The following is a 48,848-nucleotide window of genomic DNA, read 5'->3' as shown; positions in this document are numbered from 1 at the left end:
ATCCTGGACCGCTGAGCGCTGGCCCACCCCGCCCCCGCCCCCGCCCCGCCCCTGCCTTGCCCCGTTGATCATGAGGTTAGCGGCAGTTATTGATCTTCAAGTCGCCGCTAACCTCATGATCAACCCGGACCCGCTCGGGGGACCTCGGCGGGGGGTCGGGAGAATGGCGGGGTGACGACGATTCCGAACGTGCTTGCCAATCGGTACGGCTCGGCCGAGCTGGTCAACCTCTGGTCGCCGGAGGAGAAGATCCGGCTGGAACGACGGCTGTGGCTGGCCGTGCTGCGGGCGCAGCGGGATCTCGGCGTGCCGGTGCCGGACGGTGTGGTCGAGGCGTACGAGCGGGTGCTGGACGATGTCGACCTGACCTCGATCGCCGCACGGGAACGGGTCACCCGGCACGACGTGAAGGCCCGGATCGAGGAGTTCAGCGCGCTCGCCGGGCACGAGCACGTGCACAAGGGGATGACCTCCCGAGACCTCACCGAGAACGTCGAGCAGCTCCAGGTGCGCCGCTCACTGGAGCTGATCCGGGATCGGGTGGTGGCGACGCTGGCCCGGCTCGCCTGGCACGCCCACGAGTACGCGGACGTGGTGATGGCCGGCCGATCGCACAACGTGGCGGCGCAGGCGACCACGCTGGGCAAGCGCTTCGCCTCGGCCGCCGAGGAACTGCTGATCGCGTACGAGCGGTTGGAGGACCTGATCGCCCGGTATCCGCTGCGGGGGATCAAGGGGCCGGTGGGCACCGCCGCCGACCAGCTCGACCTCTTCGACGGCGACGCCGAGAAGGTCGCCGAGTTGGAGCGGCGGGTCGCCGAGCACCTGGGCTTCGGTCGGGTGCTGGGCAGCGTCGGCCAGGTCTACCCCCGGTCGCTCGACTTCGACGTGCTCTCCGCGTTGGCACAGGTGGCTGCGGCGCCGTCGTCGTTGGCCACCACGATCCGGCTGATGGTCGGTCAGGAGTTGGCCACCGAGGGCTTCAAGCCTGGCCAGGTCGGCTCCAGCGCGATGCCGCACAAGATGAACACCCGCTCGTCGGAGCGGGTGAACGGCTTCGCGGTGATCATCCGGGGTTACCTGTCGATGGTCGGCGAGCTGGCCGGTGACCAGTGGAACGAGGGGGACGTCTCCTGTTCGGTGGTGCGTCGGGTGGCCCTGCCGGACGCCTTCTTCGCCGCCGACGGGCTGTTCCAGACGTTCCTCACCGTGCTCGACGAGTTCGGCGCGTATCCGGCGGTGATCAACCGGGAACTGGAGCGGTTCCTGCCGTTCCTGGCCACCACCAAGATCCTGGTGGCGGCCGTCCGCCGGGGCGTCGGCCGGGAAACCGCCCACGAGGCGATCAAGGAGCACGCTGTCGCGGTCGCCCTGGCCATGCGGGAAAAGGGCACCCCCGACAACGACCTCTTCGACCGCCTGGCCGCCGACCCTCGCCTGGGCCTGTCCCGCCCCGAGATCGACACCCTGGTCGCCGACCGCGCCGCCTTCGTAGGCGCCGCCCCCACCCAGATCCAGTCGGTAACCGCCAGAATCACCAGAATCGTCGAATCCCACCCCCAGGCCGCCACCTACTCCCCACCCCCCATCCTCTGACAGCCCATCCAAGGCCAATGACGGCGTTGATCAAGAAGTTTTGGCCGGCGATCCGGTCGAATCTCGACCAAAACTTCTTGATCAACGGGCAGGGCGGGGCGCGGGGGGGTGGGGTGGGTTAGTCGCGGGTGGGGGTTTCGGGGGCGGTGCCGAGGGTGGGGGCGCTGGGGGGTTCGGCGATCTTGCCGAGTTCCTCGGCGAAGGCTGGTTCCTGGGCCGTCTCGGCGGCCACCAGGGGCTGGTCGGGGGGCATGACGTCGGGAGCTTTGGGTGCCACGATCACGGCGGTGCCGTAGGCGCAGATCTCCATCCACATCTCGCCGCAGTCGCGGCTGTCGAACCGCATCCCCACCACGGCGTTCGCGCCGAGCCGCCGGGCCTCCTCGCCGAGGCGGGCGACCGAGTCGGTACGCCAGCGGGTGAGGTTGTCCGGCGCCATCGGGTCGTACGCGCCACCGCGCAGGTTCTTCACTCCCTCGCGGTACGGGTTGCGGGTTCTGGCCATGGAGGAGACCACCTCGCCGAGGATCTGGCGGATCTCGTAGCCGGGAAGTTGATCCGTCGTCACGACCAGCACGTTTCCGATGCTGGCAGGCCTGGGTGCGGCACATCGTGAGCCCTGTTCACCTGCTCGGATGCTGAAAAACCGCGCGGCGCGGACGGCGGGCGCAGGGCCCACCATCCGCGCCGCCACGGGCGCTAACCGTCAGACGCCGGAAACGGACCGGATCCAGGCACGGTTGTACGCGACGCTGCCGTAGTTCTGGATGCTCTGGCCGTCGGCGGTGGAGGCCACGCCGACCTGCTGGCCGTTGTAGAACTGTGGGCCGCCCGAGTCGCCCCGCCAGGCGTTGCCGTTGATCCGGCTGCTCCGGATCGCCTGCCCGCCGTACGCGTCACTCACGTTCGTGCTGGTGACCCGGACGCTCGCGGTTTTGAGCTGGCTCGACGCCGAGCAGCCGCTGTAGCAGGTCATGCCCCAGCCGTAGATCGAGTTCGTCGAGTTGACCGGCGGGTTGCTGGAGGCCAGCGTGACGTAGCTGGTGCTCACCGAGCTGGACAGGCGCATCAGGGCCACGTCGTACCGGCCGTAGGTGGCGCTGACCGTGCGGGTGACACCGCCGGAGGAGCGGTAGACGCTGCCCACCCGGACCGACATCGAGCCGCCGAGGCAGTGCCGCGCGGTGAGCACCCACTGCGGGGCGATGATCGTGCCGGAGCAGGTGAACGAGCCGTTGCTGAAGACCGCGGCGGCCCACGGCGCCGAGGAGACGGTGCCGCCACCGATGATGTAGGGACCGACGGGTGAGGCGACGGCGCCGGAACTGGCGCCCATCACCGCGGCCATGGCGGTGGCGAAGACCGCGATCAGGGATCGGATGCGCATGGGACTCCTTCGGGGTTCCCAGGACCCGGGTTCACCGGGCCGGCCTGCGGTGGCGGACGGGGGTGATCCGCCACCACGACGTCTTAATATCGACGTCTGACGATGTACGGTAGGGCCCGGTGAGGTGTTTCACAAGAGGTTCATTGAAACAAGGCGATGTAACAGTTGGATTTCCCGTCGCGGGGCCGCTCGCGACCGGCGGCGGCTCTCAGCTGCTCTGCCGTCGGGGGCTCGTCCGGCCCGGTGGGCGATCGGCAGGGGCTGGCAACGAAGCCGTATCGGGATCGCAACGAACCCGTATCGGTCCCGACAGGCCCGTGCGGGTAGGGTCCGAGCGGCACCCGGGCGGCGTCCGGCCGGTGCGTCTGGCGCGGCATCTGCCAGGTAGGCTGGCTGCGCTCGCCCGTTGTGGGTCGGCACCCAACTGCGTACACAGTCAGGAGTGCCCAGTGCCTCGCGTCGTCGTCGACGTCATGCTCAAGCCCGAGATCCTCGATCCTCAGGGCCAGGCCGTCGCAAACGCGCTGCCCCGGCTCGGCGTCAACGACGTCGCCTCGGTACGGATCGGCAGGCGGATCGAGATCGACTTTACCGGTGAACCGGACCTGGACCGGGCTCGGGAGATCGCCGACAAGTTGCTCGCCAACCCGGTCATCGAGGACTTCACGGTCCGTCTGGTCGAGACCGACGAACCCGCGGAAGCCCGGTCGTGACCGCCCGGGTCGGTGTGGTGACGTTCCCCGGCTCGCTGGACGACGGGGACGCGGCCCGGGCCGTACGGATCGCCGGCGCCGAACCGGTCCGTCTCTGGCACGGTGAGGCGGAGCTGCACGGGGTGGACGCGGTCGTCCTGCCCGGCGGCTTCTCCTACGGCGACTACCTGCGCTGCGGCGCCATCGCCCGGTTCGCGCCGGTGATGGAGAAGATCATCGGCGCCGCCGGCGAGGGCCTGCCCGTGCTGGGCATCTGCAACGGCTTCCAGATCCTCTGCGAGGCACACCTGCTGCCCGGGGCGCTCACCCGCAACCAGCACCTGCACTTCCGTAACCGCGACCAGATCCTGCGCATCGAGACGACCGGGACCGCCTGGACGAACACCTTCCAGCCGGGCCAGGAGGTGCTGATCCCGGTCAAGAACGGCGAGGGTTGCTACGTCGCCGACCCGGCAACGCTGGACGAGCTTGAGGCCCAGGGCCGGGTCGTCGCCCGTTACGTCGGTGGCAACCCCAACGGATCGCAGCGGGACATCGCCGCGATCACCAACCAGGCCGGCAACGTGGTCGGCATCATGCCGCATCCCGAGCACGCGGTGGAGGCGCTCACCGGCCCCTCCCTCGACGGTCTCGGCTTCTTCACCTCCGTGCTGAAGCACCTGGTGGGGACGCCGGCGTGACCGTCCGCGGCGGGATCATCGGTCGGCTCACCCGCCCGTCGGGCGGCGAGCGCAACAAGGAGACGTCATGACCACGCATCCGGACCCGGTGCGGGACAACCCGGAGGCGGTCCCGGCGCAGCCGCAGCCGGCCGCCGCTCCGCCGGCCACCCCGGCCCGGCACGCCGCCGCGTCCGAGGCCACCGAGTGGACCGACGGGGTGGACACCGTGCCGCGTGCCGCGGGCACTCCGGAGGAGCTCCAGCCGTACGCCGAGCTGGGGCTCGCCGACGACGAGTACGACCGCATCCGGCACATCCTGGGCCGCCGGCCGACCCAGTCCGAGCTGGCGATGTACTCGATCATGTGGAGCGAGCACTGCTCCTACAAGTCCAGCAAGGTGCATCTGCGGCAGTTCGGCGAGAAGGCCCCGCCGAGCGACCGGCTGCTCGCCGGCATCGGAGAGAACGCCGGTGTGGTGCGGATCTCCGACGAACTCGCGGTGACCTTCAAGGTCGAGTCGCACAACCATCCGAGCTTCGTCGAGCCGTACCAGGGCGCGGCGACCGGTGTCGGCGGCATCGTCCGCGACATCCTGGCGATGGGCGCCCGCCCGGTGGCGGTGATGGACCCACTGCGCTTCGGCGCCGCGGACCACCCGGACACCGCCCGGGTGCTGCCCGGCGTGGTCGCCGGTGTCGGCGGCTACGGCAACTGCCTCGGCCTGCCCAACATCGGTGGTGAGGTGGTCTTCGACCCCTGCTACCAGGGCAACCCACTGGTCAACGCGCTCTGCCTGGGCGTGCTGCCGGTCGACCGGCTACAGAAGAAGGACGCCAACGGCCCCGGCAACGTGGTGGTGCTGATGGGGGCCAAGACCGGCCGGGACGGCATCGGCGGCGTCTCGGTGCTGGCCAGCGCCACCTTCACCGAAGGCAGCGAGCAGCGCCGCCCGTCCGTGCAGGTGGGCGACCCCTTCATGGAGAAGCTGCTGATCGAGGCGTGCCTGGAGCTGTACGACGCCGAACTGGTCGTCGGCATCCAGGATCTCGGCGGCGCCGGCCTGACCTGCGCCCTGACCGAGACGGCCGCCTCCGCCGGCACCGGCATGCGGGTGTGGCTGGAACGGGTGCCGCTGCGCGAGCCCTCGATGGAGCCGCACGAGATCCTGGCCAGCGAGTCCCAGGAGCGGATGCTGCTGGTCGTCACGCCGGAGAAGCTGGAGGCGGTGCTCAAGACCGCCGAGAAGTGGGGCGTCTGGGCCACCGCGATCGGCGAGGTCACCGCGCCCGAGTCGGACGGTTCACCGGGCCGGCTGCACATCACCTGGCGGGATCACCTGGTGGTGGACGTACCGCCGGGCTCGCTTGTGGACGACGGGCCGGTCTACGCCCGGCCGATGCGCGAGCCGGCGGACCTGATCCTGCTCCAGGCCGACCGGGCGGAGACGCTGCCCCGGCCGAGCGACCCGGACATGCTGCGCGAGACCGTGCTGCGGATGATCGCCTCGCCCAACCTCTGCGACAAGACCTGGGTCACCGAGCAGTACGACCGCTACGTGCTGGGCAACACCGTGCTCGCCCAGCCGGAGGACTCGGGTGTGATCCGCATCGACGAGCGCACCGGGCTGGGCGTGGCGCTGTCCGTGGACGGCAACGGCCGGTACGCCCGGCTCGACCCGTACCAGGGCGCCAAGCTGGCGCTGGCCGAGGCGTACCGGAACGTGTCGGTGACCGGCGCGACGCCGATCGCGGTCACCGACTGCCTGAACTTCGGCTCGCCCGAGGACCCGGGCGTGATGTGGCAGTTCGCCGAGGCCGTACGCGGCCTGGCCGACGGCTGCGCCGAGCTGGGCATCCCGGTGACCGGCGGCAACGTCAGCTTCTACAACCAGACCGGTGCGGCGGCGATCCACCCCACCCCGGTCGTCGGCGTGCTCGGCGTGCTGGAGAACGTGGCCGACCGGGTGGCGTCGGGCTTCGTGCCGCGCCCCGGCGCCGATCACGACCAGCTCTTCCTGCTCGGCGAGACGCACGTGGAACTCTCCGGCTCGGAGTGGGCCTGGGTCACCCACCAGCACCTCGGTGGCGTACCCCCGCACGTCGACCTGGCGCGCGAGAAGCAGCTCGCCGGCCTGCTGGCCGACGCGGCCAGGGTCGGGCACCTCAGCTCCGCGCACGACCTCTCCGACGGTGGTCTCGCGCAGAGCCTGGTGGAGTCCTGCCTGCGGCACGGCGTCGGGGCCCGGATCGCGGTGCCGGAGCGGTTCGAGGGCAGCTCGATGCCGTTCGTCTTCCTGTTCAGCGAGTCCGCCGGTCGGGTGCTCGTGTCGGTGCCGCGAGGGCACGAGAAGGCGTTCACCGCGCTCTGCGGCGAGCACGGCGTGCCGTGGGAGCTGATCGGCGTCACCGACCCGACGGGCGGCGCGCTGGAGGTGCACGGCCAGTTCCGGATCGGCCTGGACGAGCTGCGCGAGGCGTACACCGCCACCCTGCCGGCTCTGTTCGGCGGCGTGCAGCCATTTGAGGTGACCGCCCCGGCAACTGCCGAGGTCGTCGTCGACGGGCCGGTTGCCGAGGAAGACGTGGCTGTCGACATCGACGGCGCGCGGGCCGACGCGTCGACGACCGGTCCTGCGCAGTCCCCGCGCCAGACCACCGGCCGGCAGCCGACCGAGACGGAGGCGGCTGGCGCAGCGCGGACCGCCCCCGCGGAGGCCGAAGCTGTGCCGGCAGCGACCGGAGCCGCGCCGGTGCCGGCCGAGCAGGCACCGGGCGCGATGGATTCGACAGGCGAGTCGGCCGACCGACCGGCAGAGCGGGCCACCCCGCCGGTGCGTGGTGACCGTGTCGCGGTCCCGCCGTCGGCCGAGGCCGCCGATCCGGCCGCCCCGGTAGGCGGCCACGAGGAACCCGGGGCGGACGCCCCGCAACACGGTGACACCGAGCAGCCCGCCGCGCCCGACGAGCGCTGAGGCCCTGGCCGCGGCCGTATCCGCCCAACCCGGATCGGGGGTCCGGTTCGACTGGGGCCTGGCGGGTGCGGCCGAATTCGGCCGGGTCTGCGCGGTACTGGTGGTGGTGGACGTGCTGTCGTTCACCACCACCGTCGAGGTGGCGGTGGGGCGGGGGATGCGCGTGCACCCGTTCCCCTGGGGCGAACAGGCGGCCGCCTACGCCCGCCGGGTCGGCGCGGTCGCCGCGACCGGCCGGCGACAGGTCACCCGCGACCATCCGTGGTCGCTGTCGCCGGCCGCGTTGAGTCGAGCTCCGGTGGTGCCCGACCTGGTGCTGCCGTCGCCCAACGGATCGGCCATCAGCGCCGCTGCCAGCGCCACCGGGCTACCGGTGGTTGCGGCCAACCTGCGCAACGCCCGCACCGTCGGGCGTTGGCTGAGCAGCCAGGGGTACGGCTCGACGGCCGCCCCGATTGGCGTGGTGGCCGCTGGTGAACGGTGGCCGGACGGATCGTTGCGCCCTTCGGTGGAGGACCAGTTGGGTGCGGCCAGCGTGCTGGACGCCCTCTCCGGTGCGCCGGGCGGGCTCTCGGTGGAGGCGGCCATGGCACTGGCCGCGCTGGCCAGCACCCCGGACGTACCGGCGGCTGTCCGCGGCTGTGTCTCGGGTCGAGAGTTGATCGAAGGTGGCTTCGCCGAGGATGTCGAGATCGCGGTACGCGTCGACACCTCCGACGTCATCCCACTGCTCCGCCAGGGCGTCTTCTCCGCCGCCTGACCGCCGGCGACCGGGACTCAGTCGTCCAGCCAGTCCAGGCGGCGACCGCCACGGTCCTGGGGCGCGCCCTCGGGTCGGCCACGGCCAGCCTGTGCCGTGTCGCCGTAGCCGCCGCCCTGGCCGTAACCACCCTGGTCGTAGCCGTTGTCGTAACCGCCGCGCTGCCGTGGGGGCTCCTGACCGTACCCGCCGCCGGTCTGGCCACCACCGTAGCCACCCTGGTCGTAACCGGCGGGTGGCGGCGCGTCCTGGCCGTATCCGCCGCCGGCCGGGCCGCCGTAGCCGCCCTGGTCGTAACCGCTGTCGTAGCTGGTGTTGTCGTAGCCACCGCGCTGGTGCCCGGCGTCCTGGCCGTAGCCCCCGGCCGGCTGGTCATACCCGCCAGCGGGTGCCGCGCCGTAACCGCCGCCCGACTGTCCCGCAGAGTAGCCACGGTTCGAGTCGCCCTGACCGTATCCGCCGCCCGGCTCACCTTCGCCGTAGCCGCGGGTCGCGTCGCTCTGACCGTAGCCGCCGGGCGCGTCCTGGCTGTAACCGCGCGTCGGGTCGCTCTGGCCGTAGCCACCGGCAGGCTCGTGGCGACCGTAGTCGCCGCCGGCCTCGCCTCGCCCGTAACCGCCGGCCTCGCTCTGCCCGTAACCGCCCGGCTCGGACTGGCCGTAGCCCTGGCCGGCCTCCGGCTGGTACATCCCGGTGGCGTACGGGTCGGCGGGGGCCGGGTAGGCCGTTTCCTCGCCCTGGTAGCGGCCGGTCGGCTCGTCGTACCGCTGGCCGTAGCCGCCACCTGCCGGCGGGTAGTCCGGGCCGGCGTTGCCAGCACCGTAGTCGCGGCTGCCGTAGCCACTGCCCGACGACGGACTGTTGCCGTAACCGCTGCCAGAGGACGGGGCGTTGCCGTAGCCACCGCCCGATGAGGGGGCGTTGCCGTAGCCCGGAGCGCCGTAGCCGCCCGGCTCGTCGCCGTAACCGCCACCACCGGACCAGCCACCGGGCCCGCTCGCGGCACCGTAGGGCTGCGGCGGTGCGCCGTAGGGGTCCGGCGGAACGTCGTCGACGACCGGCTGGTGCATCATCGTCGGCGCATTCGCCAACCCGGCGCCGCCGACCATGGTCGGGTCCGGTGCGGCACCGACCCGGTTCACCACCCGGGTCTGGTCGTCCGCACCGGCGAACGAGCCGCGGGCCGCCGGTACCGCGCCGGCCGGAGCGCCGGCGGGAACATCACCGTCTGGCTCGACGTCCTCGTTCTCCTTGCGCTTCATCCAGAGCAGCACGATCGTGCCGACACCGACGGCCACGAAGAGACCGCCCAGCAGGATGAGCAGCCAGTTGCCGAATCCACCGGAGTCCTCGTTGGAGGCCGGGGCCTGGGCGGCAGCGCTCTCGACGGGGGTCTCCTCCTCTTCGCCGAGTTCCTCCTCGAACGGGTCCTCGGTCGGCACCGCCGACTCGCTTGCCGACGGGGTGGGGCTCGGGCTCTCCGACGCCGCGATCGGGAGGGTGATCCGGCGTCCGGTGATGCTCTGCCCGGCGTTGGCGGTGAAGCTCGCCACGGCGTTCTTGTTCTCGGCGCTCGCGCCGATGTCGATCCGCCCGGGCGCGATCGGGTTGTCGCTGCTGCCGGTGAACCGGAAGTTGCCGTCGCCGTTGGTGGTGGTGTCCCGCTGCTTGCCAGCACTGTCCTTCAGCAGGACGTACGCGCCCGCCACCGCGTCGCCGCCCTGGTCGACGACCTTGCCGGAGATCGACCGCACCGTCTGCGGCGCCTGCGTCGTCGGCGGCGGGTTGGGGCCCCGCACCGTCATGTCGCGCTCGTCGCTGCCCTCGTCGCCCCCGGCCCGAGCGGAGACCCGCACCTTGCCGGAGCGCTCCTGGCCGGCCGCCACGTCGCCCGCGACCAGGGTCACCGTGATCGACTCTTCCTCGCCGGCCTGGATCAGCCGGGCTGGAATGTTGCAGTCGCCCTGACAGCTGAGGCCGTTGAAGGTGCTGACGGTGATGCTGAAGGGTAGAGAACTGTCGACGTTCCTGACCCGAAACGTCATCGACGTTTTCTGACCGGACTGGAGGGTACCGTTCGACAGACTCGTGATCTGGACGTCCGGGTCCTCGGCGAAGGCGGGTGTGGCTGGGACGGCGAGCAGGGCACCGATCATCAGCGCCACGACCACACCGGCCCGCTTGTGCCAGGCTCGTCGGTGTGTTGACACGTCCACCGCCTTCCGGACTGACCTCCCCTGACCGACGGGTGCCGGGCGGGGGAACATCACGGTACGAATACGCCGTCGGCAACTATGCCTTGTCGGGCCGGATCGGCGCGACCCAGGGCCAGCGTGACGGCCGACGCGATCACGCCGTATCGTCCCGTCGTGTCCTCTCCGTACATTAAGTCCGCCTCGGTGGTGGCGGCGTTGTCGGCGCTCGATGAGGGGCGTACACCCGAACGGTCGGTGCTCCGCGAGGCGGTCAGGGCCTTGTTGACCCTCCTCGCGGACCGCGCCCCCGGCCGATCGGTGGAGGTGCGAGTCCCACCTTACGGTGCAGTTCAGTGCGTTCCGGGGCCGCGACACACCCGCGGTACTCCTCCGAACACGGTGGAGATGGATCCGGAAACCTGGCTCGGGTTGGCCACGGGGCGACTCAGCTGGAGGCAGGCGGTTACGGAGGGTCGCGTCAAGGCGAGTGGGGCTCGCGCTGATCTGTCCGCGTATCTGCCGCTCGAACTGGGGTGATGGCTGGGGCTGGATGACACATAGCGGTGACAGTGTGACTGTATGTGGCGACATGGATTCGCGTACACTGTCAGGCGACGACAGTGTGGTCCCGGCCGAGAGGTGCGGAGCAACCCCCGTGGTTCCGCCAGGCCAGTCCAGACCAGCAAGAGGGAGCGGCAGGTGCCCCGAGGCGACGGCCGGCTGAGCCACGACCTTGATCCCCAGCGACCCGGCCCCCAGGACGCGTGCGGTGTCTTCGGTGTCTGGGCACCGGGGGAAGAGGTTGCCAACCTGACCTACTTCGGGCTGTACGCGTTGCAGCACCGGGGTCAGGAGGCGGCCGGCATAGCGGTCAGCGACGGCTCCGGCGTGGTGGTCTACAAGGATCTCGGCTTGGTGGCCCAGGTCTTCGACGAGCCGACGCTGGCCAGCCTGCGTGGTCATGTCGCGATCGGGCACGCGCGTTACTCCACGACCGGCGCGTCGACGTGGGAGAACGCCCAGCCGACCATCCGGGCTACCAGTTCGGGCACCACCATCGCGCTGGCGCACAACGGAAACCTGGTCAACACGGCCGAGTTGCAGCGTGAGGTGGCCGAGCGTGGCCTCGGCGCGGACGGTTCGACGAACGACACCTCGTTGGTCACCATGCTGCTGGCCAGCCGGCCGGATCTGTCTGTCGAGGCCGCCGCGCTGGAGGTCCTGCCGCAGCTGCGAGGCGCGTTCAGCTTCGTCTTCATGGACGAGTCGACCCTCTACGCCGCGCGCGACCCGCACGGTGTGCGTCCGCTGGTGCTGGGCCGACTGGAGCGCGGCTGGGTGGTGGCCAGCGAGACCGCCGCGCTGGACATCGTCGGTGCCAGCGTGGTCCGCGAGGTCGAGCCGGGCGAGCTGATCGCGATCGACGCGGAGGGGCTGCGGTCCACCAGGTTCGCCGCCCCCGAGCCCAAGGGCTGCCTCTTCGAGTACGTCTACATTGCCCGGCCGGACGCCACCATCGCCGGCCGCAACGTGCATGCCGCCCGGGTCCAGATCGGGCGACAACTGGCCAAGGAACACCCGGTCGACGCTGACCTGGTGATCCCGGTGCCCGAGTCGGGCACGCCGGCAGCGATCGGCTACGCCGAACAGTCCGGCATCACCTACGGTGCCGGCCTGGTGAAGAACCCGTACGTCGGGCGTACCTTCATCCAGCCGTCGCAGACGCTGCGTCAGCTCGGCATCCGGCTCAAGCTCAACCCGCTGCGGGAGAACGTGCGGGGCAAGCGCCTGGTCGTGGTCGACGACTCCATCGTCCGCGGCAACACCCAGCGCGCGATCGTGCGGATGCTGCGCGAGGCCGGTGCGGTGGAGGTGCACGTACGCATCTCCTCGCCGCCGGTCTCCTGGCCGTGCTTCTACGGCATCGACTTCGCCACCCGCGCCGAACTGCTCGCCAACGGCCTCGACAACGACGGCATCCGGCGCTCGATCGGCGCGGACACGCTGGGTTACGTCTCGTTGTCCGGCCTGATCGCCGCGACCGAGCAGCCGAAGACCCGGCTCTGTCGGGCCTGCTTCGACGGGGAGTACCCGATCGAACTGCCCGTCGGCAACCTGATCGGCAAGCACGTGCTCGAAGGGATCGGACGCCGGGTCGCCAACCACACGGCCGACGAGATCGGATCCGCCGAGCAACTCGTCCCGCCACTCGACAGCAGCTTCGGCGACCTCAAACCGTCGGCGACCACAAACCGCCCGTAGCACCGCCCGGCTGCCGTGCCGGTCACCGTCGACGCGACAGCCGAGAACCACAAAGGGGAGAACCGTGACGCACGTGTCCGAGCGCAGCGGCGCAGGAAGCAGCCCGAGCGGCGCTGGCGGGGACCGTCAGCCCTGGACGGCCGGTTCCGGCCGCCCGGCGCGCAAACGCGCGGTCTCGTACGCGGACGCTGGCGTGTCCATCGAGGCGGGTGACCGTGCCGTGGAACTGCTCAAGTCGAAGGTGAAGCAGACCCGCCGGCCGGAGGTGATGGGTGACCTCGGCGGCTTCGCCGGCCTGTTCCGGCTGGACACCACGAAGTACAAGCACCCGATTCTGGCCTCCTCCACCGACGGCGTCGGCACCAAGCTGGTGATCGCCCAGCAGATGGACATCCACGACACGGTCGGCATCGACCTGGTCGCGATGGTTGTCGACGACCTGGTCGCCTGCGGCGCGGAGCCGCTGTTCCTGCTGGACTACATCGCCACCGGCGAGGTGGTACCGGACAAGGTCGCCGAGATCGGCGCCGGCATCGCCGACGGCTGCCGGTACGCGGGTTGCGCGCTGCTGGGTGGCGAGACCGCCGAGCACCCGGGCGTGCTGCGCCCCGACGAGTACGACATCTCCGCCACCGGCGTCGGAGTGGTGGAGGAGAGCGAGATCCTCAGCTCCGAGCGGGTCGAGGTGGGCGACGTGGTGATCGCGATGCGATCGTCCGGCCTGCACTCGAACGGCTACTCCCTGGTCCGGCACGTGCTGCTGGGCGCCGGTCGGATGCGCCTCGACGTGGTGATCGACGACTTCGGTCGCCAGCGCACCCTCGGCGAGGAACTGCTCACCCCCACCAAGATCTACGCACAGGACTGCCTCAAGCTGATCGCGGAGGCCGAGGTGCGGGCCCTGGCCCACGTCACCGGCGGCGGGATCCCCGGCAATCTGGTGCGGATCCTGCCGGAGCACGTGGACGCCGTGGTGAACCGCTCGACCTGGAAGCCGCAGCCGGTCTTCGACCTGGTCCAGTCCAAGGGCCGGATCGAGGATCCGGAGATGGAGGCGACCTTCAACATGGGCGTCGGCATGTTCGCGATCGTGTCGGCGGAGGACGCCGACCGGGCGCTGGCCACGCTCACCGGGCGGGGCGTCGACGCCTGGCAGGTCGGCGAAATCATCGAGGGCACCGGTGAGGTGCGGATGGTCGGCCAGCACACCCGAGGATGATCACTTTGCGCTGATCGTCCGACCACCTGATCAGGGCTTCACCCGAGTGGCCGTCGCGGCCTAGCCTGAAGGGCACCCTCGAGAGCTGCGGGGGCGCGCCCCTGCCGGGTCGCGCCCGGCAGCCCAAGACCGCTACGGAGGAGGGCGATGGCTGCGCGGGGACGGTCATTGGGCGGGATGCGGGGCCTGGCCACCGTCCCGTCGTACGTCGTGATGCAGCCCACCACCCTCTGCAATCTCGACTGCGCGTACTGCTACCTGCCGTTCCGGGCGGCGGACCGGCAGATGCCGGTCGCGGTGGCTGAGGCGGTGGCCGCCTCGGTGAACCGGTGGGCGGCCACCGACCGGTTCTCCGTGGTCTGGCACGGTGGCGAGCCGCTGGCCGCCGGTCGGGAGCGGCTGGCGGCGCTGATGGCGCCCTTCGGGCCCGAGGTGGAGCATCACGTCCAGACCAACGCCACGCTGATCGACGATGCCTGGTGCGAGTTCTTCGTCCGGCACCGGATGCGGGTCAGCGTGAGTGTGGACGGGCCGCGGGAACGCAACGGTGAGCGGGTCACCCGGGCCGGTCGGCCGGCGTACGACCGGATCGTCCGCGGGGTGGCCGCGCTGCGTCGGCACGGGCTGCCGTTCTCGGCGCTCGCGGTGGTGAACGACCCGTCGCCCGGCCGGGCCAGCGAGCTGTACGACTACTTCCTCGACCTCGGTTGCGAGGTGCTCGGCGTCAACATCGAAGAGACCGAGGGAGTCAACACCCGGGACAACGCCCACGCCGCCCCGGCGGTGACCGGGTTCTGGGCCGAGCTGGTCGCGGCCTGGCGGCGGGATCCCCGGATTCACCTGCGGGAGGTGGAGTGGTCGTTGCGGTACGCCGCAGCGGTGCTGGACGGTACGGCGGACGATCTGCTGCCCAGCCGGCTCGACCCGATACCGACGGTGGCGTACGACGGCTCGGTCGTGGTGCTCTCACCCGAGCTGGCCGGTTTCCACGATCCCCGCTACGGCGACTTCTCCAGCGGAAGCGTGCTCACCACCCCGTTGCACACCATCCTGGCCGACGCGGGGCGCACCCCCTGGGTCGGCGAGTTCATCGACGGTGTGGAGGCGTGTCGCGCCTCCTGCCCGTATTTCGGTTTCTGTGGCGGAGGCCACGCGGCCAACCGCTACTTCGAGCTGGGGCGTTTTGACGGTACGGAGACCGAGCACTGCCGCAACAGCAAGATCCGCCTACTGGAGGGAGTGTTGGAGCATGCCCGAGACCACCAGTCACCGGGAGCCTGAGACCGTGGCGGGAGACGAGCCCGACCGGGTCGCCGACCGGGTACGGGAGGCCGCTGCCGGACTCAACGCCCTGCTCCACGAGGCCGAGGACGCGCGTCGCCTACGGGCGGAGGTGGCGGGTGGCGACGGGGCCAGCGCGGTCTGCGCCTGGAACCACTTCGAGAACATCCCGACGTTCTACAACTGGAACAACCGCCCCCGCTGACCAGGCGGTGCCGAGGGCCCGCCACGCCGCCGGAGCATCGTCCGGCCGTGGTGGGCCCTCGACTCGTCGGGTGCTGCACGCCGCTGCGCAGCGGGCACATACGTGAGCACGCGGGGAGTCACCGCGTGCTCAGATGTGACCGGGGGTCAGCGGGTCGGACGGACCCAGTTGTCCGGGTCGTCGTCGGAGTGGTCCTCGTCATCGTCGACGTACTCTTTGTAGTCGTCGTCGAAGTTGCGGTCCGACTTGCCGCTGCCGCCGAGTTCTCGCTGCAAGGCGGCGAGGTCGGTGTTCGGGGAGTGGTACTTCAGCTCCCGGGCCACCTTTGTCTGCTTGGCCTTAGCACGGCCGCGCCCCATGGCTCGACCCCCTCGCACAGAATGCGGGGCAGCCCGAAGGCGGGCCCCGATGACGTCAGGCATCTCTCGTGGCTCTTACGGTACATGGGGATGCCACCGTTCGGCACCTCGGGTTACCTACGACCACGACCGCGCGTTGCGGTTGTCAGGACGTCACCCATTGTACCCGGTAAGGAGCGGTGCCGAGATCGGTCATGACATGGGGTAAATCTCCGCGAACAGGTCGTAAATTCAGCTTAGAGCGACCGGTACCGGGCGATGGCGGGTCGTCTCGCGTCCACCGCCCTGTCGGCAGTTCCCTTGGCCGGACCGAGGCGTCGGGGGCGGACACCGGCCCGCCCCCGACGGTGCGTCGTCGTCAGCGCAGGTGGATCGTGCGCAGCCGGCCGATCTCGGCCATCCGCCGCTCGGCCAGCCGGTCCGCCGCCACGGCCGGCGGCACGCCGTCGGTGTCGGCGAGACGGAGGATTTCCCGCGTGGTGTCGTAGATCCGGGTGGCGCGCAACTTGGCCCGCTCGAAGTCGAAGCCCTCGATCTCATCCGCGACCTGGATCACACCGCCGGCGTTCACCACGTAATCGGGCGCGTAGAGGATGCCCCGGTCGGCGAGCAGCTTCTCCACCCCGGAGTGGGCGAGCTGGTTGTTGGCCGCCCCGGCGACCACCTTGGCTTGCAGCGCCGCCACCGTGTCGTCGTCGAGGGCACCGCCGAGGGCGCACGGGGCGTACACGTCGATGTCGGCGACGACCAGCGCGGAGACGTCGTTGACGAGGTGGACCTCGGGGTGTGTGGTGCGCGCCCAGTCCAGCGCCCGCGCGCTGACGTCGGTGGCGACCACCTCGGCCCCGTCCTCCAGGAGGTGACCGACGAGGTACTTGCCGACCTTGCCCAGCCCGGCGACGCCTACCCGTCGACCGTTGAGCGTCGGTACGCCCCAGACGTGCTCGGCCGCCGCTCGCATGCCCTGGAACACGCCCCAGGCGGTGAGGATCGACGAGTCGCCCGCCCCGCCGTGCTCGACGCTCCGGCCGGTGACGTACCGGGTCTCCCGGGCGATCACGTCCATGTCCGGCACGTAGGTGCCGACGTCGCAGGCGGTGTAGTACCGGCCGCTCAGGGACTCCACGAAGCGACCGTAGGCGCGCAGCAGCGCCTCGCTCTTGATCTGCTCGGGGTCACCCCAGATGACCGCCTTGCCACCGCCCAGGTCCAATCCCGCGAGCGCGTTCTTGTACGCCATGCCGCGGGAGAGGTCGAGCACGTCGGCGAGGGCGGCCTCCTCGCTGTCGTACGGGTAGAACCGGGTGCCGCCGAGCGCGGGACCCAGCGCGGTGGAGTAGATGCCGATGATCGCCTTCAGGCCGGTCTGCTTGTCCTGGCAGAACACGACCTGCTCGTGACCCGTGGATTCCGGGTCGTCCGTGGTGGCGAATACGCCCATGACTGGCTCCTGTGTCGGCGGGCGCCCTTGTGGGGCGCGGACCTGGTCAACGTCGGCGGGGATGCTGCCGGTGTTGCGAGCCTAGTATCGGCGCGCGTCGCGCCGCTCTCCCCAGTGGCCGCCGTCCCGCCCTGCGGGCGGTCCGTCCCGGCCTCGCCGTCGTCGCGGTCGACGGGTGGCGCCGGGCTTTGCCCGGGTTGCGCCTGCGCCGCGCCGGGTCGACCGATGACGCCGAGCAACGCTCGGCTTGCCGTTCGTGGGAGGATCGCGCCGTGCCGTCGCTCTTCGCTTCATACCTGCGCGTGTACGAGCCGCTGACCGCCTTCGACCGGGATCGCCAGTCCTACTGGCGGCGCTACGTCGAGCAGGGGCGGGCCGTGGCGCCGGTCGAGGGGCCCGGCCGGCAGCGGACCTCGGTGATCGAGGCGCTCGGTGCCGGTTGGACGCGGCTGCCGGATCTGCCGGACGAGGCGTACGTGCTGGAGACCGACGAGACCCTGCTGGTGTGTCCGTGGAACCTGCGTATCCGGGTGGCTGAGGCGGCGTTGAGCGCACGGGACGGCGTACCGCCGGTGCTGGCCGACGCCTTCGTGCCGCCGGTGCTGGCCGGGCAGGCGAAGGCCGTGGTGGAGGACTGGCGCAGCGGTGCCCGGGTGCTGGAGCACGGCGTCCCCCGCGTACACGAGCAGATCGCGACCTGGGGCGTGCCGCTGCGCTGGTTCGTGCTCTTCGATGCGCAGGAGCGCAACCACGTCACCGCGCCGGACCGGCGCTCGCTGCGCTTCCGGACGGAGATCTCCAAGGCCCGCCGCCGCTCGTCCCGGGCGCTCGCGGTGCTCCGCAAGTCGGTCGGCGACGCGCCGATCACCGAGGCGGTGGAGGAGGCGGCCCGCTGGCTGGAGGAGTTCCACCCACGTTCGGTGGTGGAACTCGACTACGGCGGGCTGGTGGAGTTGCTCTCCGACGAGACGTTGGCCGAGGACGACTCGCCGGAACTGGTCGCGGCCGGGCTGGCCGGGCTGTCCCGGGGCGAGGCGGAGGAGGCGTCGGCGGCGTACGACAAGTTGGTCGCACGGTGGCGCGCGGTGCAACTTCTGGAGCGTTGCAATTAGGTGACTATGTCCCTTTTCTGGGACGTAACGCGAGGCTGCTTCGTAGTTGACGCATCACGAACCGTGATCATGAGTCCGATTAAGTTACTTTCTGGCGTGTAAAAGTAGTATAAATCGGGCATGGTTCATCCGTCCGTCTAGGGACGTTCGGCCGTTCGGCCCATGTCGGACATCGGGGACTAGCCGGACCATGGGAGACGCGTCGGCCGGCGGGACCCCGGCCGATGTCTATACATGTGGAGGAGTGACCGATGGCATCGCGAACGCACGAACCAGAGCCGCTACTCACACCGGCCGAGGTGGCGTCGATGTTCCGTGTCGACCCGAAGACGGTGACCCGTTGGGCGAAGGCTGGCAAGCTGAGCGCCATCCGGACCCTCGGCGGTCACCGCCGATACCGCGAGTCTGAGGTCAGGGCATTGCTGCAGGGTCAGATCCCGCAGCAGCGTCAGGGGGACTGACCACACGGTTGATAACAGAGCTTCACGAAGGGCGGCGGACTCGTTCCGCCGCCCTTCGCCATGGTCGGACCGGCGAAGTCCCGCAACGCCGGGCCAGAGCGTCAGTCGGTCAGCTCGACCCGGATGCCCACCGTGCCACCCTCCCCCCGACGCAGCCGGCTGCCGAGCAGGGTCAGCCGGCCGATCACCCGGTACTTCTGCTTGATGAGCCCACGGATGCGGTTGGTCGCGCCGGGGTCGTAGAGGCTCGCCCGGGCGGGCACCGCCTCGCCGTGCGGCCGGCCGCGTACGTCGCAGGGGGCCACCGTGACGTCCCCACTGCGGCGGATCCGTTTCACCTTGCCGGCGTCGGCCGCCGACCACACCGCCAGGGCGTCGCCGTCGCGCACCGCCCAGACCGGGGTCGGCACCGCACGACCGTCCTTACGGAAGGTCGTCAGGAGGATGTACTTCTCGGCAGAGAGGCGGTCCAACGTGGTCACGCCGCAAGGATACGGGCGCTGCGGTCAACTGACCGGCCAGATAGCGTGAAGCATGTGACGGGGGAGCCACGGATCGGTGACGTCTTCGGGGAACTGCTGCGCGACGCGCTGGCCGTGGCGACGGGCATCGGTCCCCGGCCGTTGGCCGGTGGACGCCTGCCCCGACCGGTCATCGAGATCATCGAGCGGGACGACGGGCTGGTCAACGGCGCGCCGGCCGCCCACTATCTCGACGGACCAGAGGACTGGCAGCCGCACGACCACCGTGCGGTCGACCGGGTACGCGGCGCGACACTGGACGTCGGTGTCGGTGGCGGACGGATCGCGCTGCTGTTGCAGGAGCGGGGCGTACCGGTCACCGGCCTGGACACCTCGGCCGGCGCGTTGCAGGTGTGCCGCCGCCGGGGCGTACGCGACCTGGTGCACGCCACCGTTGACGAGCACGCCGCAAGCGGGCGGCAGTACGACACCTTCCTGCTGCTCGGCAACAACCTCGGCCTGATGGAGGGTCGGGAACGGGCTCCCGTCTTCCTCGCCGCGCTGGCTGCGCTGGCCCGCCCCGGCGCGCAGGTGATCGCCCACGGCACCGACCCGTACGGCACCCGGGATCCGGTGCACACCACGTACCACGAGCACAACCGGCGGCGGGGGCGCCTTGGCGGGCAGTTGCGGCTGCGCCTGCGCTACCGCGAGCTGGGTACTCCCTGGTTCGACTACCTGGTCTGCTCAGCGGAGGAGCTCGCCGAGCTGGTGCACGGCTCCCCCTGGAAGTTGGTCGACGTGGACAACCACGACGCCCCGTACTATCTCGCCACCCTGCAACTGACCGGCTGAACCGGCGATCCGCGCACGGCGGAGGTGACGAGAAGGGCCCCCTGCTCCGACGGAGGCGTCAGCAGGGTGCCCTTCCCGACACCTCAAACCTGGACGGTCGGCGGAAGCTGCTCCGGGGGGAGTCCGCCGTCGCCGTCGACCACCTCGTCGGGCTGGCCGTCCTCGTCGATGTCGACCATCGTGACGTCCACCTTGCCGTCCCCGTCGGTGTCGAACTGGAACAGGTCGGCCTTCCCGTCTCCATCGGTGTCGACCACCCACACGTCGGTGCGGCCGTCGTTGTTGGTGTCGGCACGCAGCAGTTCGACGCGCTCGTCGCCGCGCGTCTCGACGGTCCCCTCGGCGCCCGTGCCGTCCACGGTCTCCGGTGCCTGGCTCATCTGCTCGTCCTTCCCTCGGTTGTCGGCGGTCTTACCCGATCCCGCCCGCCCCCACGCATGGCACCGGTGCCGGCGCTGCATAGGGTCGCAGCATGACTGAGCGGAGCGTACGGGCTGACACCCGGCGTGGCGGCGACCCCGCGCGTCGCAGGCGTCAGCCGAGGACCGATTCTCACTGTGCGGTGGTGTCGCGATGACTGAGCGGTTCGTGGTGGTGGGTGCCGGCACGATGGGTCTCGGCATCGCGTACGTGGCGGCCGGCAGCGGTCACACCGTGGAGCTTGTCGAGGTGGACCGGGAGCGTGGTGGCGCGGCGGTGCGGCGGCTCACCGAACTCGGGGAGCGGGCCGTGCGGCGGGGCAGACTCAGCGCCGAGCAGGCCGCTGCCGACCGGGAACGGATCACCCTGCGGGCAGGACTCGCCGAGGTCGCACCGGCACCGGACGTGATCGTGGAGGCGGTACCGGAACGGGCCGATCTCAAGCGGGCCGTACTCGCCGAGGCCGAGGCGCTGCACCCGGCGCTGCTGGGCAGCAACACCTCAAGCATTCCGATCGCCGACCTGGCGGCGGAGCTGACCCGGCCGGAGCGTTTCTGCGGGCTGCACTTCTTCAACCCGGTCTGGGCGATGGCGCTGCTGGAGATCGTGGTCGGGCCGGCCACCTCCCCGGAGACCACGGACGCGGCCGTCGCGCTCGCCGGTCGGCTGGGCAAGGACCCGGTCGTCGTACGCGACATGCCGGGTTTCGCCACGTCCCGACTGGGCGTGACGCTCGGGCTGGAGGCGATCCGGATGGTCGCCGACGGGGTCGCCAGCCCCGCCGACATCGACAAGGCGATGGTGCTCGGCTACCGGCACCCCGTCGGCCCGCTGGAACTGACCGACCTGGTCGGCCTGGACGTGCGCCTGGACATCGCGCGGACGTTGCAGGCCGCGTACGGCGACCGGTTCGCCCCGCCGCCGCTGCTGGTGGAGTTGGTCGCCGCCGGTCGGTTGGGCAAGAAGTCCGGACATGGCTTCTACCGGTGGACCGATGGGGCGCGCTCGGGCGGCAGCGAGCCTCTCCCGACCGCCGGCGGTGCTTCGGCGGGACCGATCCCGGGCGGTGCCGGCTCGCCTGAGGCGGCACGATGAGCGGACTGCGGGTCGAGGAGCAGCCGGACCGGCTGGTGGTCACGCTGGACCGGCCGGAGAAGCGCAACGCCATCGACGCCGACCTGATCGCGGCCCTGCACGAGGTCTGCGCCGAGTTGGAGGCACGCCCTCGGATGCTGCTGCTGACCGGCGGCACCGACGGGATCTTCGCCGGCGGGGCGGACATCGCCCAGCTGCGGGAGCGTGGCCGCCTGGACGCACTGGCCGCGATCAACTCGGCGGCCTTCGCCCGGATCCGGGCGCTGCCGATGCCGACCGTGGCGGCGATCGACGGCCCGGCCCTCGGCGGCGGCGCCGAGCTGGCGTACGCCTGCGATCTTCGGGTCTGCTCCGAGCGGGCGGTCTTCGGCCAACCGGAGGTGCGGCTCGGCATCCTGGCCGGTGCCGGCGCCACCCACCGGTTGCCGGCGCTGGTGGGCGAGACCCTGGCCAAGGAGCTGCTGTTCACCGGCCGGCGGGTGGACGCTGCCGAGGCGCTGCGCATCGGCCTGGTGAACCGGGTGGTGGCCACGCCGGACGAGCTGCTGCCGGCGGCACACGGGCTGATCGACGAGATGGCCAAGGGTTCGGCGTTGGCGCTGCGGTTGACCAAGCTCGCCGTCGACGCCCCGGCCGCCGCGCATCCACAGCTGGACCTGGTCAGCCAGGCGGTGCTCTTCACCGACGAGGAGAAGCAGCGCCGGATGACGGAGTTCCTGGAACGGCGGCGCGGACGCTGAGGCACCCGCAGACAGCGACGGCCGCACCGGGTCGCGGTGCGGCCGTCGGCGTCGGCTGGATCAGGAGGCCAGCGCGGCCAGCGGTACGTCGGCTTCGGCGAGCGCCCGGATCACCGCAGCCGACTCGCTGAAGCCGATGATCAGCACAGCGTCGGCCCCGAACTCCTTGATCTGCTTGGCGCCCTCGCCGAAGTTGATCGGGGCGGCCTCGGCGTCCTCTCCCGGCTCGTAGCCGAGCAACTTCACCTTGTCGCCGCCGAAACCGGCCCGCTCCAGCTCGGCCCGGACGACCTCCTGGAGCCCCTTGCCGTAGGAGTCCTCACGCGCCACGATAGCGATCTTGCGCGGCCCGTCCCGGAGGATCACGTCGGCCAGCGCCCGCCCCTGGAGACTGTCCGGCGGGGCGGTGCGGAAGTAGAGGCCCTTGTCGTCGGCCTCGGTCAGGTCCGCCGCCGTGTTCGACGGGGAGAAGAGGATCAGACCGGCGTCCACCACGTCGGGCAGTACGGCCGCGGAGATGCCCGAGCCACCGGCGCCGATGATCACGTGTACGCCGGCGTCGATGTGGCTGGCCACGGTCGCCTTCGCCACGGTCGGGCTGGTGCCGTCGTCGCCATCGATCCAGACCACGTCCTCGCCGAGCACCCCGCCGGCCGCGTTGATCTCCTTGAGTGCCAGCGCCGCGCCGGCTGCGATCGGCGGGTTTGCGATGGCCAGGTCACCGGTCTTGGGCAGCAGACCACCCAGGACCAGCGGCGCGCCGCTCTCCGGGTCGGGGAAGTTGGCGTTCTGCCGCTTCGCCTTCGGCGGTGCCTTCTTGCTGGCCGTGGACTCGTCCCCGGCACCCACGAACTCCGTCTTGGCGTCGTTGAGCTGTTGACCGTCGAAGTGCAGGGTGGCGTAACTGGCGGTGGCCGGCTCGCCCGCGTCCGTGAAGCCGGCTCGGGTGATCGACACGCTGCGGTACTCGATGTCGGTGCCCTGGCGGGCCAGCCGCAGGCACTGACTCGCCGTGGTGCAGCTGGTGCCGTTGTTCGTGACGCCCACGATCTGCTTGGCGATGTCCGCGGGGTCGGTCGACCCGGCCAGCTGCGCCGCGAGCGCGCTGATCAGCACCGCGTCGTACGCCTCGGCGGAGTAGAGGTAGTCGGTCAACCTCGGGTCCACGGACCGTAGCCGGTTCTTGAAGTCGTTCGGCAGCGGCGTGAGCGGGGTGGTGCCCTTCATCCCGTCGACCAGGCCGGCGCGATCCTCCAACTCCTCCGGGTACGAGTTGAGCATGTTGCCGTCCGTGCCGTAGAGGCGCACCTGTTGGGTGGTCGCCTCCTCGGGCTGGTCTTCCCCGCAGGCACTGGTGGCGAGCAGGACCGTGGCGCAGACAGCCAGGATGGCCGTCCGCGAGCCGCGCGACATGTGCATGGTCGTCCTTCCTCGGGCGAAGGTCCGCTGCGCAGACTAGCGTGCCGTGACGGGCGGCGGGACCGTGGAGGCAGGTCTATCCGCAGGTCGCCTCCACCATGTGCGGAGAGTAACCGGAGCGGGCTCCTTGACCGGCACCCGTACTGTGCGGTCCGTGACCGACTCGCCACAGCAGATGTTCGAGGATGCCACCGCCATCCTCAGCTCGGCCCTCGACGGGGACTCCGAGGCGGTGGTGGGGACCTTCGACGCGGTGGTCGACCGGGCCGGCCTGTCCGGGGCGTACGACGTGGCGTGGTGCCTGGCCGCGACGATGGTCGGGGATCCGGTGCCGCCCGGGGCCTGCGCGCTCGACTTCCCCGGGATCGACCAGGCCGGGTACGACGCTCGGTGGGTGGCCCGCTTCGTCAGCGCGTACGCCAACGCCGACCTCGACACCGCGCGGGCGCTGTTCGGCGCGGCGGCCGCCGACGGGCTGCTGCCCGAGTGCCTGCTCACCCTGGCCGGCTCGACCGTGGCGACGCTGCGGCAGCGGGCCGCCTGACCGTTCGAGTCGGTCAACGCGCCCGGCGCGGCGCTCATGCCGGCGAGTGGATCAGTGTTGTCGCGTAGCGGGAAAGCAGCTCGTGCCAACCGGCGGTCAGGGCTTGTCGGTAGCCCTCCGCAGCCGAGCCGTGCCGGTCGAAGTGCCGGTGCGTCACCTCGACGAGGGTGCCGGCTTCGGCGGGCGTGAAGAGCACCTCGACCTCGCTGGCCTGCGCCGGGTCCGGCACCGGTGCGCGATCCGCGCCGATCTGCCAGGTGAACACCAGACGGCGGGGAGGATCCCAGGTCAGCACCCGCCCCCAGTCGTTGCGGAAGCCGTATGGCCCGACCTCGTAGAGCATCCCGCCGGGGCGGGGCTCCATGCCCAGCTCGGCCAGGATTTCCGGGCCCGACCAGGTGTACTCCGTCACCCACCAGTCGGCGAGCCGACCGGTGAAGACTTCGTACGCCCGCTCCGCGGAGGCGGGTACGCGCAGGGTGTTGCGGAGCGCAAACCGCTCAAGGTCCTGCTGGATGTCGGTCGGATCGGCCATCCCCTGTCCCATAGGCCCGGACCATACCGGCTCATGCCCGGGTGCGCAGCTTCCCCCGATGTCCGTCCCGCCTGATGATCGTCGTACTCGCCGATATCGATCGACCGGTGCTGCCGAAGCGCCTTCGTGCCGGGATGGCCGTCCGCAGAGCGGGTATGCGTGGCGGGACGTCGCCGGGCGGTCCGCGACGGTGAGGCGGAGCGGGACATGACAGACAGCGAAGAGCCCTCGGTCTCCAGTGCCGGGCAGCCAACCGGTCCGAACGGTGGCGGTGAGCCGGAGCCAGATGTGCTGCTCGACGTCCCGAAGGTCGCGGTCAAGTCGATCCAGCTCTCCGTGGACCGGCTGGACGCCGACCTGTCCCTGCGGGCCCGGCTCGCCGGTCTGCTTCAACTCGACGCCGGCGTCCGCGTGCACGTCGAGGGCGTCGAACTCGACATCGAGGGCGTGGAGGCGCAGGCCCTGCTGAAGGTGCGCCTGGAGAAGTTGGTGACGATCCTCGATCGCGCGCTGACCACCATCGACCGGAACCCTCAGGTCATCGACGCGCTGGCCAGCACCGCGAGCGCGGTGTTGGAGGACGTGAACCGGGTGGCGGGAACGGCTGCCGACGTGAGCGAACAGGTGGCTGCCGCTGCCGGACCCGCCGTCGGGCAGGCCGTGGGCCGGGCCGAACCCGCTGTCGGGCGGCCTGGCCTGGTGACGGACCGGGCTGCACCGGTCGCTGCCCGGTCCGCTGGGACGGCGGACCAACCGCTCGCTCGACCTGGCCGGCCCCTCGGCGAGCAGGAGGATTCCGCCGGCCCGTCGAGTCCGGCCGCCGGCGGCCCGGGTCCGGTGGCTGGGCGGCCGGGCGGTGCGGGTCCGGTGGCCGCGCAGCCGGGCGGTGCGACGGACGACCTGGGTCAGCAGGTGGGTGCCATCGGTGCGGTCGCCGGCCGGGCACCCGGACGCGAGCCGGACGACCGGGATCGGGGCCAGGCTCGGGTCGAGGGCCAGGCTCGGGATCGGGGCCAGGACCGGGATCGGGGCCAAGGTCGGGAGCCGAAGCCGGCCGAGGACCGGGATTCGAGCCGGGTCCGGGACATGGGCCGGGAAGAAGCGCGGGGTGAACAGGGTGGCGGGAGTGGCCGGAGGCAGGATGGGCCCGGGCCGCCGGAGCATGGCCCGCCCGCTCACGGCGAGACGTCCGGCACTCGGCAGTTGGCCGAGCAGGCGGGAGAGACGCTCCTACGGGCCGGGCGCAGCGTGTGGGAAGCGATCCAGGGCGGTGTGGCGCAGAGCCGACAGCAGGACCGGTGAGCCGGTCGGCGTGCCGAGCGCGGACGAGCGCCGGGCGTGGATCGTCCGACGCGCCCGATGGTCCGTCGGCTGAGGCCGGAAGGGTCTCAACTGGTCGGGCCGCAACCAAGCGACGCGAGAGCCGCGTCCGCTACCGCCCCGAGGGCCAGCCGACCACCCGCCACCGCACGAGACGCCGCAACTCGCGCCCTCCACCGCCCCGGAGACCGCGCCTTACCGCAAACCGCGCCGCCAGAGCAGGAGGAGATCGGCTTTCAGCCGGTGAGCCGACCCAACCCGGGCAGGAAACGCCCGACTCGTCCTGCGTAGCGGCGGTAGGCGTCGCCGTGGGTGGCGAGCAGATAGGGCTCCTCCACCGCTCGGACCTGCACCTGCAGCGCCACGATCAGGACGAGCAGGGCGACCAGCGCCACGGCATTTGGCACCATGAGACTCAGGCCGAGCATGGTCGCCGCCATGGCGGAGAAGATGGGATTGCGGGCGTACGCGAATGCACCGACCGTCACCAACGCGGTGCGTTCGTTCGGATCGACTCCGATGCGCCATGAGGCGCCCATGGCGAGTTGGGCGGCAAGTGTCGCGACGAGGCCGGCGGTGGTCACGACGAGGCCGGCGACGTGCAGCGGGCGATGGTCGAGACTGGATAGCGGAGACAGCCCGGCGAGGGCGGCGGCCGGGCCGGCGAGGCCGAGCACGAGGGCCGCGACGAACAGCAGCTTGGCCCACCACCGCAGCGTGCCGGCCGGGCCGGCATCGAGACGCAGGCCGGTGTCTCCGGTGCGCCGCCACTGGGCGAACGTGCGCCAGCCGAACGTGAGCAGCAGACCGAGCAGGTAGAGCAGCAGTGCGAGCCGGGCCATGTCGTCACACCTCTCAGTTGGTGCAGCAGTTGTCGGCGCAGCCCGAGGCTCGACCGGTGGTCTCCGCGACCGGAACGGGTGCGCAGTCGTCGCAGTGCTCGCCGCGCCACGCCTGCACGCCTTCCCTGACCGCGACCCCGGCGATGACGAGGGCGGCGATCGGGTCGGCCCAGGACCAGCCCAACAGGGCGTTGAGCAGCAGACCGACGAGCAGCACCGCGGACAGGTACGTGCACAGCAACGTCTGGGTGGAGTCGGCCATGACCGTGGCGGAACCGAGTTCACGGCCGGTGCGCCGCTTGGCGGCGACGAGCAACGGCATGGCGATCAGCGACGCAACGGCCAGGCCGATTCCGACCGGGCTGGCATCGGCGTCACCGCCGGCCAGCAGCGAGCGGAGAGCGTCGAAGGTCACCCAGGCGGCCAGGGCGAAGAAGGAGAGGCCGATCAGCCGCAGCGCCAGCCGTTCCCGGTCCTCAGGGACCCGGGAGCGGAACTGCCAGATCACCACTGCGGCGCTGGAAACCTCGACGAAAGAGTCCAGGCCGAAGCCGATCAGCGCGGTGGAGGAGGCCGCGGCTCCGGCGGCGATGGCGACCAGACCCTCCAGCAGGTTGTAGCCGGCGGTGGCGTAGGCGAGCCACAGGCTGCGTCGGGACAGCACCGCCCGCCGTTCGGGAGCCAGTGCCGAAGTGCTCACGGCTTTGCCTCGGCCGGCGGTCGAACCGGCGTACTTCCGGGTGCCGGGGCGCCGTACACCGGACAGAGGGCCACCGCCTCGCCCGTGGCCGCCAGCAGCAGCTCTGCCGAGCGCAGCAGATCCAGCAACTCCGGCCGGGTCAGCGCGTAGAACGACTGGCGGCCCTCGACCCGGTAGTCGACGAGCCCGCAGTCGCGTAGGCAGGCGAGATGCTTGGAGACCGTCGACTGGGCCATGCCCAGTTCGCCGGTCAGGTCGACCACGCGAGCCTCGCTGACGGTGAGGCGGCGCAGGATGGCCAGCCGGGTCGGGTCACCCAGGGAGCGGAACAGCGCTACGGCCGGAGTAAGCCTCGGCATACAATCGATCGCCACAGAGCGATGATAGCCGAATTTCATGATGAATTGTGCTGGCGGGGCGCGGAAGCTCCCTCATGCCCTGGCGCGTGGTGGCAGCTCTTCATGATCCGCGTTTCCGTTGCGGTCCGAAGGATTCCGAGGCCGGCGGCACTGTGCGCGCGCCGCTCGGTCGTGGTCGCGACGGGTGCAGTGTCAGGCCTGCTCGTTGCTCCCGGCGAGGTCGGCGAAGGGTAGTGGGCAGCAGTTGCTGCCGGCGCAGGCGATCAGGTCGTCACAGCCGGCGGAGACGGCGGCCCGCAGGGTGTCGCGGATGACTGTCAGGTCCGCCAATTTCCGCTCGACCTCGGCGAGCTTGTTCCTGGCCCGAGCTTGCAGGCCGCGGTCAGGCCGCCGGCCGTGCCGGTGGCGACCGGCGTCGAGCAGTTCGGTGACCTCGTCGAGAGTGAAGCCCAGACGCTTCGCCGTCTTGATGATCCGTAGCAGGGTGACCGTCTCGGCCGGATAGATCCGGTGCCCACCCGGCGACCGCTTTGGGGAGGCGAGCAGGCCGCGGCGCTCGTAGTAGCGCAGGGTCTGTCGGTTGACGCCGGCCGCGTCGGCCAACTCACCACTGCGCAGCCCGTACGACGTCATCGCCGCCGCCGTACGGCGGAGACCCGGTCGGCGAGGGCGTCGAGCACGTCGACGTGCCCGGCGGGCACGCGGACGTCCAAGGTCAGCGAGGCCGCATCGGGTCGGAACAGGTCGAAGGCGAAGAACGAGCAGCACGACGACTCGCGGGCGGTCAGATCGCGGGCCGTCTCCTCGACCTGCGTCGCGTTGTCGAGTCGCAGCCGCAGATGCTGCGCCGACACCCGCTCCGCCGCTCGTACCGCCGCGCCGAAGAACCGGTCGAACTCGGCGAGCCGCAACGGCCGTTGCGCCGTCGGCAGGGTGCAGGCATCCGGCACCCACGCCGCTCCGGTGGTGAAGTCCTGATCACTCATACCTCGACGGTAAGCCTGTACCCGGGTACTGGATGCAAGCTCTGGGGCCGGGCATTGACCCCACGTGATTGATTGGTCGCGTGATCGTGGATGACTCGGACCCGGTATGGGCCGCCCTGCGCCTTGTCAGCGTGGTCCTCAGCCTTGTCGTGGTCGTCCTCGGCGTGCGGGTCGCGGTGACGCGGCGGTTTCCCGCGGTCTGGGTACGGGCTGCTCGGCTGACCGAGAGCCAGCGGTCCCAGCCCCTCCGTCGTGGTGGCTTCCTCGCACTGCTCGGTGCGAGCCTGCTCGTGCAGCAGGTACCGCTTCTCGCCCCCGTGCCCGCCGTGGCCGGACGGGCTCTGTTCGCACTGGCACTGCTGCTGCTCATGGGCGCGGTGGGATGGTTCGTCCTGCTCCGGCGCTGAGGTCAACCAGTGAAGGAGCGGCCGCCAAGGCCGGTCAAAGGACGCCAGCCCGAGGGGGCGCAAAGCAAAACGCCGACCGGCGTTTCCGCTGATCGGCGTTGCAATAGCCCGGCGAAAGGCTATGTGGCCAGGGGCGGGGTCGAACCGCCGACCTTCCGATTTTCAGTCGGACGCTCGTACCAACTGAGCTACCTGGCCGTGGTGCTCGGCTCATGCTACCCAACCTGCGGGATCGCCGCTGGGACGGGTCGCATGCCCCGATACGCAGAACGCCGCGCGAGGGGCGCGGCGTCAGCGCTTGCGGTCCTGACGGGACTTGAACCCGCGACCTCCGCCTTGACAGGGCGGCGAGCACTCCAACTGCTCCACAGGACCTTGCTGGTGTTGCCTCCGGCCTGAGCCGAACCGTGCCCCCAACGGGATTCGAACCCGTGCTACCGCCTTGAAAGGGCGGCGTCCTGGGCCGCTAGACGATGAGGGCGGCCCCGCCATCATTGCACACTCGCAACGTTGAGCGGACTTGCTCCCATCCGGCCCCGCCGGAGGCTTCGAAAGCATACGTGATGGCGTACCGGTCGACCAAACCGGTATGGCGGCAGCCACAACGGCCCGAAGAACGCCAGCTCGGAGCCGGTCTAGGTGAGCCTGGCGACGCCATGGTCGCGCTTCAGACCGGCGATCAACTTCGTGCAGGCGGCGAGGGTGGCCGAGCGGTTACCGCCCCCGTCGTGCAGCAGGACCACGGCTCCGGGGCGGGCCGACCGCTTCACCCGCTTCTCGATGGTGGCCGCGGTCGGCTTGGCCCAGTCCTGTGGGTCCACGGACCAGTGCAACGAGCGCATGTCGAGCTGCTTGGCGACCTTCACCACCTCGGCGGTCCACCGGCCACCGGGCTGCCGGTAGAACGGCACCTTCGCGTCCGGCACCGCCCGCCGGATCTCCCGGTTGGTACGGATCAGGTCGGCGCGGATCTCGGAGACCGGTCGCCGGGCGAGGTCCAGGTCGTGGTTCCAGCTGTGGTTGCAGAGCTGGTGCCCCTCCCGGACGATCCGCCGCAGCAGGCCCGGATGCTTGCGGACCTGCTTACCCACCACGCAGAAAGTGGCGGTCACCTTGGCCGCCTTCAGCCGGTCGAGCACCTTGGGCGTCCAGGCCGGGTCCGGACCGTCGTCGAAGGTGAGGGCCACCTTGTCGGTGCCGGTGGTGCGGATCAGCCCGGCCGGCAGTTTCACCGGCAGCGGCCGCAGCCGTGGCTTCGCCGGCACGGTACGGGTCGGCGACGGGGCCGGCTCCGGCGGCAGAGCGGCCGAGGGTGGCGGACTGGACGGTGCGGTGGCCGTCGGGGTGCTGCCGCCGCCGCAGCCAGCGACGAGCAGGACGACCAGGCCGGCGAGGGACGCCAGTAGGGCACGGTGACGCATCGTTCGCTCCCGAGAAGGGTTCGGGGTACGCGGACGCCCCGACGCTAGTTCACCCGACTCGGGTGGACCCACGGCGGGTCAGGAGGCGGCCGGACGATTCAGTGAGTCGTGCACGGCGACGGTGAGGGAGACCGCCTCGCTCAGGTCGGCCGGGCGGACCACCCCGGTCGGCAGAGCCCGGGCCGGCCAGCCCGGCCCGGCTGCGAGCACCAGCATCGGCCGGCTCGACGCGGTGAGCAGTGCGGTGAGTTGGGCCGGCTCGGCGGTGGCCCGAGTCTGCGACCAGAGCACCACGGCGGCCGGACCGGTCCGGTCGATCGCGGCGAGCAGCGCCGGCGTCGGCACCCGGGCACCGAGCATCCGGTAGCCGACCCCGGCCTCGGCCAACGCTGCGGCAAGCGCCTCCAGCGGCAGGCTGTGCTGCTCCTCGTCGGCGCAGGAGAGCAGGACGCGGGGGGGCCCGGAAGCGGGGCCGGCGGACGCTGCCACGCTCAACGCCGCCGAGACGCACCGGGACACCAGGTGCTCGACCTCGATCAGCGCACCGGTGGCGGCGTGCCGCTCGCCGATGCCGACGAGCAGCGGGCGCAGCAGCCGGTCCCAGGTCGCGACCACGCCGTCGGTGGCGATGGCGCGGGAGATCGTTTCACTGATCGCCGCGGCGTCCAGGCGCATCGCGGCGCGGGCCAGCCCCCGGGCCGCCGGCCCGGCCCGGCCGACCGGGATGGTCGTACCACCGCCGTCCCGTCGCCGGCGTACGGCACGGGAGATGTCGACAGGCGCGAGGGCGTCGGGTGCCTGACGGGCCCAACGGGCCGCCTCGGCGGGGCTCACCCCTTCGGCGGTGAGCCGTCGCATCACTTCGAGCCGAGCCAGATCTGCCGCTGTGTAGCGCCGGTGGTGGCCCGGAATGTGCTGGCTGGGCCCGAGGCCGTACCGCTGATGCCAGGTGCGCAGTGTGGTCACCGCGACCCCCAGGCGCTGGGCGACCACGCCCGCGCTCAGCGCCTCATCGGCCACCCGGCCGCTCCGGCGCGTCGTAGGCCGGCTGCCCGGGCGGTTGCGAGGGTTGCAGCAGCCGATCCAGGACGCCACCCAGCCACGGCGCGTAGGTGTCGGGATCCTGGTGGAGCGCGGCGGCGAGCTGGGCCGGCTCGACCCAGCGCAGTTCCGCCACCTCGGTCGGCTCGGGTCGTAGTGACCCGTCGGGGTGGAACTCGCCGCGCAGGACATGGTCGTACTCGACCTCGACCCGCCCGGTGGCCGGATCCTCGGCGCGGTAGACGTAGACGCCGATCTCGCTCAACGGCACCGGCCCGGCACCCAACTCCTCTGCCAGCCGCCGGTTGGCGGCCTCGGCCAGGGCTTCGCCCGGCTGTGGATGGCCGCAGCAGGAGTTCGCCCAGCGTAACGGGAAGCGGGTCTTCGTCGCGGCGCGCCGCTGAAGCAGCACCCGGCCATCGGGTGCCACGAGCAGTACGGAGAACGCCCGGTGCAGCTGACCGGGCGGTTGATGGGCGGCGGCGACCGTGGCCTTCCCGACGGGCTGCCCGGTGTCGTCGACCAGTTCGACGAGGTGGCTCTCCCGGGACTGCGACATCAGCGCCACTCTCCGTTCCTGAGCGCAGGGCACGGCGCTGCCTCGTTCCTCGTGCTCACCGAGGCTCCCCGGTGATCCGGCTGGCGGCGAGCTTGCCGGAGATGAGCACCATCGGTACGCCGACACCGGGCTGGGTGCCTGAGCCGACGAACACCACGTTGGACAGTGAGCGGTGCAGGTTCGACGGTCGGAACGGGCCCGTCTGGAACAGGGTGTGCGCGGAGGCGAACGGCGTACCGGCCGCCATGCCCTGCTCGGCCCACTCCGCCGGGGTGATTGCCCGCAGCACCTCGACACCCGCGCCGAAGCCGACGTAGCCGCGCTCCTCCAACGTGGTGATGAGCTGGTCGGTGTAGCGGGCGGTGAGGTCACCGCGCCAGTCGAAGGGTGCCCGGTCGAGGTTCGGCACCGGCGCCAGCACGTAGTAGGTGTGGCGGCCGGTCGGTGCCACCGCCGGATCCGTCCGGCTCGGGTTGGTCACCAGCAGGGACGGGTCGGACATCAGGGTTCCGCGTCGGATGACCTCGTCGAAGGTGCCCTGCCAGGCCCGGCCGAAGTGGATGTTGTGGTGGGCGATTCGCCCGTACCCCTGGGTCGAGCCGACGTGCAGCACGACGCAGGAGGGTGAGTAGGTGAGCCGGCGCTGCCGGGCCGGCGGCAGCAGGTCGCGGTAGGCGACCGGGAGGTCGGGGTTGAGCACCACCGCGTCGGCCGGGACGAACTCCCCGTCGGCGGTCACCACCCCGGTGGCCCGCCCGTTCGCGGTCTCCACCCGGGTCACGGTGGTGCCGTACCGGATGCGCACGCCGTGCTTCTCGGCGGCGCCGGCCAACCCTCGGGAGACCGCGTGGATGCCGCCGCGCGGGAAGAAGACCCCGGCCACCGAGTCGAGGTACGCGATGACCGCGTAGATGGCCAGCGCGTCGTGCGGGGCGAGCCCGGCGTACATCGCCTGGAAGGAGAAGATCCGTCGGGTACGCGGATCCCGGAAGAACTGGTCGATCTTGGTTTGCAGCCGCCGGAAGGCGCCGGTGGCGACGAGTTTGAGCAGGTTGCCGGTGAGGAGGTCGGTCGGCGCGTCGAGATTGCGTTCGATGAAGTCGGCCCGCTCAAGTCGCCACAGGTTGCGGGCGAAGTCGACGAAACGCAGGTAGCCGTCGGCTTCCCGGGGCCCGCAGACCCGGGAGATCTCCGCCGCCATCGCGGTGGTGTCGGTGAGCACGTCCAGCGTGGAGCCGTCCGGATAGTAGGCACGGTAGGCCGGGTCGAGCGGCACCAGGTCGAGCCAGTCGGTCAGCTCCTCGCCCACCGCGGCGAGCGCCTCGGCGATGAGATCGGGCATGGTGAGCACCGTGGGGCCGGTGTCGAACTCGTAGCCGTCGACGCTGAGCCGACCGGCCCGCCCACCCGGCACCGGCTCGCGTTCCAGCACGGTCACCTGGCGCCCGCTGCCGGCCAGGTGCAGCGCGCAGGCCAGCCCGCCGAGCCCGGCCCCGACAACCACCACCCGATCAGTACGCCCGTCAACGGTCCGCACCGGCGACCACCTCTCTGTGCAGGAAGCCCATCATGCCCTCCGGTGCGTGGCGGCGGTCGCGAGGCCGACCAGCGCGGTACGGGCGGTCTCGTCGACGGCGACCGCGTCGAGCGCGGCAAGCGCGTCCTCGACCCGCTCGTCGATCATCCGTTCGATCCGTCGCACCGCGCCGGTGTCGAGCACGACCTCGGCGAGCCGGGCGATCTCCGGCTCGTCGGCGCGCCGGCCGGCACCATCCAGTGCCCGTAGCTGCGTCGGCGTGGCCAGTTCCCGGGCCAGGACGAGCAGCGCCGTCGGCTTGCCGGTACGCAGGTCGTCGCCGGCCGGTTTGCCGGTGGTGGTCGGGTCACCGAAGACACCGAGCAGATCGTCGCAGAGCTGGAAGGCCTCGCCGACGGCGAGGCCGTAGCGGGTGTACGCGGCGGCCAGCGCGCTGTCGCCGCCGACGCCGGCCAGGCTGGCGCCGAAGAGCAGCGGTCGTTGCACGGTGTAGCTGGCGGTCTTGTACCGGGCCACCCGGAGCGCCCGATCCACCGACCAGCTCTGCGGCTCGGTCTCGCCGAGGACGTCGAGATACTGCCCGGCGACCGTCTCCACCCGCATCCGGTCGTAGCCGCGCCGTACCTGGAACAGCCGGTCCGCCGGCAGGTCGGTGAGGGCCAGCAGCTGGTCGGCCCAGACCATGCACAGATCGCCGATGAGCACGGCGACCGCCTCGCCGAAGCGCCCCGAGTCGCCGTTGCGACCCGACGCGGCGTGTTGGGTGGCCACCGCCACATGGGCGGTAGGTCGGCCGCGCCGGGTGGCGGAGGCGTCCATCACGTCGTCGTGCACCAGCGCGAAGGTGTGCAGCACCTCCAAGGTGGCCAGGGCGGGCAGCACCGGGGTGACCGGGGTGTCACCGCCGACCGCGCCACGCCATCCCCAGTAGGCGAACGTTGGCCGGACCCGCTTTCCGCCGGAGAGGACGCAGTCGCGGGCGGTGGCGGCGAAGCCGCCCATCGCCGGGTCGATCGCGGCGAGCGCGTCGACCTCGGCGGTCAGGAACTCGGCCAGCGTGTTGTCGACGGCCGTGACGATGTCGCGCGTGTAGGCGGCCAGTACGGCAGCGATCGGGTCGTCTCCACCGACCGGCTGCTCAGGCACCACGCGGAGGAGGTTACCCGTTGGTCCGTCGCTGGCCATGCCGCCGAGCGTACCCTAAGGTCTCAAGTTGCGTCGATTGGTGCGTCGAATCAGAGGAGGGGCCGGTGGACCTGGATCTCGCCGCTGCCTACGACAGATGCCGTGAGCTGCACAGACGCCACGGCCGCACCTACTATCTCGCCACTCGGCTGCTGCCCGCATGGAAACGGCGGCATGTGCACGCCTTATATGGGTTCACCCGCTACGCCGACGAGATCGTCGATCAGACCGACGCCCTGCCACCGGCGGAGCGCGCGGCACGGCTGGACGACTGGGGGGGACGGTTCGTCGCCGGGCTGCACGGTGCCCGGGTGACCGACCCGCTGCTTCCAGCGGTGCTGCACACCATCGCCGTCTTCGACCTCGATCGGGAGGACTTCGCCTCGTTCCTCAAGAGCATGGCGATGGATCTGACCGTCACCTCCTACCGCACCTACGAGCACCTGCTGGACTACATGGAGGGATCGGCAGCGGTCATCGGCACGATGATGCTGCCCATCCTGGGCAGCTCCGATCCGGCGGCGGCCCGCGAGCCCGCCCGGCAGCTCGGCTTCGCGTTCCAGCTGACCAACTTCATCCGCGACGTCGGCGAGGACCTGGCCCGGGGGCGGACGTACCTGCCCGACGAGGACCTGGCCGCCTTCGGCGTGACCCGGGACGACCTGTTGGCCTGTCACGTCGCCGGGCGGGCCAGCGGGCCGGTGCGCGAACTGATCCGGTACGAGGTGACCCGCGCCCAGGCGCACTACGTCGCCGCAGCGCCGGGCGTGGTGCTGCTCGACGGTGCCTCGCAGGCCTGCATCCGCACCGCCTACCTGCTCTACGGGGGGATCCTCGACGAGGTGGCCGCCCAGGACTACGACGTCTTCGCTCGTCGCGCCACCGTCCCGCAGCGGCGTCGGCTGGGGGTGGCGACCCGCGCCCTGCTGACCCCGGCCGGCAGCCCGGTCGCCGTGCCTGGACCACGGCTGCGGTGAGTGGGCGTACCGTCGTCGTGTTGTTCACCCGTGACCTGCGGGTGCACGACCACCCGGCACTGGCGACCAGCTGCGCCGCCTTCGACCGCGTGGTGCCGCTGTACGTGCTGGACCCGGCGCTGGCGGAACTGTCGCCGAACCGCACCCGTTTCCTGCACCAGAGTCTTGCCGCGCTCCGCGAGGCGCTGCGTGCGCTCGGCGGTGACCTGGTGCTGCGGCACGGCGATCCGGTGGCCGAGACCATCCGGCTGGCCGGCGAGGTGGGCGCCGAGGCTGTCGCACTCTCCGCCGACGTCTCCCGGTACGCGGCCCGCCGGGCACGACGCCTGCGGGCCGAGTGCGACCGGCACCGACTGCATCTGAGGTTCTTCCCCGGCCTGACGGTGGTCGAGCCGGCAGAACTGACCCCGGGCGGCGGTGACCACTATCGGGTGTTCAGTCCGTACCACCGGGCGTGGAGCGCGCGATCGTGGCGGGAGGAACTGTCCGCACCGGTGACCGTGAGGTTGCCGGCCGGCGTGCCGGTCGGGCGTCTCCCGGCGCTGCCGCCGGGAGAGTCGCCGGACGTGGTGACCGGCGGAGAGGACGAGGCCCGGCGTCGGTTGGCGCGGTGGCTGCCCGACGTCGCGCGCTACGGTGACCGCCACGACGACATGGCCGGCGACGCCACCTCCCGGCTCAGTCCCTACCTGCGCTTCGGCTGCCTGTCACCGCTCACCGTGGCCAACGCGATCGATGACCGGGAGTCCCCGTTCGTCCGGCAGCTCTGCTGGCGCGACTTCTACCACCAGGTGACCGCCGCCTTCCCCGACCTGCCCCGCAAGGCGTACCGCCGCCGGGCGACCGAGCACTGGCGCTACGACGAGCAGGCCCTCGCCGCCTGGACCGAGGGCCGCACCGGCCTGCCGGTCGTGGACGCCGGCATGCGTCAGCTGCGGGCGCAAGGCTGGCTGCACAACCGGGCCCGGTTGATCACCGCCGGCTACCTCACCAAGTCGCTCGGGCTGGACTGGCGGGACGGACAGGCGGTCTACTTCCGGTGGCTGCTCGACGGCGACATCGCCGACAACTCGGGCAACTGGCAGTGGGTCGCCGGCACCGGAAACGACACCAGGCCGTACCGGGGGTTCAATCCGGTACGGCAGGCCGAGCGGTACGACCCCGATGGCGCGTACGTGCGGCGGTGGGTGCCCGAGCTGGCGTCGGTGACCGGTAGGGCGGTGCACCAGCCGTGGCGACTGCCGGAAGCGCTGCGTCGCACGCTCGACTACCCGCCACCGCTGGAGCCGCCCGGGGACACCCCGGTCTGGCTGCGCTAACCGAGCACCTGTTGCCACAGGTAGTACATCGCGAAACCGGTGAAGAACACGATGGCGATCACCACGAGCCCGGTGGCCACCCGACCCGCGCGCAGCGCGGACGGGAGCGTACGCCGGTTGAGCCAGAGCACGAGGGCCGCGACGAGGGGAATGTGCAGGGCCTCGATCGACCCCGCGACGGTCAGCAGTCCCACCGGGTCACCGAAGATGAGGAACACCGCGAACGGCAGCACCGCGAGCCAGCCGACGACGGCGACCCGACCGATGACCGCCGGGCGGGCCCATGGCCGCTGCGCGAGGTGGGACGGCAGGGCCTTGCGGATGCCGTCGGTGTACAGCCGCTTCCAGCCGTCGATGTTTGTCAGCGTGGCCGTCCAGAAGGCCGAGATGAGGCCCACCACCATCAACCAGAACCCGACACTGCCGAAAACCTCACTGAACAGCGTGGTCAGGTCGCGGGCGACGTCGGACTCCGCGGGCACGATGCCCTCCGGACGCAGCAGCTCCGCACCGAGCACGAGGAAGGCGACCGTGATGATCCCGACGCCTACCACGGCGAACGTCGAGTCGAGCGTCATGGTCCGCAGCCACTGACGTACCCGGGCCACCTGACCGTCGTCCAGGCCGCGCGGGTCGAGCCGGGTCGGCTGCTCCAGGGCACCGACACCCACGCCCTTCGCCGCGACCCAGTACGAGTACCACATCAGCCCGGCGGCACCGTTGGACAGGAAACCCAGCCAGGGCAGGATGTCGGCGACCACGAGATCCTCGGGCACGGTGGGCACCACACCCGATGCCGCCTCGCCGAGGTCGGGGCCGACGAGGACGGCGGCCACGACGACCCCGACCGCCAGCAGCAGCCCGATGACCCGGGACACCCACTCCACCCCGGTGTACTGGCCGAACAGCACCAGACCAGCCGCCGCCGCGATGACCACCGCCGTCCAGAGTTGGATCGGACCGGGTACGGCCAGGGTGAAGGCGCTGCCGGCGGCGCTTGCGATGCCGGCGATGGCGGCGACGCCGACCACCAGCTGCGGCACCAGGATCACCCACAGCGCCCAACCGCGCGGGCCCGGCAGCTCCGCCATTCCACTGAGCAACCGCCGGCCGGTCACCACGCTGTAGCGTCCGATCTCCCGGGTCACGAAGAGCTTGAGCAGCAGGGCCGCGATCAGCGCCCACAGCAACGCGTACCCGTACTGGGCGCCGACCCGGGGCGTGAACAGCAGCTCTCCGGTGGCCAGGGCGGCCAGCGCCCAGAGCACGCCGGGGCCGATGTAGCCGAGTTTGGCGCGGCCGGTCGGCGGCTCCGGCACCATCTTCCTTGCTTCGCCACCGCTCACCAGAGCCTGTTCCACCACCCGCTCCCTTCGATCGTCGGCTCCTGCTTGCCTTGGACCTACCCGCGGGGCCCTGCGTCCTATCGGGCAGTCACCGATCGGTCGGGTCCGGGGCCCTTTTCGTCGACGGTGGCGTGGCCGGGTGGCCGGGGGCGGTTCGGTGCGCGATGCTGGCGGCATGGCGGAGCCGGAACTGGTGGACGTGGTGGTGCTCGGGCTCGGAGTGGGCGGCGAGGAGGTGGCCGGTCGGCTCGCGGAGGCTGGGCTCACCGTGGTCGGCGTCGAGCGCAACCTGGTCGGCGGGGAGTGCCCGTACTGGGGGTGCGTCCCGAGCAAGATGATGATCCGGGCGGCGAACGCCATCGCCGAGGCCCGCCGGGTCGACGGCCTCGGCGGCACCGCGCAGGTCACCCCGGACTGGGCGCCGGTGGCGAAGCGGATCCGCGCGGAGGCCACCGACGACTGGGACGACCGGGTGGCGGTGCAGCGGTTCACCGGCAAGGGCGGACGCTTCGTACGCGGCAGCGGCCGACTCGACGGTCCGGGTCGGGTGCGGGTCGGTGAGCAGGTCTTCCAGGCGCGCCACGGGATCGTGCTGGGCACCGGCACCCGACCGTCGGTGCCGCCGGTGGACGGGTTGGCGGACACTCCGTACTGGACCAACCGCGAGGCCATCGAGGTCGAGGAACTGCCCGGGTCGCTGCTGGTGCTGGGCGGCGGCGCGATCGGGCTGGAGCTGGCTCAGGTGTTCGCCCGCTTCGGCGTACGGGTCACCGTGGTGGAGGCGCTCGACCGGGTACTGGCCGTCGAGGAGCCGGAGTCGTCGGAGGCGGCGGCCGCCGCGTTGCGGGCCGACGGGGTGGAGATCCATACCGGGGTCAAGGCCGCTCGGATCGAGCACGGTGCCGCCGGCTTCACCCTGCGCGGCACCGGGGGCGAGGAGTTCACCGCCGAGCGGCTGCTGGTGGTGACCGGCCGCCGCGCCCACCTGGACGAACTCGGGCTGGACACGGTCGGCGTCGACGCGAGTGGGCGGTACCTGCCGGTGGACGACCGGCTGCACGTCACTGAGGGAATCTGGGCGGTCGGCGACGTCACCGGCGAGGGTGCCTTCACTCACATCGCGATGTATCAGGCGTCCATCGTGGTCGCCGACGTGCTCGACCACATGCGGCGGTCGCAGGGCGGCGCGGACCCGAGCGGTACGGCAAGCGTGGTCGGGGGCGCGGTCGGCGTGGCCAGTTCGCTGGCCGCCACCGGATCGAGCGGTTCGGCGGGATCGGTGCCCCGCGCCGACTACCGGGCGCTGCCCCGGGTCACCTTCACCGATCCGGAGATCGGTGCGGTCGGCCTCACCGAGCAGCAGGCCCGCGAACGCGGTATCAACGTGCAGGTCGGCTTCACCCGGCTGTCGTCGTCCGCCCGTGGCTGGATCCACAAGACAGACGAGGATGGCTTCATCAAGCTCATCGCCGACGCCGACCAGGGGGTGTTGATCGGAGCCACCTCGGCCGGACCGGCCGGCGGCGAGGTGCTGTCCGGCCTGGTCGTGGCCGTGCACGCGGCCGTCCCGCTGAGCCAACTCCGGCACATGATCTACGCGTACCCGACCTTCCACCGGGCGATCTCCGACGCGCTGCGCAATCTCGGACAGTGACCCGATAGAACACGTCAGCCGACGGCAGTCGGCTGTTCTGTTTTTGCAGAGTTTCGGCGTACGATTGCGGCCGTGACGAAACGACTGACCGAGGTCGCCCGCAAGGCTGGCGTCAGCGAAGCCACCGTGAGTCGCGTGCTCAACGGCCGCGACGGCGTGGCCGAGGCGACCCGGACGGCGGTGCTCACCGCCTTGGACGTGCTCGGTTACGAGCGACCGAGCAAGCTGCGTGGTGAACGCGCCCGACTGGTCGGGCTGGTGCTGCCCGAGCTGCAGAATCCGATCTTCCCGGCGCTCGCCGAGGTGGTCACCGGCTCGCTGGCCCAACGCGGCTTCACCCCGGCGCTGTGCGCCCGCACCATCGGTGGCGTCTCCGAGTCCGCGTACGTCGAGATGCTGCTGGACCATCAGGTCTCCGGCGTCATCTTCGCCGGCGGCTCGTACGCGCTGGCCGACGCGTCGCACGAGCACTATCGCCGGTTGACCGACCGGGGGCTGCCGGTGGTGCTGGTGAACGCGGGCGTGGACGAACTCGGCTTCCCCCGGGTCTCCACCGACGACGCGGTCGCGGTCGAGCAGGCGTACGGTCACCTGCGCTCGCTGGGCCACGAGCGGATCGGCCTGGTGCTCGGCCCCGAGGACCATGTGCCGTCGCGGCGGAAGTTGACCGCGATGGGCCGCGTCACGGGTTGGAGCGAGGGGACCGACTGGGTCGAGCGTTCCAGCTTCTCGATGGAGGGTGCCCGGGTCGCGGCGACCAAGCTGGTCGACCGGGGGGTCACCGGGATCATCTGCGCCAGCGACGTGTTGGCCCTGGGCGCCATTCGCGCGGTGCGCCGGCTCGGTCTTTCGGTGCCCGACGACGTCTCGGTGGTGGGCTACGACGACTCGGCCTTCATGACCTGCACCGATCCGCCGCTGACCACCGTCCGACAGCCGATCGAGACGATGGGGCAGGCGGCCGTGGACCTGCTGGTCACCCAGATCGAGGGCGGGGGTGTGCTCACCGACGAGTTGCTCTTCGAGCCGGAACTGGTGGTGCGCGGCTCGACCGCGCCCACGCCCCGCCGCTGACGCGCACCGGCACTGCCGGAGATCGACGTGACCTGCCCGGATGAGTGACATCCGCCCGTCGGCGACGAGCCGGCGGTACCGCGCACCGTCGCCGACCTGACCGACCCCTTCCCGCTCCGCTGAAGCCCGTTCCCGGCCGCCGACCGCTACCCGCGGTCGGCGGCCGTTTCGGCGTTGCCGTGCTCCGCTCATCCGGTCTGTCGGTGTCGCTGACCCGCGACGGTCTCTGTCTGACGGTGCTCAGTCGAATAGTTGCAATCAAAAATCCAAACCTTGCTGGATTGAGTCGCCGCCGTTACAGTGACTCCACTCACACCTGGCCGCCGACGCGTGACGGAAGGTCAGGGCGAAGCGCGGACACCGATCACCAGCAGGGCTTCGCGGCGAGGGACACCAACCGCCGATCACCGACTTTCACCCAGACACCCGTTCCCGAAGGGATGGACAGATGTCCGTACCGCAGTACCGGAAGGCAGTGGCGTTGACACTCGTGGCCGGGCTGGGGCTCGGCCTCGCGGCCTGCTCCACCAAGAGCGACGACGCCAGTGGCGACGCGAGCGGCAAGGTCACCATCACCGTCGACTGCCAGCCGGTCGGCGCCCAGAAAGAGCTGCTGCAGAACTGGAACGCCGACGTCGCCGAGTTCCAACGGCAGAATCCCGACATCGTCGTCAAGAGCGTGAGCGTCGGCGAGCAGTGCAACAACCCGCCGGACTTCACCGCCCGCCTGGCCGGCGGCACGGTGACCGACGTGTTCTACGGGTACATGACCGATCTTCAGCAGGTACTCGACTCCGGCCAGGCCATGGACATCACCGAGTACGCCACCACGGACACCATCCCCACCTGGGACAGCGTCGACCCGGCACTCAAGGAGGTCTTCACCGACGGCGGAAAGCTCTACGCCGTACCGGTGAAGAACTACTCGATGGGCCTGGTCTACAACAAGGTGCTGTTCCAGCGGGCCGGCCTCGACGTGAACAGCCCGCCGAAGACGTGGGCCGAGGTCCGCGACGCGGCCAAGAAGATCTCCGCGCTCGGCGACGGCATCGCCGGTTACGCGGAATACAGCGCCGGCAACACCGGGGGCTGGCACTTCACCGCCCTGCTCTACTCGCAGGGTGGTCAGGTGCTGACCGCCGACGGCAGCAGGGCCGACTTCAACAACGCCCTGGGCCGGCAGGTCCTCCAGAACCTCAAGGACATGCGCTACGGCGACGACAGCATGGGCGATCGTCAGCTGCTCCAGTGGGGTGACCTGTTGACCAACGCGGGCGCCGGCAAGGTCGGCATGTTCATCGGCGCGCCGGACGCCACCCAAGCGATCGTCAGTCAGTTCCAGGGCAAGTTCGAGGACTGGGCGATGGGGCCGCTGCCCGGCCAGGACGGCCCGGCCAAGGGCACGCTCGGCGGCGGCGAAGGCTACTTCTTCAAGAAGGACCTCACCCCGGAACAGGTCCGCGCCGGTCTCAAGTGGATCGCGTTCCAGAAGCTCACGCCCGGCAAGGGCCAACTCGACTACGCCCGGGCCAAGCCGCAGAACTACCCGGTCGGTCTGCCGCAGCCGTTGCTGTTCACCAACGGCAGCGCGGCGCAGCAGCAGGAACTGGAACTACGCAAGGCGAACGCCAACGTCGACACCGCGAACTTCGCGAACTTCGAGGCGAACCCGGTCCCGATCAAGGGTGAACCACGCAACGCGCAGTCGATCTACGCGGTGCTGGACGCGGTGATGTCCGGCGTGCTGACGAACCCGGACGCGAACATCGACACGCTGCTCGCGACCGCTGAGGACAAGGTCAACAAGCTCCTCGCCGCGGAGAGCTGAGCGCCGGGGCGGGGGCGGCGAACCGGCCCCCGCCCCGACCGCGCCCGTCGTCCGGTCATCCACCCACGGGAGTCGTCTTGACGATCACCACCGCCCCCGGCGCTGTCGGAGCAGCGGACCGCCCCACATCGTCGCCGCCGGCCGGGTCGCGGCGGACCAGCCTCGGCCGCAAGGTCCGGGACCACCTCACCGGGCACGCGTTCCTGATCGGAGCGGTGCTCTGCTTCGCGGTCTTCTCCTGGTACCCGATGGTCCGGGGCGTCGTGATGAGCTTCCAGCGGACCCGGCGCGGCGAGACCACCTGGGTCGGCTGGGACAACTACCTCCGGATCCTCGACGACCCCAGCTTCTGGACCGCATGGCAGAACACCTTCTACTTCACCGCCCTCGCCCTCGTCCTCGGGTACGCGGTGCCGTTCCTCGTGGCGATCCTGCTCAACGAGTTCCGTCACGCCCGGGGATACCTGAGGATCCTGGTCTACCTGCCGGTGATGCTGCCGCCCGCCTCGGCGCTGTTCCTGTTCAAGTTCTACGCGTACGACCCCAGCGACGCGGGGCTGTTCAACGCGATCCTCAAAGCGCTGGGCCTGCCCACGTCGCAATGGATGCAGTCACCGGAGATGACGATGCCAGCGATGGTGATCGCCTCCACCTGGATGAACATGGGCAGCGCGGTACTGATCTACCTTGCCGCGTTGCAGAACATCCCGGGCGAGCTCTACGAGGCGGCCGAACTGGACGGGGCCGGGATCTGGCGACGAATCCGGCACGTCACCATCCCGCAGACCCGGCTGATTCTCGCGCTGCTGGCGATGCTCCAGATCGTCGCCACCATGCAGCTCTTCATCGAGCCGCTGATCCTCGCCAACGGCGCGGGCGCGGAGGACTCGGCGACGTCGGTCGCGTACCTCATCTACCAGCACGGGTTCTTCCAGAACGATCTCAACGGCGCGGCCGCACTCGGCGTGATCATGCTGGTGGTGCTGGCCGGCTTCTCCGCCGTCTACCTGCGGCTCACCGCGAAACAGGACTAGGAGGGGACCACCCATGGCACAGGACACCGGGACCCGGACCCTCATCTCCCAGGCCCAACTCCGGCGCGGACGCGGGCGGGCGATCTACTGGATGCTGCTCGCCGTCGTGCTCGTCGGATTCACGCTGGTCTTCCTCGGACCGCTCTACTGGATGGTCACCGGAGCGCTCAAGTCCGGCCAGGAGATCGCGCAGACCCCACCGTCGCTGATCCCGCAGGACCTGCAGTGGCAGAACTACGCCGACGCCTGGCACCACCTGGACCTGGCCAAGCTGCTGTTCAACACCTTCTACTACGCGACCGGCGCGGTGCTGTTCCAACTGGTCTTCGACACGGCCGCGGCGTACGCCCTGTCGAAGCTCCGCCCGGTCCTCGGCAACGTGATTCTCGGCATGATGCTGGCGACCCTGATGATCCCGGCGATGGTCCTCATCGTCCCGCAGTACGTGACCGTGATCGACCTGCCGATCCTGCACATCAGCCTGCTCGACTCACCGTTCGCGATCTGGCTTCCCCTGGTCGCCAACGCGTTCAACATCTTCCTGCTGAAGAGGTTCTTCGACTCGATACCGGAGGACCTGATGGCGGCGGCGCTGATGGACGGGGCGACGCCGTTGCGCACGCTCTGGTCGATCGTCCTACCGATGTCACGGCCCATCCTCGGCGTCGTCTCGATCTTCGCGGTTACCGCGGTCTGGAAGGACTTCCTCTGGCCGAAGCTGGTCATGCCGTCGCCGGAAACCCGCACGGTCAGCGTGGGGATCTACGCCTTCGCCGGCGGTACGCCGATGAACGTGGTGATCGCCGCGTCGGTGATCGCCGCGATACCAACGGTCGTCATCTTCCTGATCTTCCAGCGGAACATCATGTCCGGCCTCACCACGGGCGGTCTCAAGGGATGACCCCCGACCCCAGAAAGCAGGTGCGCGTGTCCGCAGCAGACAGTTGGGCGTGGTGGCGGGAAGCGGTGATCTACCAGGTGTACCCGCGTAGCTTCGCCGACGGCGACGGCGACGGCATCGGTGACATCGCCGGCATTCGAGCCCGGCTGAACTACCTGTCGGGGCTCGGCATCGACGCCATCTGGTTCAGCCCCTGGTACCCGTCCCCGATGGCCGACGCCGGCTACGACGTCGCCGACCACCGCGACATCGACCCGGTCTTCGGCAGCCTGGCCGAGGCGGAGGCGCTGATCGCGGAAGCACACGCGCTGGGTGTTCGGACGATCGTCGACGTGGTGCCGAACCACTGCTCCGCCGCACACCCGTGGTTCCAGGCGGCCCTTGCCGGCGGCCCGGGAGCACCGGAGCGGGAACTGTTCTGGTTCCGGCCCGGGCGCGGCCCGAGCGGCGACCAGCGGCCGACCGACTGGGTGGGCGAGTTCGGTGGACCGACCTGGACCCGGACCACCAACCCGGACGGCACCCCCGGTGACTGGTACCTGCACCTGTTCGCTCCGGAACAGCCGGACCTCAACTGGGACCACCCCCGGGTACGCGCCGAGTTCGAGGACATCCTGCGGTTCTGGTTCGACCGGGGCGTCGACGGCATCCGGATCGACTCGGCCGGACTGCTGGTCAAGGACGCGACGCTGCCCGAGATCGTGGCGGACCGGCCGCACCCGTTCCACGACGTCGACGGAGTGCACGAGATCTACCGGGACTGGCGACGGATCGCCGACGCGTACCCCGGAGACCGGGCCCTGATCGGTGAGGTGTGGCTGCCGGACCGTCAGCGCTTCGCCCGGTACCTGCGTCCGGACGAACTGCACGCCGCGTTCAACTTCGACTTCCTCGGCTGCGCCTGGGACGCCGCAGCGTTGCGCGAGAGCATCGACGGCACGCTGAGCGCACATGCGCCCGTCGGGGCGCCCGCGACCTGGGTGCTCGCCAACCACGACGTCACCCGGCAGGTGACCCGCTACGGCCGGGCGGACACCACGTTCAGTTTCGCGGCCAAGCGCGAGGGGATCCCCACCGACCTGGAGCTGGGCACCCGCCGCGCGCGGGCCGCCGCGTTGCTGTCGCTGTCGCTGCCCGGTGCCGCCTACGTCTACCAGGGTGAGGAACTGGGCCTGTGGGAGGTCGAGGACATCCCGCACACGCTCCGGCAGGACCCGATGTTCGTCCGCTCCGGCGGGGTCGATCCGGGCCGCGACGGCTGCCGGGTTCCGCTGCCGTGGTCGGGTGACTCGCCGCCCTTCGGCTTCAGCCCCGACCACGCGAGCGGCGCACCGTGGCTGCCCCAACCCGCCGACTGGAAGGACCGCACAGCCCGGGCGCAGGCCGATGACCCGCACTCGATGCTGGAGCTGTACCGGGCAGCGATCGCGCTTCGGCGTACCGAGGCGGCGCTCGGCGACGGGACGCTCACCTGGCTGCCCGCACCGGAGGGCGTCCTGGCCTTCCGGCGGGAACCCGGGTTCACCTGCCTGGTCAATCTCTCCGCCGGGTCGGTGCCGCTGCCACCGCACACCCGGAAGCTGCTGGCCAGCGGCCCGCTCGACGACGACGGGCTGCCCCCCGACACCGCCATCTGGCTGCGCACCCCAACCCACCCCGAGTGACCCCCCGCCCACCGCGCCGCGTCCCTGCGCCGCGCCCCTGCGCCGCGCTGCGCCCCTGCGCCGCGCCCCTGCGCCGCGCCGCGCCCCTGCGCCGCGCCCCTGCGCCGCGCCGCGCCCCTGCGCCGCGCCCCTGCGCCGCGCCGCGCCCCTGCGCCGCGCCGATCATGCAGTTGTGGCAGCTCATATAAGCCATAAAGGGGGCATATCAGGTGCCACAACTGCATGATCGTGGGGGCTGGGGGCTGGGGGGCTCTTACGGGGCAGGGGTGCCGTGGCGGCCGGCGCCGGCGGTGAAGCGGGCGGCGCCTGCTGCCGCGTCGGTGGCGAGGGAGTGCAGGCCGTAGGTCAGTTCGGTGGCCAGGGCGTCGGACTCGGGCTGAGTGGCGGCGGCAAGGACCGATGCGCGGTCGTTGCGCAGGCAGGTCTGTGGGTGGCGGGCAATCTCGGCGGCCAACTGCTCGGCCGCCGCCCGGGATTCGCCCGGGCCGACCACGCGGTTGACCAACCCCATCGCGTACGCCTCCTCGGCCGGCACGGCACGCCCGGTGAGGATCAGGTCCATGGCCCGGCTCTCGCCGATGAGCCGGGGCAGCCGGACCGTCCCGCCGTCGATCAGTGGTACTCCCCAGCGTCGGCAGAAGACGCCCAGCACCGCGTCGGATTCGGCGATCCGCAGATCGCACCAGAGCGCCAGCTCCAGCCCGCCGGCCACGGCGTAACCGGAGATCGCGGCGATGACCGGCTTGCCCAGGACCATCCGCGTCGGACCCATCGGACCGTCGCCGTCCGGCTCGACCCGGTTGCCGCTCGGCGTACCGATCGCCGTCAGGTCGGCACCCGAGCAGAACGTCCCTCCGGCGCCACAGAGCACTGCCACCGCCGCCGTCGGATCCGCGTCGAACGCCCGGAACGCGTCAGCGAGCGCCCGGGCGGTCGGCCCGTCGACCGCGTTGCGGACCGCCGGCCGGTCCAGGATCACCGTGGTCACCGGCCCGTTCCGTGCCACCCGTACCGTCATCCCGTCAGCATGCCCCGCCGTCGCCCGGCTGGCTATTCGTCCCCAGCGACCGGTTTGCGGCAGCGTACGACGGGAAGTCGTTACTCGTGCGAGCGTTGTTGACGAAGATCGAGCAAGCCGCCGGCCTCGACCGGTTCGGTGACCGGTTGCAGCAGACCGTGCAGAGTGTGCTGCGCCCGCAGCGGGTCCGCGACCTGTTGCACGGGGTCTGGCTGGGCCACCCGTTGCACCCGGCGATGGTGCAGTTGCCGGTCGGCGCGTGGATCAGCGCGGCCGTGCTGGACCTGATGCCCGGTCAGCGGAGAGCAGCGACCACCCTGACCGCGGTCGGCACGCTGAGCGCCCTGCCGGCGGCGGTCGCCGGGCTCAACGACTGGGCGGGGCTCTCCCGTGATCAGCGCCGGGTCGGCCTGGTGCACGCCGCGTCGAATTCCGTCGGGCTGACGCTGTACGGCGCCTCGCTGGCCGCACGTCTCTCCGGCCGGCACGGACTCGGGCGCACCCTCGGCTGGCTCGGCCTCAGCGCCGCCGGTGCTGGCGCGTACCTCGGCGGGCACCTGGCCTACAAGCAGGGTGCCCAGGTGAACGTGAGCGTCTCCGATCTGCACCTGATCAGCGAGGGCTGGCATCCGGTCGCGGAGATGACCAGCCTGCCGCAGCGGGAACTCGTCACCCGCAAGGTCGACGACGTATCGGTGATCCTCTACCGGCACGGCGACGACGTGACCGTCATGTTGGAGCGTTGCCCGCACCAGAGCGGCCCGCTCGGCGAGGGCGAGGTACAAGAGATCGATGGGCACGCGTGCGTGGTGTGCCCGTGGCACGGCAGCACCTTCCGCCTCAACGGCGGCGAGGTGGTGCACGGCCCTTCCCCCAACGACCAGCAGGTCCTACCGACCCGGATCGTCGACGGCCGTCTGGAGACCCGACTGCCCTGACCCGGGAGACGACCGACCGGATGTGTGGCAGTGGCGGTGGTCAGT

48 protein-coding genes and 3 tRNA genes are annotated in these 48,848 nt (G+C 71.0%); 27 read left to right on the top strand and 24 right to left on the bottom strand.

Features of this window, described 5'->3' with window-relative positions; translation table 11 throughout:
- Nucleotides 1-171: 171 nt before the first annotated feature.
- The gene (gene purB / locus KBX50_RS21100) at nucleotides 172-1,596 is read left to right on the top strand and encodes an adenylosuccinate lyase (protein ID WP_210939097.1); all 1,425 of its coding nucleotides are present in this window, start codon (nucleotides 172-174) and stop codon (nucleotides 1,594-1,596) included.
- A gap of 118 nt (nucleotides 1,597-1,714) precedes the next feature.
- Here purB and KBX50_RS21095 read toward each other — a convergent pair whose 3' ends face one another.
- Complete coding sequence (locus tag KBX50_RS21095) at nucleotides 1,715-2,278, bottom strand: YbjQ family protein (RefSeq protein ID WP_210939114.1); 564 nt, start codon at nucleotides 2,276-2,278, stop codon at nucleotides 1,715-1,717.
- Nucleotides 2,279-2,302: 24 nt separating this feature from the next.
- Complete coding sequence (locus tag KBX50_RS21090; RefSeq protein ID WP_210939095.1) at nucleotides 2,303-2,983, bottom strand: trypsin-like serine protease; 681 nt, start codon at nucleotides 2,981-2,983, stop codon at nucleotides 2,303-2,305.
- A 449-nt stretch (nucleotides 2,984-3,432) separates the two neighbouring features.
- On the opposite strand from KBX50_RS21090, the gene purS reads away from it, so the two are divergent.
- From purS to KBX50_RS21070, 4 genes are all read left to right on the top strand, one after another.
- Nucleotides 3,433-3,696 (top strand): phosphoribosylformylglycinamidine synthase subunit PurS, encoded by a 264-nt coding sequence (gene purS / locus KBX50_RS21085; RefSeq protein WP_210939093.1) that lies wholly within the window; start codon nucleotides 3,433-3,435, stop codon nucleotides 3,694-3,696.
- Entirely contained in the window at nucleotides 3,693-4,376 is a 684-nt protein-coding gene (gene purQ, locus KBX50_RS21080) for a phosphoribosylformylglycinamidine synthase subunit PurQ (RefSeq protein WP_210939091.1), read from the top strand. The genes purS and purQ overlap by 4 nt, the downstream gene beginning before the upstream one ends.
- A gap of 67 nt (nucleotides 4,377-4,443) precedes the next feature.
- On the top strand, nucleotides 4,444-7,329 hold the full coding sequence (purL, locus tag KBX50_RS21075; RefSeq protein ID WP_210939089.1) for a phosphoribosylformylglycinamidine synthase subunit PurL: 2,886 nt from the start codon (nucleotides 4,444-4,446) through the stop codon (nucleotides 7,327-7,329).
- A gap of 4 nt (nucleotides 7,330-7,333) precedes the next feature.
- Nucleotides 7,334-8,089 carry a 2-phosphosulfolactate phosphatase gene (locus KBX50_RS21070; RefSeq protein ID WP_210939112.1) on the top strand — a complete coding sequence of 252 codons (756 nt, stop codon included), beginning with the start codon at nucleotides 7,334-7,336 and terminating at the stop codon, nucleotides 8,087-8,089.
- A gap of 17 nt (nucleotides 8,090-8,106) precedes the next feature.
- Here the strand turns inward: KBX50_RS21070 and KBX50_RS21065 are convergent, their stop codons facing one another.
- Entirely contained in the window at nucleotides 8,107-10,356 is a 2,250-nt protein-coding gene (locus KBX50_RS21065) for a carboxypeptidase-like regulatory domain-containing protein (RefSeq protein WP_210939087.1), read from the bottom strand.
- Between the two features lie 132 nt (nucleotides 10,357-10,488).
- Between KBX50_RS21065 and KBX50_RS21060 the strand changes: the two genes are divergently transcribed.
- From KBX50_RS21060 to amcA, 5 genes are all read left to right on the top strand, one after another.
- The gene (locus tag KBX50_RS21060; RefSeq protein ID WP_374224688.1) at nucleotides 10,489-10,821 is read left to right on the top strand and encodes a sterol carrier family protein; all 333 of its coding nucleotides are present in this window, start codon (nucleotides 10,489-10,491) and stop codon (nucleotides 10,819-10,821) included.
- A 162-nt stretch (nucleotides 10,822-10,983) separates the two neighbouring features.
- Complete coding sequence (gene purF, locus KBX50_RS21055; RefSeq protein ID WP_210939084.1) at nucleotides 10,984-12,546, top strand: amidophosphoribosyltransferase; 1,563 nt, start codon at nucleotides 10,984-10,986, stop codon at nucleotides 12,544-12,546.
- 64 nt (nucleotides 12,547-12,610) lie between these two features.
- The gene (purM, locus tag KBX50_RS21050; RefSeq protein WP_210939082.1) at nucleotides 12,611-13,765 is read left to right on the top strand and encodes a phosphoribosylformylglycinamidine cyclo-ligase; all 1,155 of its coding nucleotides are present in this window, start codon (nucleotides 12,611-12,613) and stop codon (nucleotides 13,763-13,765) included.
- A 177-nt stretch (nucleotides 13,766-13,942) separates the two neighbouring features.
- Complete coding sequence (amcB, locus tag KBX50_RS21045) at nucleotides 13,943-15,046, top strand: cyclophane-forming radical SAM peptide maturase AmcB (RefSeq protein WP_307871029.1); 1,104 nt, start codon at nucleotides 13,943-13,945, stop codon at nucleotides 15,044-15,046.
- Nucleotides 15,015-15,251, top strand: coding sequence for a multiple cyclophane-containing RiPP AmcA (amcA, locus tag KBX50_RS21040; protein WP_210939077.1), 237 nt, complete (start codon nucleotides 15,015-15,017; stop codon nucleotides 15,249-15,251). Before amcB ends, amcA begins: the two co-directional genes overlap by 32 nt.
- Nucleotides 15,252-15,397: 146 nt before the next feature.
- Here amcA and KBX50_RS21035 read toward each other — a convergent pair whose 3' ends face one another.
- Both KBX50_RS21035 and KBX50_RS21030 read right to left on the bottom strand, forming a co-directional pair.
- Nucleotides 15,398-15,610, bottom strand: a complete 213-nt coding sequence (locus KBX50_RS21035) for a DUF3073 domain-containing protein (RefSeq protein WP_093403828.1) — start codon at nucleotides 15,608-15,610, stop codon at nucleotides 15,398-15,400.
- A 358-nt stretch (nucleotides 15,611-15,968) separates the two neighbouring features.
- Nucleotides 15,969-17,051, bottom strand: a complete 1,083-nt coding sequence (locus KBX50_RS21030) for a Glu/Leu/Phe/Val dehydrogenase (protein ID WP_210939076.1) — start codon at nucleotides 17,049-17,051, stop codon at nucleotides 15,969-15,971.
- Nucleotides 17,052-17,323: 272 nt separating this feature from the next.
- On the opposite strand from KBX50_RS21030, the gene KBX50_RS21025 reads away from it, so the two are divergent.
- On the top strand, nucleotides 17,324-18,163 hold the full coding sequence (locus tag KBX50_RS21025; RefSeq protein WP_210939074.1) for a hypothetical protein: 840 nt from the start codon (nucleotides 17,324-17,326) through the stop codon (nucleotides 18,161-18,163).
- Between the two features lie 251 nt (nucleotides 18,164-18,414).
- Entirely contained in the window at nucleotides 18,415-18,624 is a 210-nt protein-coding gene (locus tag KBX50_RS21020) for a BldC family transcriptional regulator (RefSeq protein ID WP_007073996.1), read from the top strand.
- 101 nt (nucleotides 18,625-18,725) lie between these two features.
- On the opposite strand, the gene KBX50_RS21015 is transcribed toward KBX50_RS21020, so the two are convergent.
- Nucleotides 18,726-19,106, bottom strand: a complete 381-nt coding sequence (locus KBX50_RS21015) for a PPOX class F420-dependent oxidoreductase (RefSeq protein WP_210939072.1) — start codon at nucleotides 19,104-19,106, stop codon at nucleotides 18,726-18,728.
- Between the two features lie 54 nt (nucleotides 19,107-19,160).
- On the opposite strand from KBX50_RS21015, the gene KBX50_RS21010 reads away from it, so the two are divergent.
- Complete coding sequence (locus KBX50_RS21010; RefSeq protein ID WP_210939070.1) at nucleotides 19,161-19,940, top strand: methyltransferase domain-containing protein; 780 nt, start codon at nucleotides 19,161-19,163, stop codon at nucleotides 19,938-19,940.
- 83 nt (nucleotides 19,941-20,023) lie between these two features.
- Here KBX50_RS21010 and KBX50_RS21005 read toward each other — a convergent pair whose 3' ends face one another.
- The gene (locus tag KBX50_RS21005; RefSeq protein ID WP_093403834.1) at nucleotides 20,024-20,320 is read right to left on the bottom strand and encodes a hypothetical protein; all 297 of its coding nucleotides are present in this window, start codon (nucleotides 20,318-20,320) and stop codon (nucleotides 20,024-20,026) included.
- A 193-nt stretch (nucleotides 20,321-20,513) separates the two neighbouring features.
- Here KBX50_RS21005 and KBX50_RS21000 point away from each other — a divergent pair, with 193 nt between their 5' ends.
- Together KBX50_RS21000 and KBX50_RS20995 are read left to right on the top strand one after the other, a co-directional pair.
- Nucleotides 20,514-21,455, top strand: a complete 942-nt coding sequence (locus KBX50_RS21000; RefSeq protein WP_210939068.1) for a 3-hydroxyacyl-CoA dehydrogenase family protein — start codon at nucleotides 20,514-20,516, stop codon at nucleotides 21,453-21,455.
- Nucleotides 21,452-22,195, top strand: coding sequence for an enoyl-CoA hydratase/isomerase family protein (locus KBX50_RS20995; protein WP_210939066.1), 744 nt, complete (start codon nucleotides 21,452-21,454; stop codon nucleotides 22,193-22,195). The genes KBX50_RS21000 and KBX50_RS20995 overlap by 4 nt, the downstream gene beginning before the upstream one ends.
- A gap of 60 nt (nucleotides 22,196-22,255) precedes the next feature.
- On the opposite strand, the gene KBX50_RS20990 is transcribed toward KBX50_RS20995, so the two are convergent.
- The gene (locus tag KBX50_RS20990) at nucleotides 22,256-23,614 is read right to left on the bottom strand and encodes an ABC transporter substrate-binding protein (RefSeq protein WP_210939064.1); all 1,359 of its coding nucleotides are present in this window, start codon (nucleotides 23,612-23,614) and stop codon (nucleotides 22,256-22,258) included.
- A 154-nt stretch (nucleotides 23,615-23,768) separates the two neighbouring features.
- Between KBX50_RS20990 and KBX50_RS20985 the strand changes: the two genes are divergently transcribed.
- Nucleotides 23,769-24,158, top strand: coding sequence for a hypothetical protein (locus KBX50_RS20985; protein WP_210939062.1), 390 nt, complete (start codon nucleotides 23,769-23,771; stop codon nucleotides 24,156-24,158).
- Nucleotides 24,159-24,192: 34 nt separating this feature from the next.
- Here KBX50_RS20985 and KBX50_RS20980 read toward each other — a convergent pair whose 3' ends face one another.
- On the bottom strand, nucleotides 24,193-24,705 hold the full coding sequence (locus KBX50_RS20980) for an SRPBCC family protein (protein ID WP_210939060.1): 513 nt from the start codon (nucleotides 24,703-24,705) through the stop codon (nucleotides 24,193-24,195).
- A gap of 195 nt (nucleotides 24,706-24,900) precedes the next feature.
- Here KBX50_RS20980 and KBX50_RS33410 point away from each other — a divergent pair, with 195 nt between their 5' ends.
- A complete protein-coding gene (locus tag KBX50_RS33410) occupies nucleotides 24,901-25,995 on the top strand; it encodes a hypothetical protein (RefSeq protein ID WP_282101525.1) in 1,095 nt (364 codons plus the stop codon).
- 254 nt (nucleotides 25,996-26,249) lie between these two features.
- On the opposite strand, the gene KBX50_RS20970 is transcribed toward KBX50_RS33410, so the two are convergent.
- From KBX50_RS20970 to KBX50_RS20950, 5 genes are all read right to left on the bottom strand, one after another.
- Nucleotides 26,250-26,855 (bottom strand): isoprenylcysteine carboxylmethyltransferase family protein, encoded by a 606-nt coding sequence (locus KBX50_RS20970; protein ID WP_210939058.1) that lies wholly within the window; start codon nucleotides 26,853-26,855, stop codon nucleotides 26,250-26,252.
- Between the two features lie 13 nt (nucleotides 26,856-26,868).
- Nucleotides 26,869-27,555 (bottom strand): cation transporter, encoded by a 687-nt coding sequence (locus KBX50_RS20965; protein WP_210939056.1) that lies wholly within the window; start codon nucleotides 27,553-27,555, stop codon nucleotides 26,869-26,871.
- Entirely contained in the window at nucleotides 27,552-27,953 is a 402-nt protein-coding gene (locus KBX50_RS20960) for a metalloregulator ArsR/SmtB family transcription factor (RefSeq protein WP_247674111.1), read from the bottom strand. The genes KBX50_RS20965 and KBX50_RS20960 overlap by 4 nt, the downstream gene beginning before the upstream one ends.
- A 153-nt stretch (nucleotides 27,954-28,106) precedes the next feature.
- Nucleotides 28,107-28,547, bottom strand: coding sequence for a MerR family transcriptional regulator (locus KBX50_RS20955; protein WP_210939052.1), 441 nt, complete (start codon nucleotides 28,545-28,547; stop codon nucleotides 28,107-28,109).
- Nucleotides 28,544-28,900, bottom strand: a complete 357-nt coding sequence (locus KBX50_RS20950) for a hypothetical protein (RefSeq protein ID WP_210939050.1) — start codon at nucleotides 28,898-28,900, stop codon at nucleotides 28,544-28,546. The genes KBX50_RS20955 and KBX50_RS20950 overlap by 4 nt, the downstream gene beginning before the upstream one ends.
- 80 nt (nucleotides 28,901-28,980) lie before the next feature.
- Between KBX50_RS20950 and KBX50_RS20945 the strand changes: the two genes are divergently transcribed.
- Entirely contained in the window at nucleotides 28,981-29,307 is a 327-nt protein-coding gene (locus KBX50_RS20945) for a hypothetical protein (RefSeq protein ID WP_210939048.1), read from the top strand.
- A 124-nt stretch (nucleotides 29,308-29,431) separates the two neighbouring features.
- On the opposite strand, the gene KBX50_RS20940 is transcribed toward KBX50_RS20945, so the two are convergent.
- From KBX50_RS20940 to KBX50_RS20905, 8 genes are all read right to left on the bottom strand, one after another.
- Nucleotides 29,432-29,505: transfer RNA gene (locus tag KBX50_RS20940), tRNA-Phe, on the bottom strand.
- A gap of 103 nt (nucleotides 29,506-29,608) precedes the next feature.
- Nucleotides 29,609-29,682 (bottom strand) — tRNA-Asp (locus KBX50_RS20935).
- A gap of 33 nt (nucleotides 29,683-29,715) precedes the next feature.
- A tRNA-Glu gene (locus KBX50_RS20930) sits at nucleotides 29,716-29,788 on the bottom strand.
- Nucleotides 29,789-29,942: 154 nt separating this feature from the next.
- Nucleotides 29,943-30,728 (bottom strand): polysaccharide deacetylase family protein, encoded by a 786-nt coding sequence (locus KBX50_RS20925; RefSeq protein ID WP_210939046.1) that lies wholly within the window; start codon nucleotides 30,726-30,728, stop codon nucleotides 29,943-29,945.
- A 78-nt stretch (nucleotides 30,729-30,806) separates the two neighbouring features.
- Complete coding sequence (locus KBX50_RS20920; RefSeq protein ID WP_210939045.1) at nucleotides 30,807-31,748, bottom strand: MerR family transcriptional regulator; 942 nt, start codon at nucleotides 31,746-31,748, stop codon at nucleotides 30,807-30,809.
- Nucleotides 31,738-32,328 carry an isopentenyl-diphosphate Delta-isomerase gene (idi, locus tag KBX50_RS20915; RefSeq protein ID WP_210939044.1) on the bottom strand — a complete coding sequence of 197 codons (591 nt, stop codon included), beginning with the start codon at nucleotides 32,326-32,328 and terminating at the stop codon, nucleotides 31,738-31,740. The genes KBX50_RS20920 and idi overlap by 11 nt, the downstream gene beginning before the upstream one ends.
- A gap of 55 nt (nucleotides 32,329-32,383) precedes the next feature.
- Nucleotides 32,384-33,865, bottom strand: coding sequence for a phytoene desaturase family protein (gene crtI / locus KBX50_RS20910; RefSeq protein ID WP_210939043.1), 1,482 nt, complete (start codon nucleotides 33,863-33,865; stop codon nucleotides 32,384-32,386).
- 30 nt (nucleotides 33,866-33,895) lie between these two features.
- Complete coding sequence (locus KBX50_RS20905; RefSeq protein ID WP_210939042.1) at nucleotides 33,896-35,050, bottom strand: polyprenyl synthetase family protein; 1,155 nt, start codon at nucleotides 35,048-35,050, stop codon at nucleotides 33,896-33,898.
- 65 nt (nucleotides 35,051-35,115) lie between these two features.
- On the opposite strand from KBX50_RS20905, the gene KBX50_RS20900 reads away from it, so the two are divergent.
- Both KBX50_RS20900 and KBX50_RS20895 read left to right on the top strand, forming a co-directional pair.
- Nucleotides 35,116-36,027, top strand: a complete 912-nt coding sequence (locus tag KBX50_RS20900) for a phytoene/squalene synthase family protein (protein WP_210939041.1) — start codon at nucleotides 35,116-35,118, stop codon at nucleotides 36,025-36,027.
- Nucleotides 36,024-37,346 carry a deoxyribodipyrimidine photo-lyase gene (locus tag KBX50_RS20895; RefSeq protein ID WP_210939040.1) on the top strand — a complete coding sequence of 441 codons (1,323 nt, stop codon included), beginning with the start codon at nucleotides 36,024-36,026 and terminating at the stop codon, nucleotides 37,344-37,346. Before KBX50_RS20900 ends, KBX50_RS20895 begins: the two co-directional genes overlap by 4 nt.
- On the opposite strand, the gene KBX50_RS20890 is transcribed toward KBX50_RS20895, so the two are convergent.
- Nucleotides 37,343-38,707, bottom strand: a complete 1,365-nt coding sequence (locus KBX50_RS20890; protein ID WP_210939038.1) for an Nramp family divalent metal transporter — start codon at nucleotides 38,705-38,707, stop codon at nucleotides 37,343-37,345. The two genes, KBX50_RS20895 and KBX50_RS20890, sit on opposite strands and share 4 nt — an antisense overlap.
- A 160-nt stretch (nucleotides 38,708-38,867) precedes the next feature.
- On the opposite strand from KBX50_RS20890, the gene KBX50_RS20885 reads away from it, so the two are divergent.
- From KBX50_RS20885 to KBX50_RS20860, 6 genes are all read left to right on the top strand, one after another.
- The gene (locus tag KBX50_RS20885) at nucleotides 38,868-40,346 is read left to right on the top strand and encodes an NAD(P)/FAD-dependent oxidoreductase (protein ID WP_210939036.1); all 1,479 of its coding nucleotides are present in this window, start codon (nucleotides 38,868-38,870) and stop codon (nucleotides 40,344-40,346) included.
- A gap of 72 nt (nucleotides 40,347-40,418) precedes the next feature.
- Nucleotides 40,419-41,420: a LacI family DNA-binding transcriptional regulator gene (locus KBX50_RS20880; RefSeq protein ID WP_210939034.1), complete on the top strand. Its 1,002-nt coding sequence runs from the start codon at nucleotides 40,419-40,421 to the stop codon at nucleotides 41,418-41,420.
- Nucleotides 41,421-41,868: 448 nt separating this feature from the next.
- Nucleotides 41,869-43,248 (top strand): ABC transporter substrate-binding protein, encoded by a 1,380-nt coding sequence (locus KBX50_RS20875; protein WP_210939032.1) that lies wholly within the window; start codon nucleotides 41,869-41,871, stop codon nucleotides 43,246-43,248.
- Nucleotides 43,249-43,325: 77 nt separating this feature from the next.
- Entirely contained in the window at nucleotides 43,326-44,282 is a 957-nt protein-coding gene (locus KBX50_RS20870; protein WP_210939031.1) for a carbohydrate ABC transporter permease, read from the top strand.
- A 13-nt stretch (nucleotides 44,283-44,295) separates the two neighbouring features.
- Nucleotides 44,296-45,183, top strand: a complete 888-nt coding sequence (locus KBX50_RS20865) for a carbohydrate ABC transporter permease (RefSeq protein WP_210939030.1) — start codon at nucleotides 44,296-44,298, stop codon at nucleotides 45,181-45,183.
- Nucleotides 45,180-46,847: a glycoside hydrolase family 13 protein gene (locus KBX50_RS20860; protein ID WP_210939029.1), complete on the top strand. Its 1,668-nt coding sequence runs from the start codon at nucleotides 45,180-45,182 to the stop codon at nucleotides 46,845-46,847. The genes KBX50_RS20865 and KBX50_RS20860 overlap by 4 nt, the downstream gene beginning before the upstream one ends.
- 253 nt (nucleotides 46,848-47,100) lie before the next feature.
- On the opposite strand, the gene KBX50_RS20855 is transcribed toward KBX50_RS20860, so the two are convergent.
- Nucleotides 47,101-47,865, bottom strand: a complete 765-nt coding sequence (locus tag KBX50_RS20855) for a crotonase/enoyl-CoA hydratase family protein (protein ID WP_210939028.1) — start codon at nucleotides 47,863-47,865, stop codon at nucleotides 47,101-47,103.
- Nucleotides 47,866-47,951: 86 nt separating this feature from the next.
- Here KBX50_RS20855 and KBX50_RS20850 point away from each other — a divergent pair, with 86 nt between their 5' ends.
- Nucleotides 47,952-48,803, top strand: a complete 852-nt coding sequence (locus tag KBX50_RS20850) for a Rieske (2Fe-2S) protein (protein ID WP_210939027.1) — start codon at nucleotides 47,952-47,954, stop codon at nucleotides 48,801-48,803.
- The last annotated feature ends 45 nt before the right edge of the window (nucleotides 48,804-48,848 follow it).

Origin of the sequence: Micromonospora sp. C51, from assembly GCF_018070435.1 — a bacterium.
GTDB lineage: Bacteria > Actinomycetota > Actinomycetes > Mycobacteriales > Micromonosporaceae > Micromonospora > Micromonospora sediminimaris.
This window is presented reverse-complemented; position numbering and strand designations above follow the sequence as displayed.

What these genes read in the sequence shown, in the direction of transcription:
- KBX50_RS21095 (WP_210939114.1), bottom strand. Translation starts at nt 2,278, where the DNA reads ATGGTGGGCCCTGCGCCCGCCGTCCGCGCCGCGCGGTTTTTCAGCATC.
- KBX50_RS21090 (WP_210939095.1), bottom strand. Translation starts at nt 2,983, where the DNA reads ATGCGCATCCGATCCCTGATCGCGGTCTTCGCCACCGCCATGGCCGCG.
- purL (WP_210939089.1), top strand. Translation starts at nt 4,444, where the DNA reads ATGACCACGCATCCGGACCCGGTGCGGGACAACCCGGAGGCGGTCCCG.
- KBX50_RS21065 (WP_210939087.1), bottom strand. Translation starts at nt 10,356, where the DNA reads ATGTTCCCCCGCCCGGCACCCGTCGGTCAGGGGAGGTCAGTCCGGAAG.
- amcB (WP_307871029.1), top strand. Translation starts at nt 13,943, where the DNA reads ATGCGGGGCCTGGCCACCGTCCCGTCGTACGTCGTGATGCAGCCCACC.
- amcA (WP_210939077.1), top strand. Translation starts at nt 15,015, where the DNA reads ATGCCCGAGACCACCAGTCACCGGGAGCCTGAGACCGTGGCGGGAGAC.
- KBX50_RS21035 (WP_093403828.1), bottom strand. Translation starts at nt 15,610, where the DNA reads ATGGGGCGCGGCCGTGCTAAGGCCAAGCAGACAAAGGTGGCCCGGGAG.
- KBX50_RS21030 (WP_210939076.1), bottom strand. Translation starts at nt 17,051, where the DNA reads ATGGGCGTATTCGCCACCACGGACGACCCGGAATCCACGGGTCACGAG.
- KBX50_RS21020 (WP_007073996.1), top strand. Translation starts at nt 18,415, where the DNA reads ATGGCATCGCGAACGCACGAACCAGAGCCGCTACTCACACCGGCCGAG.
- KBX50_RS21005 (WP_093403834.1), bottom strand. Translation starts at nt 20,320, where the DNA reads ATGAGCCAGGCACCGGAGACCGTGGACGGCACGGGCGCCGAGGGGACC.
- KBX50_RS21000 (WP_210939068.1), top strand. Translation starts at nt 20,514, where the DNA reads ATGACTGAGCGGTTCGTGGTGGTGGGTGCCGGCACGATGGGTCTCGGC.
- KBX50_RS20995 (WP_210939066.1), top strand. Translation starts at nt 21,452, where the DNA reads ATGAGCGGACTGCGGGTCGAGGAGCAGCCGGACCGGCTGGTGGTCACG.
- KBX50_RS20990 (WP_210939064.1), bottom strand. Translation starts at nt 23,614, where the DNA reads ATGCACATGTCGCGCGGCTCGCGGACGGCCATCCTGGCTGTCTGCGCC.
- KBX50_RS20980 (WP_210939060.1), bottom strand. Translation starts at nt 24,705, where the DNA reads ATGGGACAGGGGATGGCCGATCCGACCGACATCCAGCAGGACCTTGAG.
- KBX50_RS33410 (WP_282101525.1), top strand. Translation starts at nt 24,901, where the DNA reads ATGACAGACAGCGAAGAGCCCTCGGTCTCCAGTGCCGGGCAGCCAACC.
- KBX50_RS20970 (WP_210939058.1), bottom strand. Translation starts at nt 26,855, where the DNA reads ATGGCCCGGCTCGCACTGCTGCTCTACCTGCTCGGTCTGCTGCTCACG.
- KBX50_RS20960 (WP_247674111.1), bottom strand. Translation starts at nt 27,953, where the DNA reads ATGAAATTCGGCTATCATCGCTCTGTGGCGATCGATTGTATGCCGAGG.
- KBX50_RS20955 (WP_210939052.1), bottom strand. Translation starts at nt 28,547, where the DNA reads ATGACGTCGTACGGGCTGCGCAGTGGTGAGTTGGCCGACGCGGCCGGC.
- KBX50_RS20950 (WP_210939050.1), bottom strand. Translation starts at nt 28,900, where the DNA reads ATGAGTGATCAGGACTTCACCACCGGAGCGGCGTGGGTGCCGGATGCC.
- KBX50_RS20925 (WP_210939046.1), bottom strand. Translation starts at nt 30,728, where the DNA reads ATGCGTCACCGTGCCCTACTGGCGTCCCTCGCCGGCCTGGTCGTCCTG.
- idi (WP_210939044.1), bottom strand. Translation starts at nt 32,328, where the DNA reads ATGTCGCAGTCCCGGGAGAGCCACCTCGTCGAACTGGTCGACGACACC.
- KBX50_RS20905 (WP_210939042.1), bottom strand. Translation starts at nt 35,050, where the DNA reads ATGGCCAGCGACGGACCAACGGGTAACCTCCTCCGCGTGGTGCCTGAG.
- KBX50_RS20885 (WP_210939036.1), top strand. Translation starts at nt 38,868, where the DNA reads ATGGCGGAGCCGGAACTGGTGGACGTGGTGGTGCTCGGGCTCGGAGTG.
- KBX50_RS20875 (WP_210939032.1), top strand. Translation starts at nt 41,869, where the DNA reads ATGTCCGTACCGCAGTACCGGAAGGCAGTGGCGTTGACACTCGTGGCC.
- KBX50_RS20865 (WP_210939030.1), top strand. Translation starts at nt 44,296, where the DNA reads ATGGCACAGGACACCGGGACCCGGACCCTCATCTCCCAGGCCCAACTC.
- KBX50_RS20860 (WP_210939029.1), top strand. Translation starts at nt 45,180, where the DNA reads ATGACCCCCGACCCCAGAAAGCAGGTGCGCGTGTCCGCAGCAGACAGT.
- KBX50_RS20855 (WP_210939028.1), bottom strand. Translation starts at nt 47,865, where the DNA reads ATGACGGTACGGGTGGCACGGAACGGGCCGGTGACCACGGTGATCCTG.